The 57,671-nt window shown below is 43.6% G+C and carries 34 protein-coding genes (1 of these 34 cut by a window edge); 20 read left to right on the top strand and 14 right to left on the bottom strand.

Annotation, left to right across the window (positions count from 1 at the left end):
- Nucleotides 1-203: 203 nt before the first annotated feature.
- From DW036_RS21470 to DW036_RS21460, 3 genes are all read left to right on the top strand, one after another.
- A complete protein-coding gene (locus tag DW036_RS21470) occupies nt 204-2,723 on the top strand; it encodes an alpha-L-arabinofuranosidase C-terminal domain-containing protein (RefSeq protein ID WP_118466126.1) in 2,520 nt (839 codons plus the stop codon).
- A 22-nt stretch (nt 2,724-2,745) separates the two neighbouring features.
- Complete coding sequence (locus DW036_RS21465) at nt 2,746-3,834, top strand: acyltransferase (RefSeq protein WP_118466125.1); 1,089 nt, start codon at nt 2,746-2,748, stop codon at nt 3,832-3,834.
- 142 nt (nt 3,835-3,976) lie between these two features.
- The gene (locus DW036_RS21460; RefSeq protein WP_118466124.1) at nt 3,977-7,522 is read left to right on the top strand and encodes a family 78 glycoside hydrolase catalytic domain; all 3,546 of its coding nucleotides are present in this window, start codon (nt 3,977-3,979) and stop codon (nt 7,520-7,522) included.
- 475 nt (nt 7,523-7,997) lie between these two features.
- Here DW036_RS21460 and DW036_RS21455 read toward each other — a convergent pair whose 3' ends face one another.
- On the bottom strand, nt 7,998-9,314 hold the full coding sequence (locus DW036_RS21455) for an ATP-binding protein (protein ID WP_118466123.1): 1,317 nt from the start codon (nt 9,312-9,314) through the stop codon (nt 7,998-8,000).
- Between the two features lie 683 nt (nt 9,315-9,997).
- Here DW036_RS21455 and DW036_RS21450 point away from each other — a divergent pair.
- The 5 genes from DW036_RS21450 (at nt 9,998) to DW036_RS21430 (ending at nt 15,314) form a co-directional block, all read left to right on the top strand.
- A complete protein-coding gene (locus DW036_RS21450; protein ID WP_118466122.1) occupies nt 9,998-10,966 on the top strand; it encodes a DUF3575 domain-containing protein in 969 nt (322 codons plus the stop codon).
- Nucleotides 10,939-11,928 (top strand): DUF5119 domain-containing protein, encoded by a 990-nt coding sequence (locus tag DW036_RS21445; protein WP_118466121.1) that lies wholly within the window; start codon nt 10,939-10,941, stop codon nt 11,926-11,928. The genes DW036_RS21450 and DW036_RS21445 overlap by 28 nt, the downstream gene beginning before the upstream one ends.
- A gap of 41 nt (nt 11,929-11,969) precedes the next feature.
- Nucleotides 11,970-12,926 carry a fimbrillin family protein gene (locus DW036_RS21440; protein WP_118466120.1) on the top strand — a complete coding sequence of 319 codons (957 nt, stop codon included), beginning with the start codon at nt 11,970-11,972 and terminating at the stop codon, nt 12,924-12,926.
- A 280-nt stretch (nt 12,927-13,206) separates the two neighbouring features.
- Nucleotides 13,207-14,277, top strand: coding sequence for an endonuclease/exonuclease/phosphatase family protein (locus tag DW036_RS21435; RefSeq protein WP_118466119.1), 1,071 nt, complete (start codon nt 13,207-13,209; stop codon nt 14,275-14,277).
- Nucleotides 14,278-14,429: 152 nt separating this feature from the next.
- Nucleotides 14,430-15,314, top strand: coding sequence for an AraC family transcriptional regulator (locus tag DW036_RS21430; protein ID WP_118466118.1), 885 nt, complete (start codon nt 14,430-14,432; stop codon nt 15,312-15,314).
- On the opposite strand, the gene DW036_RS21425 is transcribed toward DW036_RS21430, so the two are convergent.
- Nucleotides 15,274-18,057, bottom strand: coding sequence for a TonB-dependent receptor (locus tag DW036_RS21425; protein ID WP_118466117.1), 2,784 nt, complete (start codon nt 18,055-18,057; stop codon nt 15,274-15,276). The genes DW036_RS21430 and DW036_RS21425 overlap by 41 nt on opposite strands.
- Before the next feature lie 183 nt (nt 18,058-18,240).
- On the opposite strand from DW036_RS21425, the gene DW036_RS21420 reads away from it, so the two are divergent.
- The 8 genes from DW036_RS21420 to bglX all read left to right on the top strand — a co-directional run bounded on the left by DW036_RS21420 (nt 18,241) and on the right by bglX (nt 38,154).
- Nucleotides 18,241-20,592: a HAMP domain-containing sensor histidine kinase gene (locus DW036_RS21420; protein WP_118466116.1), complete on the top strand. Its 2,352-nt coding sequence runs from the start codon at nt 18,241-18,243 to the stop codon at nt 20,590-20,592.
- 87 nt (nt 20,593-20,679) lie between these two features.
- Entirely contained in the window at nt 20,680-24,585 is a 3,906-nt protein-coding gene (locus DW036_RS21415; protein WP_118466115.1) for a hybrid sensor histidine kinase/response regulator transcription factor, read from the top strand.
- 236 nt (nt 24,586-24,821) lie between these two features.
- Complete coding sequence (locus DW036_RS21410; protein WP_233560504.1) at nt 24,822-27,107, top strand: glycoside hydrolase family 3 N-terminal domain-containing protein; 2,286 nt, start codon at nt 24,822-24,824, stop codon at nt 27,105-27,107.
- Nucleotides 27,108-27,196: 89 nt separating this feature from the next.
- Nucleotides 27,197-29,614: a glycoside hydrolase family 3 N-terminal domain-containing protein gene (locus tag DW036_RS21405; protein ID WP_187374655.1), complete on the top strand. Its 2,418-nt coding sequence runs from the start codon at nt 27,197-27,199 to the stop codon at nt 29,612-29,614.
- A 152-nt stretch (nt 29,615-29,766) separates the two neighbouring features.
- Nucleotides 29,767-32,787, top strand: coding sequence for a TonB-dependent receptor (locus DW036_RS21400; protein WP_118466112.1), 3,021 nt, complete (start codon nt 29,767-29,769; stop codon nt 32,785-32,787).
- A 58-nt stretch (nt 32,788-32,845) separates the two neighbouring features.
- Nucleotides 32,846-34,393, top strand: a complete 1,548-nt coding sequence (locus DW036_RS21395; protein ID WP_118466111.1) for a RagB/SusD family nutrient uptake outer membrane protein — start codon at nt 32,846-32,848, stop codon at nt 34,391-34,393.
- 6 nt (nt 34,394-34,399) lie between these two features.
- The gene (locus DW036_RS21390; RefSeq protein WP_187374654.1) at nt 34,400-35,809 is read left to right on the top strand and encodes a hypothetical protein; all 1,410 of its coding nucleotides are present in this window, start codon (nt 34,400-34,402) and stop codon (nt 35,807-35,809) included.
- A gap of 158 nt (nt 35,810-35,967) precedes the next feature.
- Nucleotides 35,968-38,154, top strand: a complete 2,187-nt coding sequence (bglX, locus tag DW036_RS21385; RefSeq protein WP_118466148.1) for a beta-glucosidase BglX — start codon at nt 35,968-35,970, stop codon at nt 38,152-38,154.
- A 164-nt stretch (nt 38,155-38,318) separates the two neighbouring features.
- Here the strand turns inward: bglX and DW036_RS21380 are convergent, their stop codons facing one another.
- The 4 genes from DW036_RS21380 to DW036_RS21365 all read right to left on the bottom strand — a co-directional run bounded on the left by DW036_RS21380 (nt 38,319) and on the right by DW036_RS21365 (nt 42,927).
- Nucleotides 38,319-39,074 carry a succinate dehydrogenase/fumarate reductase iron-sulfur subunit gene (locus DW036_RS21380; protein ID WP_118466109.1) on the bottom strand — a complete coding sequence of 252 codons (756 nt, stop codon included), beginning with the start codon at nt 39,072-39,074 and terminating at the stop codon, nt 38,319-38,321.
- A 33-nt stretch (nt 39,075-39,107) separates the two neighbouring features.
- Nucleotides 39,108-41,087 (bottom strand): fumarate reductase/succinate dehydrogenase flavoprotein subunit, encoded by a 1,980-nt coding sequence (locus DW036_RS21375; RefSeq protein WP_118466108.1) that lies wholly within the window; start codon nt 41,085-41,087, stop codon nt 39,108-39,110.
- A 36-nt stretch (nt 41,088-41,123) separates the two neighbouring features.
- On the bottom strand, nt 41,124-41,825 hold the full coding sequence (locus DW036_RS21370) for a succinate dehydrogenase/fumarate reductase cytochrome b subunit (protein WP_007660895.1): 702 nt from the start codon (nt 41,823-41,825) through the stop codon (nt 41,124-41,126).
- 184 nt (nt 41,826-42,009) lie between these two features.
- Nucleotides 42,010-42,927, bottom strand: a complete 918-nt coding sequence (locus DW036_RS21365; protein ID WP_118466107.1) for an AraC family transcriptional regulator — start codon at nt 42,925-42,927, stop codon at nt 42,010-42,012.
- Between the two features lie 105 nt (nt 42,928-43,032).
- Between DW036_RS21365 and DW036_RS21360 the strand changes: the two genes are divergently transcribed.
- The gene (locus tag DW036_RS21360) at nt 43,033-43,635 is read left to right on the top strand and encodes a phosphatase PAP2 family protein (RefSeq protein ID WP_118216316.1); all 603 of its coding nucleotides are present in this window, start codon (nt 43,033-43,035) and stop codon (nt 43,633-43,635) included.
- Here the strand turns inward: DW036_RS21360 and DW036_RS21355 are convergent.
- From DW036_RS21355 to DW036_RS21335, 5 genes are all read right to left on the bottom strand, one after another.
- Nucleotides 43,632-45,260, bottom strand: coding sequence for a S41 family peptidase (locus DW036_RS21355; RefSeq protein ID WP_118466106.1), 1,629 nt, complete (start codon nt 45,258-45,260; stop codon nt 43,632-43,634). The genes DW036_RS21360 and DW036_RS21355 overlap by 4 nt on opposite strands.
- A gap of 41 nt (nt 45,261-45,301) precedes the next feature.
- Nucleotides 45,302-45,754, bottom strand: a complete 453-nt coding sequence (gene coaD / locus DW036_RS21350; RefSeq protein WP_118466105.1) for a pantetheine-phosphate adenylyltransferase — start codon at nt 45,752-45,754, stop codon at nt 45,302-45,304.
- Entirely contained in the window at nt 45,751-47,622 is a 1,872-nt protein-coding gene (locus DW036_RS21345) for a DNA topoisomerase IV subunit B (protein ID WP_118466104.1), read from the bottom strand. Before DW036_RS21345 ends, coaD begins: the two co-directional genes overlap by 4 nt.
- Before the next feature lie 91 nt (nt 47,623-47,713).
- Nucleotides 47,714-48,856 (bottom strand): N-acetyltransferase, encoded by a 1,143-nt coding sequence (locus DW036_RS21340; protein ID WP_118466103.1) that lies wholly within the window; start codon nt 48,854-48,856, stop codon nt 47,714-47,716.
- A gap of 54 nt (nt 48,857-48,910) precedes the next feature.
- A complete protein-coding gene (locus tag DW036_RS21335; protein WP_118466102.1) occupies nt 48,911-49,873 on the bottom strand; it encodes a calcium/sodium antiporter in 963 nt (320 codons plus the stop codon).
- 120 nt (nt 49,874-49,993) lie between these two features.
- Between DW036_RS21335 and DW036_RS21330 the strand changes: the two genes are divergently transcribed.
- Nucleotides 49,994-51,799, top strand: coding sequence for a mechanosensitive ion channel family protein (locus tag DW036_RS21330; protein ID WP_118466101.1), 1,806 nt, complete (start codon nt 49,994-49,996; stop codon nt 51,797-51,799).
- Nucleotides 51,800-51,917: 118 nt separating this feature from the next.
- Nucleotides 51,918-52,136 (top strand): hypothetical protein, encoded by a 219-nt coding sequence (locus DW036_RS25810; protein ID WP_187374653.1) that lies wholly within the window; start codon nt 51,918-51,920, stop codon nt 52,134-52,136.
- 680 nt (nt 52,137-52,816) lie between these two features.
- Here DW036_RS25810 and DW036_RS21325 read toward each other — a convergent pair.
- On the bottom strand, nt 52,817-54,106 hold the full coding sequence (locus tag DW036_RS21325) for a WD40-like domain containing protein (RefSeq protein ID WP_118466100.1): 1,290 nt from the start codon (nt 54,104-54,106) through the stop codon (nt 52,817-52,819).
- Nucleotides 54,107-54,368: 262 nt separating this feature from the next.
- Between DW036_RS21325 and DW036_RS21320 the strand changes: the two genes are divergently transcribed.
- Nucleotides 54,369-56,390, top strand: a complete 2,022-nt coding sequence (locus DW036_RS21320) for an LruC domain-containing protein (protein ID WP_118466099.1) — start codon at nt 54,369-54,371, stop codon at nt 56,388-56,390.
- A gap of 103 nt (nt 56,391-56,493) precedes the next feature.
- On the opposite strand, the gene DW036_RS21315 is transcribed toward DW036_RS21320, so the two are convergent.
- Both DW036_RS21315 and DW036_RS21310 read right to left on the bottom strand, forming a co-directional pair.
- Nucleotides 56,494-57,426, bottom strand: coding sequence for a metallophosphoesterase (locus DW036_RS21315; RefSeq protein ID WP_118466098.1), 933 nt, complete (start codon nt 57,424-57,426; stop codon nt 56,494-56,496).
- Between the two features lie 81 nt (nt 57,427-57,507).
- Nucleotides 57,508-57,671, bottom strand: partial view of a TonB-dependent receptor gene (locus tag DW036_RS21310; protein WP_118466097.1) — the final stretch only. 2,653 nt of this gene lie beyond the right edge of the window; 164 of the gene's 2,817 nt are visible here — the last part of the coding sequence; its start codon lies beyond the right edge, outside the window; its stop codon occupies nt 57,508-57,510.

Below are 57,671 nucleotides of genomic sequence, written 5' to 3'. Positions count from 1 at the left end.
TTGGCTTTTAGATAATGAAAGTCAACCCAATTTATAAATAGCCATGAAAAGAGTGTGATTTTTACCTCTAAATCAGGAATGTTTCTCCGTTTTGGCCTAAAAATTGCTTTTTTTGGCAAGATTGTGACTATTCTGATAGAAAGACATGGCTTATCTTTGTGAACAAACATTATATATCTAATACCGATTAATAAAACAGGCGTATGAAAAAGTTTTTTTTATGCTCTGCCGCGGCTGCTTTACTATTGAGCGCCTGCAATAGCATTGCACCGAAAGAAGAACTTGTAATCAATCTACAAGAGAAAGGAGCCGAAGTAGCTCCATCCATGTACGGAATCTTTTTCGAAGAAATTAATCATGCAGGAGATGGTGGCTTATATGCCGAGCTGGTAAAGAACCGTAGCTTCGAAGAACTGGAAATGCCCGAAGGCTATTATGCTGAAGGAGATGTACTGCATCCGAAGAAAGTCTGCAACCACATGTCAGGTGAAGTGCGGGAAGGAAGTTTCCGCTGGACTACCGAGCCTGTGCCGGGGTGGAACCTGAATACTCAGGAAACTGCTCATGCAGAGATGAAACTGACGAAAGAAAATCCCAAATATCCGACAGCACCCAATAATCTGAAAGTAACCATCAAAGATGCCTCGACTCCTGTCCGCCTGATTAATGGAGGATACTGGGGCATGAATCTGGTAAAGGAAGATTCTTATCTGCTGCGTACTATTCTTCGCACTTCTGCCGACTATAAAGGAAAAATAACTGCCCTGCTGTTGTCCGAAAAGGATGAAGTACTGGCTTCTGCCCCTATTGAGATAAGCGGAAGCGGTACGTGGAACGATGTTCACCAGATGATGAGACCCGCGGCTACCGATGCGAAAGGAAAACTGGCTCTGGAATTTGACGGACCGGGTACGGTTTACGTGGACTATGTATCCCTCTTCCCGGAGAAGACTTTCCGTAATCGTCCGAATGGCTTGCGGAATGATGTAGCAGAAATGCTGGCAGGTCTGCAACCGGCATTTGTACGCTGGCCCGGTGGTTGTGTAGTGGAGGGCATCTCATTGGAGAACCGCTTTGAATGGAAGAAAACCTTGGGTGATCCTGCTGCACGGTCGGGAGAATACAGCACATGGGGATATCGTTGCTCATACGGTTTCGGATACTATGAAATGTTGCAGTTCTGTGAGGATATAGGTGCAAAGGCGATGTTTGTCTGCAATGTCGGGCTGGGTTGCCAGTACCGCATGGGAGATGCTTCGCCTGAGAATAAGATTGCTTACTATCTGGACGACTGTATGGATGCTATAGAATATGCCATCGGCGACGTCACCACCGAGTGGGGTGCTAAGCGTGCCGAGCAGGGACATCCCGCCCCCTTCCCATTGCAGTATGTTGAGATTGGCAATGAAAACTGGGGCGATGAGTACGACAAGCGCTTCGATATCTTCTATACCGCTATCAAAGAGAAATATCCCGAACTGACCTTGATTTCCAATCATGGCTTGGGCGGAACAGGTAAGATTGCCAAGACAGATATGATTGATCCGCACTGGTACGTCAATCCCGAATTCTTCTTCCAGAATACAAAGATTTTTGATAACCATCCGCGTGGAAAATACGATGTGTATGTAGGCGAATATGCTTGCAATGCCAATGTGGGTGGAGGTAACCTGCGTGCAGCCCTTTCGGAAGCAGCTTTCATCTCCGGCATGGAGCGTAATGGTGATCTGGTGAAAATGACTTCCTATGCTCCGTTATTGGAAAACCGGAATGACCGTTCATGGGCTGTCAACCTCATCTGGCTGGATACGGATCAGGTGTTAGGGCGCAGTTCTTACTATGTGCAGAAGATGGCTGCTGAGAATCGTCCGACCTATAATGTAAAGAGCAATCTGACTATGAGCGCTCCTCAGCAGATGGAATATAGTGCAGGACGCTTCGGCTTTGGTTCATGGAATACTCAGGTAGAGTTTAGTGACGTAAAAGTGACTCGTGCAGACGGAACAGCCGTTCCTCTGGATCTTGCTAAACCTGCTGAGCAGAAGGGTACATGGAATTTGAAAGACGGTTTGTTAAGCCAGACTTCTCTGGAAACACCCACGAAGTATATCGTAGATGGTTTCAGCGGCAATGAGTTTACGCTTGAGTGCAGAGTCCGCAAGACGGGTGGTCACGAAGGTTTCTTTATCTATTTCGGCTTGTCGGAAGATAATAAGAAGGGGTTTGTGTACAATGTTGCCGGATGGAACAACCAGACTACAGCTATCGAAGGAGTTGCAGAAGGTCGCACGACCGGTGTGGTTAGCGACAGGGTGGCGCAATCTCTTGAAAACGACCAGTGGTATGATGTAAAGATGGTGGTTACTCCGCTGAAGAGTGAACTCTATATGGATGGTAAGCTGATCGTATCTTATTCACCGGAAACAACGCCGCTTCAGTTCTTCTCTTCGGGCTATGATGAAGCAACCGGTGAGTTGATTGTGAAAGTAGTGAATGCTGAGGCTGAAGCTTATCCGTTAAGAATAAAACTGGAAGGAGTGAGCAAGGTAGAGAAAACTGGTAAAGTGATTTCTTTGTCAGCAGCCAACGATATGGAGGAGAATTCCTTTGAAGAACCCATGAAGATTTCTCCGCAGGAGAGTGAGTACAATGGTTTCGGAGAAAGTTTTGACTATAGTTTTCCACCGTTTTCATATACCATATTGCGTCTGAAAGCAAACTAATTAAATATTTAAATAAAAAAAGATGAAGCGTATTGTTTTTTTAGATTATGTGCGTGTATTTGCGTGCTTTCTTGTCATGGTTGTCCATGCTAGTGAAAACTTTTATGGTGCTGCCGGAGCTACGGATATGGTGGGGCCGCAGTCCTACCTGGGTAGTGAGGCAGACCGGCTATGGGTAGCTGTGTACGACGGTTTCTCACGCATGGCGGTGCCACTGTTTATGATTGTCTCTGCATTTCTTCTTGCACCGATGAAGAAAGAACAGACCATGTGGCAATTCTACCGTCAACGTGCCCTTCGCATCTTGCCGCCATTCTTCATATTCATGATACTGTACAGTACGCTTCCGATGTTGTGGGGACAGATAAACGGAGAAACATCATTTAATGATATGTCGCGGATACTCCTGAACTTTCCGTCATTGGCCGGACACTTGTGGTTCATGTATCCTTTGATCAGCCTTTATCTGTTCATCCCCATCATATCGCCGTGGCTGAGTAAAGCTACGGCTAAAGAAGAACGTTTCTTCATTGGTCTGTTCCTGCTCTCGACCTGTATGCCTTATCTCAACCGCTGGTTTGGTGAAGTGTGGGGACAATGTTTCTGGAACGAATACCATATGTTGTGGTACTTCTCCGGTTACTTGGGATACCTTGTCATGGCGCATTATATACGTGTGCATCTTACGTGGAACCGTTCCAAGCGCCTCACTATAGGAACTATTTTAATGGTGGTCGGTGCTGTATGGACGATTTACTCATTCTATATCCAGGCCATTCCCGGAGAAATTCTTGTTACCCCGGAAATAGAGATCGGATGGGCTTTCTGCACCATCAACTGTGTGCTTCTTACGGCAGGTACATTCCTTCTTTTCACATGCATAAACCGTCAGAATCCGCCACAGGTTATTACAGAAACATCAAAGCTCAGCTATGGTATGTACCTTATGCACATATTCTGGCTTGGGTTATGGGTAACCGTGTTCAAGCATAATCTGGAACTGCCCACTGTTGCTGCTATACCCTGTATTGCAGTAAGTACATTCATTAGCTGTTTCATCGCTACGAAGATTATCTCGTTCATACCGGGCAGTAAGTGGATCATAGGATAAAGACTTATATACAGATTATTGAATTAGATTCTATGTTTACTGATATGGCAATTTTCTAATGAATTATATCAAATTACTCATTCAATATTTATTAGATAAACACTATATTTGTACACTGTAAATCTATGAATTACTGTATATTATGAAAAGCTATAAATCTCTTGTATTGTTGATTCTTTCTATCTGCCTGGCTTGCCCGGCTTTGTTATATGCTGTAGAAAATCCTGTTTCTATCAAAAAACTCAAGGTGGAATATGCCGAAATGCCATTAGGCATCGATGTAGAAAAGCCTCGTTTCAGTTGGCAGATGGTGGTGCCGGATACTGAAAGAGGTTATTCGCAGAAGGCCTATCAGATAATAGTGACTGATGAAATGGGTAGTTTGGTATGGGATAGCGGAAAAGTGTCGAGTGACCTGTCACTGAACATAGAATATGCCGGTACTCCTTTGCAACCTGCTACCTGCTATTTCTGGACGGTCAACGTTTGGAATCAAAGAGGCGAACAATCATCGGAAACGTCCTGGTTTGAGACAGGATTAATGAGTAAAACTTCTCCTTACGAGGGATGGAGTGGTGCCAAGTGGATAGGTGGCGGAGATAAAGACAGGATGCTCTATTCTCACTATCTCCCGGCATTCAGGCTGAATGTTTCACTTCAGCTGGATGAAAAGTCAAAAAGCACGCGTGCGGGCTTTGTCTACGGAGCGAATGATAAGCGTCTGATGGATAAGAATAAGAACCTGTATCACTTGCAGAATGGAAAAGATGAATCTTACATTAAAATAGAATTGAGCATTGATTCACTCGCTTCGGGTAAAAAGGCAATGCTGAATGTGTATCGTGTGGGATACCATCCGGACGATCAGGGAAGCGTTCCTTTCAAAAGTTTCCCTGTTCCGCTGACATGGATTCATGAAAACAACAAGTATGCACAGCATACCATAAGCCTTACTTCCGATTTAGGGTTTACAAGATTCTATGTGGATGGTGGTGAAGAGGTTGGTAGGGTAAATCTGAATCCGCTGGGACGAGGAGGTGATTTTATTGCTTTCCCGGTGGTAGGCGATGTCGGTTTTGATGTTCCCGCAGGCCAATCTGCTATTTTCCCGCAGATGGAGATTGCTAATTTCAGAAGTCCTTCGAATGTGATAACTACTTGTAAAGAAGGGAATAACTGGATAGATGGCGGTGTTTCCGGTGCTTTTCGTACTTTCACTCCCAAAGGTAATTCTGCCCCTATGCTTCGTACGGTTTTCTCTACTCCGGATACTGAAATAGCCAAAGCCCGCTTGTATGTTACTTCACGTGGTATTTATGAGGTTTATCTGAATGGCAAGCGTATAGGAGACGATTATTTTAATCCCGGAATTACCCAGTATAATAAAACCCACCTGTACCAAACGTTTGATGTAACGGAGTACGTTCATTCCGGTAGAAATGCCCTTGGCGCTTTGATGGCAGAAGGCTGGTGGAGTGGGGGTGCTACCTTTGCGGGAGACAATTGGAACTTCTTCGGTGACCGCCAATCTTTATTAGCAAAACTGGTTATCACGTATGCAGATGGCCGGACCGATGTGGTGGTAACCGATCCGTTATCCTGGCAGTATTTCAGTGAAGGTCCTATTACTTACGGTAGTTTCTTTCAGGGCGAAGTGTATGATGCTTTAAGGGAAACGGCAGTGGAAGGATGGAGTATGGCCTCTTATGATGCATCTGCCTGGAAACCGGCTCATGAAGTTGTCTTGGAAGGTAATATCAGTACGGCAGGTAATCCGAATATGCCGTGGGTGAACGATTATTCAGGCTTTGAACTTACCGGGCAGTTCGGTCAGACGGTGAAACAAATAAATGAGTTGACGGCTCTCTCGGTGGAAGAAGTCCGTCCCGGTGTGTTTGTGTATGATATGGGGCAGAATATGGTAGGAGTTCCCCGGATTAGTTTATCGGGCATGAAACCCGGAACGGAAATTACGCTGCGCTTTGCTGAGGTGAAATACCCCGATTTGCCGGAATACGAAGGGAATATCGGTATGATTATGTTGGAGAATATCCGTGCTGCTATGGCTCAGGATGTTTATATAGCCAAAGGCGGGCAGGAAACCATCTCTCCGCGCTTCACCTATCATGGCTACCGCTTTGTAGAGATCACAGGCATTGATAAACCGTTGTCTGTGGGAGCGGTGAAAGGGATAGTACTCAGCTCTATACACGAATTAGCCTCACGCTACGAGACTTCCAATACTCAGGTGAATCAGCTTTGGAAGAATATAACCTGGTCTTCTTATGGAAACTTCCTTTCCATTCCTACGGACTGCCCGCAACGCAATGAACGGCTGGGATGGGCAGGAGACATTTCTGTCTTCTCGCGCACGGCAACTTATCTGGCGGATGTCCCGCAATTCCTGAGACGCTATCTCCGTTCTATGCGCGATGTTCAGCGGACGGATGGGCGTTTTCCGGATATTGCTCCATTAGGTGGTGGCTTTGGCGGTCTGCTGTGGGGAAGTGCCGGAATCACAGTGCCTTGGGAGTGTTACCAGCAATATGGGGATACCATTTTGTTGAGCGAACACTATGACGCTATGAAGCGCTATATTCAATACATCATCGATAATACCATCGAAACAGAAACCAACCTGATTGTTCAAACCCGTTCGTGGGGTGATTTGTGTGACTGGCTGGGGCTGGAGGATGAGAAGAATGATAAATCTCTGGTATGGGAAGCCTACTTCATTTATGATCTGGAGTTGATGGCTAAGATGGCGACTGTCCTTGGTAAGGCTACCGATGCCGAGTGGTTTCGTGAACTGCATGCCGCCCGGAAGGATTTCTTCAATAAAACGTATATAGAGCCTGAGACCGGAAAGACCCGGTTTTCGGCTTTTGTCCCTGAGAAGAAAGGATCACATATAGATATACAGACTTCGTATGTGCTTCCGTTGGCTTTCAATATTATTGATGAAGAGAATCGTAATAAGGTGATTGCCAATCTTGCAGAGACTGTGAGAAGGGAGAATACCACAGACAGAGGTCAGCAATGCCCGCCTTACTCTCTGATGACAGGTTTCATCGGCACATCATGGATCAATAAGGCTTTGTCTGACTACGGGCATTCAGCCTTGGCTTACAGGCTACTTCAGCAGACCAGTTATCCTTCGTGGCTTTATTCCATTGAACAGGGAGCCACTACCATCTGGGAACGTCTGAACTCTTATACTCGCACAGATGGTTTTGGTGGAAACAATCGCATGAATTCTTTCAATCATTATTCTTTCGGTGCCGTGGGTGCCTGGATGTATAATTACTCTTTAGGAATACAGCGTGATGAAACTTCTCCCGGTTTCAAGCAGTTCGTTCTGAAGCCGATACCCGATCCAACAGGGAAGATGACGTATGCACGGGGATATTATGATTCTATGTATGGGCGCATTGAAAGTGGCTGGAAAGTGGAGAGCGGAGTGATTCGTTATACTTTCACTGTACCTGCCAATACTACAGCTACCTTACATCTGCCGGCTGCATCGTTGAGGGATGTTCGCGAGAAAACGAAGCCTGTCCGAAAGTGTAAAGGAATAGAATTTATCAGTGAAGGAAATGGAGAGGTGGTTCTGAAACTTCTTTCCGGCAGCTATTCGTTTGAGGTGAAGAAGGATTATCCGCTTGCGGAAAGGAAGAGGAAGAAATGAAATAAGTCATTCTGACACTTTGCATATTTAATAGCTTTAGAATCTGTTCTTTTGCCCTGTTCTACCGGATGGAAGAAAAGAAAGAATTGTATTTTTGTAGACTGCATATTGTCAGGTGTATAGCGAATAGTTTACAACTCTAAAAAGTCGATATATTGCTCGTTTCTAATGAAAGTAGTGTTTCTTTTTAATGAAACAAGTGTTCTTTCTGAATGAAGTTAACTTCTTGTTTGCAAAACACTAACTTCCTGTCGACAGGAAGTTAGTGTTTTGCAAACAAGGAACAGGCTTTTTACATTAAAAAATTGCATAAATGAAGTATATTATACGAGAATCCTGCATACACATGCCGCTGTATATGCAGGATTTTTCTATTTCCCCTTTTAGAGATAAAAGAGTATGTTGCTGAAATACTTGAAAGTCTGCCTTTATGGAGGTGGAATAAAGAAAATTCTTTCTTTATGTCTACGGAAGACTACATGTCTTCCATAGACAGTCCTAAATATTCTACTTGATAATCCTTTAGTCCGGTGCTTTCAATAAAAAATGCGCCTTTTATCCGTAGACGTTCCATGTCAATCTTCCGTTTCTGGCGTTTTATTTCAATGATCTGGGCAGATTTCTCCAATTCATTCAGTGTGATAAGGTCTATTTCATTTTCTCTTTTTCTATCCCAAAAGCCACCGATACGAGTGCTACATTGTTTTTCCATGAAGCGCGTGGCAAAATACCTCTCCAGTATTTGACCGCTGAATATCTCATAATCGCGTTCAATGATTTCACGCAACATCGTAAAGGAACCAATCTCCACCATATAATAATATTTGAAGATGAAACGGAACCAAAAAGATAGAAAGTTATCGCACAGGCAATAGCGTACATTCTTCGTTTCTACTTTTGCCAATAGTGGTATACGTTTTTCTATCAGATTGAAATCTTTTTCCAAGCGGGAGAGGTATCCGCCTAATTCTTTCTGCACAACCGCTTCTATTTTGGCGCGTGTATTTTCCCCTCTTGCTATGGCTGCAAGAATAGAAAAGTAGACTGCATAATCTTTTCCGAATTCTTCGACAAGCATATTTTTTCCTTCACTGATGAAGAGTGAATCTTCCTGTATCATATAATCCAGCATCTTCTTCTTGGTATATATACCATTATCCATAAAAAGTTGAACATACTTTGCCACACCACCGGTAAATGCATATAAAGCCAATAAATCCTCATCGGTATAGCGTGCATTATGATCAGAAAGTATCTGTTTCAGCACATCTGTACGAAATGGTTTTAGCCGGATGTATGCAGTGGCCCTGCCAAATAGCGGTTCTTTGCTATTTTGAAATATCTTTTGCATTAGCGAATAGACAGATCCGCTAAGTAAGAGGTTCATTCTGCTTTTGTCTTTGTTGATATCCCAATTGTGCTGCATTTCGCTGTAAATGGAGGGATTGATATTGAAGAACTCTTGAAATTCATCGATAATGAGATTGAACGGGTTCATGGCGGAATACTCCATGAGAAAGCGGAATAGTTCGGCAAAGGAAGTTACCTGTCCGAAGAAAGGAATCCCCAGATTGCGGGTTGCGATTGCCTGGAAGTCAACGACAAGATCGGCTTCTGCTTTGCGGGCTACGAAGAAATAGAGTGTAGGTTGACCTGCAGTGACATTTAGCAATAATTGAGTTTTGCCGATACGTCTTCGTCCGGTAATGATGGTCATTTGAGCTTGAAGAAGAGATTTCTGTTGTATCTCTTGCAGCTTGGCTGTTTCTTGTTCCCTATCGTAGAATTTCATAATCAAATGTTTACGTAGATATAATACAGTTCCGTAACCGTCAGTTCCGTAATGGCCATTACGGAACAAAAATACAGAGAATAACGAAACTACCCAAATAGAACTGCTTTTTTCTATAATAGTAGTTCTAACTTTTTGTTTTTTCTAACAGTCTGTTTTTTCTAACAGTCTGTTTTTCTGCTTTTTATTTTCTGAACATAGTCAAAGCCCTGTCTGCTCCGTATTAGCTCCATGTCTATACACTTGGACTTGGTACGGACTTGGTATGGACTTGACACGGAGTTGGTATGGTGAAAGAGTAGTATCGGAAAGTATGGGTATAAAAAAAGGAGTACCGCTGTACTCCAACCTTTGTTAACCTTAAATCTAATACTATGAAAAAAATCACATTGCAAATGTAAGAGCTCACCCCGTTTCTTCCAAATATTTGCTTCCGTTTGATATTCCTTTTATAATTCTTTCACGGATATTCACTGTTCTCGCACACGAACTGTCTTTTTGAGGCAATATAGTGGATGATAGTGGCTAAATGATTATCAAATAACATGAGACCTCTTTTATGTTGCAAAGTTGCAAATCTGTTTCATTCGTTTCACAGAAGCTTCCACCCCCTGAAAAGAGTTGTAATCTTCGTATTTCTTTCAATTTTTTAGATATACATTTGTCATATACAAAGCAAAGTTATGGAGGTTCGCGCAGGTTTATATATATTCTTAATACTCTCTTTTTTGATATTAGGAAAAGGAGATATGCGAGCTGAAAGATTAGCAGCGAAGAAGGATATTTGCAACCCGCCAGACCGAATGTTACAACCGGAAACCTGGAGCAAAATATACCAATGGGTAATGAATGATCCGCAGGTACCGGATAAAGAAGAAGTGCTGGCGTTAATCCGGCGACACTTCGGGAACTTTGAAAAACTGATAAAGCTGTTGCGCTATTTGGATGGTGGAAAACCTTACGCTTATTTGTCGGAACATCAATTCCGGAAGGTAGAACGGATAGGGGAGATGAAAGTCAGTTTGCCGATAGCTGCATTAGCATTGCCTGTAGATGCTTTACCGGAGGGAAAAATAGAAATAATGACTTTTTCTCCGTGTGTTGAGGCAGAAAGTAAGAGAGAATCCCGGCGTAGAACAGTGATTGCGTTGAAGAACAATATACTTTATGATTTAGCTTTGGCTCCGAATGTGGAGGTGGAATTGCCCGTAGGGCAGCGGTGGTCTTTGAATATGGAATATAAATGTCCCTGGTGGTCGAACAACAAGCGCGGCTTCTGTTACCAGTTTCTTTCGGGAGGTGCTGAGGTACGTTACTGGCTTGGAAATCGCAAGAATCGTGAACGGTTGACAGGACATTTTCTGGGAATATATGCTGAAGGGGGAGTGTACGACTTCCAGTTTGATAAGGATAAAGGATACCGGGGAAACTATTATGCAGCTTCTGGACTGACTTATGGTTACAGTCATCGACTGGCCCGGCACCTGGCTCTTGAATTCAGTTTGGGAATTGGCTATCTGGAGACGGAATACCGAAAATATACTACCTATGAAAGTGATTTGATATGGACAAGTAGCGGACGCTATCATTTTATAGGGCCTACGAAAGCCAAGGTTTCTTTGGTATGGCTCATTCAGGGAAGGAGGCGGTAGCTATGCGGCGTACAAAATGTATGTTTCTTTTGCTTCTATTGGGGCTATCGGTACTTTTAGCGGGATGTGAATTTAGAGATATACTGGACGATTATCCTGTCAGCGGAGTACAGATCAAGCTTAATTGGAAGGGGGTGACAGAGCAGTTGCCCGAAGGAATGAGGGTGATCTTCTACCCGAAAAGCGAAGAAGGAAGAAAGGTGGAGAGCTATCTCTCGGTTGAGGGGGGAGTGGTGAAAGTACTACCGGGATATTATGACATGGTGATTTACAATTATAATACGGAGAGTGTGTTGATTCGTGGTGATGGGGCGTTTGAGACGATTGAGGCTTACACCGGACCGTGTACAGGGCTTGGTACCAGTGAAGCGATGGTGTGGTCACCGGACCCTTTGTATGTAGTAAGTGTGAAAGATATGAGAATAGAAAAGAGTGAGAAGATGCTTTTGATGGAGTTTCAGCCGAAACAGGTAGTCAAGAACTATTCTTTTGAAATAAAGGTGAAAGGATTGAAGAATGTGGCAAGCATTATCTGTAATGTAGACGGGATGAATGGTTCTTATTACATCAGCAGTGGTTCATGTACAGCAAGTGTTGCCCCAATTTATGTAGAGGCCCGAAAAGGAGATGATGTGATACGTGGTAGCTTTTCTGCTTTTTTTACGTCGGAATCAACAGGCACACGTTCAGGCAGCGAGGTAACGATGAAATTACTACTTGTAAAAGTCGATAATACGGTTCAGGAAGTAGAGGTTGACATAACAGCTGCTGTAACTGCTCCATCTCCTCCGCCTACTCCTCCTGAAGAGGGGGGAGGAGATCCGGCAACGGATATTGAAATACCGATTGATGAAGAAATAGAAGTGGATGATGTGGAAGTTCCTCCCGGTGGAGGCGGAGGCATGGGTGGTGATGTAGGAGATTGGGATGATGAGACGGATGTGGAATTACCTGTAAATTGAAAGTAAATAAATTAAAATATTAACTTATAAAACAAACGATTATGAAGAAGATTTTATTAACAGCAGTTGCTGCGTTGGCAATCGTAGGTTGCTCACAGAATGAGGAGATTGAGAATGTTGGCCAAAAGGCAAAAATTGATGTTACTACGGCAGTAAAGGGGACAACGAGAGCGGCAGTGACTAATAATGATAATTTTACTGCTTTTACAGTAAATGGTTATACTGTTGAGGTTTCAGCTATTGCAGGTTCGGGAGTTGGCACTGCCTACATGAATAAAGACTACACAGGTGGACGAGGAAGTTGGAAAACAACAGGGGATGTTTATTGGCCTTTGGATGAAAATATGGAATTTTTTGCTTATCCTACAACTCTCAAGGATAAGTTTAGCACTCCTGAAGCTGGTTATCCAACCTTAAGTTATGCAATAGGGGCTGTAGGAGCACAAACGGACTTGGTAGTAGCTCATAAAAGTGTGGCATCTGTGCCTGCAGGTGGTAAATTGGAACTTACTTTTAAGCATATTCTTACACGTATCAACTTCTCTTATGAACCGGTAGATCCTGCATACACATATACTGTGAGTAATATTACAATCAATGGAGTTGAAGGAGGAACTGCTACATATACATTTGGTACTAATGAAGGAGGTTGGAGTGCTGGTTCTGAGGCAGCAGTTGATTATTCATATCCAATTAGTTTAACTCCTGTTAAAGGCAGCGACAACAACGTCTATGCTTTAGATACGTCAGATGGTTCTTTAATGTTGTTACCACAGTCTGTAGCATCAAAGACTATATCTGTGACATATAAGACAGAGAAAGATGGTCATATCTATTTTAATAATACCAAAACCGTTACTTTAGGTACATCAGCAAAATGGGAGATAGGAAAGAATATTCGCTATACATTAACATTACCTGTTGGAGCTGAAAAAGTAACTGTTGATACTAATGTTGAGGACATAAATGAGACTCCTGAATCTGGTTCTGCTGAATAAAGTAGAGAGGAACTCTTCAAAATATTGTATAAATAGAAAACTACGGGATATTTCTCGTAGTTTTTTATTTATATATTCTCTTTGAAACAGGGCAAGTATAAATAATCATCAGACTCCTCCCGTACTAAGAATTGTACCATCCATATTTCTAAATAAAGTGATAAAAGAATTAGCCGGCTAAGAAATCTCAAAAACTACATAAACAGCTTGGAATGCACAGAGAATGTACTACTTTTGTATAAACTTATAATTTATCAAAGTTATAGAATGCATTAACGAAATGAAAAAGAATCTACTATTATTATTACTATACCTGTTTTGTTCAGTTAATCTCTGCAATGCAAAAGCAAAAAGTACATTCACAGTTTTTCAATTAAACCTGTGGCATGGAGGTGCTAAAGTGCCTAATGGAGATCAAGGAATTATTGATGTATTGGATCAGATGGATGCAGATGTAGTTTTCCTATGTGAAGTCAGAGATGGAAAGCGGTTTATACCACACGTGATAGAGGAATTGAAGAAAAGGGGAAAGCATTATTATGGAGAGACTTTCGATCTGGCAATTGGTATTTTAAGTAAGTTCAAACCGGATAGCATGACTAAATGCTGCATTGTACCGGGTGATGAAAGTCGTGCTATGGTGAAAATGACAACCACAATCGAAGGGCAGCCGGTTTCTTTTTATTCCTGCCATTTAGATTATCGGAATTATGAATGTTATATGCCACGTGGATATAGTGGCACGAGCTGGAAAAAGATAGATAATCCTATAACAGATGAGTCCGAGGTCCTGAAAGCCAATCGTTTGTCATTCAGAGATGAGTCTATCCGTGCTTTCGTGGAAGAAGTGCAAACCGATATTAAACAAGGACGTCCGGTTATTATGGGAGGAGATTTCAACGAGCCTTCCCATTTGGACTGGCAGGCGGACACAAAAAATCTATGGGATCACAATGGGGCTGTCATTCATTGGGATTGTTCTATGATGCTTCATAAAGCTGGATTCAAGGATAGTTATCGTGAAAAATATCCTAATCCTGTTCGATATCCCGGCTTCACATTTCCTGCAGGAAATAAGCTTGCAGAAGAAGCTAAACTGGAAAAATTAGCTTGGGCACCCGAAGCCGATGAACGTGACCGGATTGATTTTATTTATTATTATCCGATGAACTCGATTCTTTCATTGAAAAATTGCATATTGGTAGGACCTTCCGAAACAGTTGTGAGAGGCATAATAACAGAAAATGATTCCAAAGATAAGTTCCTGACCCCCTCCTGTGTTTGGCCTACAGATCACAAAGGGAACCTTGCAACTTTCAAGATTCATAAGGCTTCTTCGAAATCGTTATAAAAGACTGCGCTTGCTGTAGCATTATTGAATAAATTGAAGAATTATCCCCAAAGACTTTACATTTTGTAAAGTCTTTGGGGACTTTTTTTGTTTCTTCCCATAATATTCTTATTTTTGCCGCACAATAACAAACAAAAAACATTCAATCTACAATGCAAACTTACTCTGCATGTGGTGCGGTCATATCGTGTCAGCAGTGCCCTAAGGCTGTGGCTAATGCTATCATTTATGCCTCTCATTCAAGAGGTTTCCACCTTCCTGCCCAAAAATGCGAAGAGAATATCATGATTTTTCTGTTAGAAGGAGAAGCTCTTGTCAACAGTCAGGAGTATGCAGGTACTGTGCTGCATGCCGGTGAGTTTATTCTTCAGGCTATCGGTTCAAAGTATGAGATTCTCGCTCTGACCGATGTGGAATGTGTTTGTTATCGCTTCAATCAGCCGGAATTGTTTTGCGAGGAACGCTATAAACATATAATGAATGATATAACTCCTCCTCTTATATTCACGCCTTTGAAAATTACTAATGAATTGAATTTCTTTTTGAGTGCTTCAAAAGCTTATTTGGTAGAAGAGAAGATTTGCCGGGAATTGCTTTCTCTTAAACGGAAAGAACTTGCTTTTATTCTGGGACAATATTATTCTGATTATGACCTTTCTATGCTGGTGCATTCACTTTCCAGATATACGTCCAGCTTTGAGTATTTTGTTTTACAGAATCATATGAAGGTGAAGACTGTGGAAGAATTAGCCCAATTAGGTGGCTACACCACTACCACCTTCCGGCGCATTTTCAACTCTGTATTCCATAAACCTGTTTATGAGTGGATGATGGAGAAACGTAAAGAGAGCATAGCTTATGAACTTCGGTATACGGACGCCACTATCTCCGAAATCTGTTATAAATATGGTTTCGAATCTTTGCCTCATTTTTCTAACTACTGTAAGAAATATTTCGGCTCTTCTCCCCGTGGGCTTCGTTCGGTGCAGTCTGCTTCTACTGAGGAGACACAGACTTTTTGCGGAGAGGCTGGTTAAAACGGTATTTCACAGAGACGATGAAATAACTGCCTATCTGTTGAGTATGGCTCTCGTAAAAGCCATCTGCCATAGTGCTGCGGTAATAACTCTTTTGTTGGCTGAGTATATCCACCCAGTTGGCTGATACCTCGGCTTGCTTCTTTTTCAGGAAACGCCATGTGATACTTGCATTCCATACAAATTGGTCATCTTCGCCCTTCTTTATGTTCGTACCGTTTCGGAAAGAATAATTCGCATCAGTTCTCAGCTGTATACTTTTCGGTAAATCGGCAAAGGCGTTTATTCCGAAAGCATAATTACGGGTGTAAGTATCTGTTTCGAGAAGCGAGTTGGCAGAATGTTGAAAATTCCATCTTCCGTTCAGGTCGAAGTTTCCCCATTTAGGCTGATAGGATAGGCGGAGGTCAGTGTTTATCCCGGTGTTGTGAGTGGTGCTACGCTCCGGTTGTTCGGTCTGGTTTTCGTTGATGAGGCTGACATCTTGCGCAAAAGAGCCTCCGGCATTGGCATTCAGGCTAAAGCTTTTGATGCGCTTCTGATATCGAAGTACACCGTTCATGTTCCAGTTGCCGTTGATATTGACCGGATAGGTTTCACGCCCGCCTGTCTGCTGGTTGTAGGTCACTGCACGGGTCTGGCTGTTGATTCTGTTGTTCCAGTTCAGTGTGGCAAAGATGCCTTGCTTTGTATTCTGTGCTTCCAGTCGGACGGATTGATTGTAAGTAGGTTTCAGATTGGGATTGCTTCGCGTGATGTTGAGCGGATCGCTGTTGTTGGTGGGGGAGATCAGATCGTATAATGACGGTTGTGAGGTATTTCCATAATAGTGCAGAATAATCCTGTTTTTCTTTTTCTGCCATGAGACAAACAACATGGGCTGGAAACCGACAGAGCGAAGGGTGGTATCAGCTTTATGCAAACCAGTTTTTTGGTTCAGGCTACGGCGTTCGGGTTTTACGGACATCCCGGCATTGACATTCCAGATGGTGTCGGAGTAGTTAAGAAACAGATTGATTCCGTGTTGCAGGGTACTGCTATGGCTTCGGTTACTCAGGCTGTCGATGTAACTCGTCTCATATCCCTCGGGCAGATAGCCGGGCTGCACTTCCGCTTCTTCCATAAAACCGGACAGGTCGTATGTATTGCGGTCATTTTTCTGCTTGCTGTAATTGAAATTATATGAGATTTGTGAGCGTAGTTTCTTGGTGAACGGATGGGTGAACATCACCCCGATGCCTTGTGAACGGTTGGGTGACAGGTTTGATGAGTACTGGTTACGGTAGAGTATAGAGTCGTTTCCGGCACTGTTTTTCAGTTGATAATAGGTTGTTGATGATACGGAGAAGTTGTTATTGTCATTTTTGCTATCATTGTATTGAGCTGTCAGCCCAACGGAAGTTCCTTTCTTATTGATCCGACGCATGATATTTGCGTGGAAGGAAGATCGGTGTTGGTTGCCTTTCATCAGCGACCCCATAGAAATATCATTGATTTTTTGATTATCGGGTACATCACTGATGGTACTGAAAGGGTCCAGGATATCCAGATGAGGGTTTTCATTGAATGTACCCTGGCGGTTATTATTGGCACTATTATTCCGGGTGAGATTGAAATTACCGTAAATATTAACAAAGGTCATGCTATCTACCTGCCAATTTAAGCCCAATGTCGCATTCATATTATGGCTGCCGTTCGTATTGTCACCGGCAGAGTATTGGTATTTGTTTCCGCTTGTCAGGTATTGTTCATTGTAAGATGTGGATACGTTGCCCTGGTTATTGTGGTGATAGGACATATTTCCGTTGAGAGTCAGCTTTTTATTGTACTTTTGGGTAAAGTTCAATGCAACGTTTTCCTGTATGTTGTCTTTATAGCTTGTTCTCATGTTGAGGTTACCGGAATTGGCAATGACGGAGAGATTGTTTCCGTTATTCTTGAAGTAGTTTCCTTGCAGGTTGAAGTCTTTTTTGTTGTTATTGCCATATCCGGCTTGTCCCGATAAAAGGAGGGTTCCGTTGAATTCCGCTTTGGTCTGCAAGTCGAGTACATAGTTCTCCTTTCCAGTACTGACGCCTGTCAGCTTTTCCAGTTTGCTCTTTTTATCGTATACTTTTATCTTGCTAATTAACTCTACAGGGAGGTTCTCCAGTGCCATCTTGTTGTCGCCCGCAAAGAAGGCTTCACCGTTTACATTGATTTCATTGATAGGCAGCCCATTATATTTCAGTGTCTTGGTTTCGCTGTCATATTCCATTCCGGGGATACGTTTTACCAAAGCCTCCAGATAGGAGCCTTCCGGTGTTTTATAAGCTGCTGCATTGATGATGGTGGTATCTCCCACCTGATCTATTTCGCGTATTGAAGCTTTCACTGTCACTTCTCCCAATTCGATGCCTTCCTCTAGCAGAATGCTGCCCAGATTAATGGTTGAAGCATTGCCATCCAGTTTCCGGAAAACAGATTGCATGCCCGTATAAGAAGCTTTGAGTAGATATTGCGTTCCTTTCTGAGGAGTAAACTGAAGGCTGAAGTGTCCGTCCGTGTCGCTTGCAGCTCCTTTTATGAAAGTGGAATCTTTTCCTCCCAAAATAACAATGCTTGCGTAAGGTAAGGGTTCTTCTCCTTTTTTTGTATCTGACGCCGTGCACACTTTTCCCTTGACTGTTCTTGTTTTTTGAGCGAATAGAATAGTCGGGGTTAGTAAGAATAGTAATAATATCCAGGTTTTGTGCACGTTCATCTTAAGTCTTTTATAGCAGTCACAAAATTAGGGAGTTTTCGTTTGTATACAATACTTTGATAAAGAAAATTTAAAATATCACTTTTATCTGTGGCAGAAATAAAAAAGACTGAATATTTTTTGAATAAAACCTTCTTTCTTTTATGGATATTATATTACTTTTGCTAGCATATTAGTCTTGCAATGAAAACCGACAAACTAAAATATGCTTTTGCCTTCATTCTCTTGCTATGTGCTTTTTTATGCGGGGTCAATTTTAAACGATGGCATACTGCCAACCATCGGATAGAAAGAATAATTTCTCTTATGTATTCTTCCTCTCCTTATTATGATTGCTATGGAAATTTTGAAGAACTTCTTAGGCAGGAGTTCAGAAAGCAGGGAATAGAGCCGGTATTTAATAAGTTTTATCTGGATTTCAATACTGTCGATCCGAAAGAGGGGATAAAAAACATGGAGGCGTATCTGGAGATTATTAAAGATAAGCCGGTGGCACTGATTCTTACTGTGGGCGACCAAGCTGCATCTGCCTTGTTTACCACCCGTCACCGTCTGCTTTCCTCTGTCCCTGTAGTAGCTTGCAATGTACATTTTCCGGATGAGAAGCTCATAAAGGAATATGAGCGCAGGAAAGTTTATGTGTTGCGTGATGCACCGGACTTTCAGTGTAATATCGATTTTATAAAATCTTTGCAGCCACAGACAGGGATAGATATCATTTATAATATTGACCTGACTCCTCTTGGATATAAATCGTTTGATTTGTTAACTCGGTTTGCCGATAGAAAGGAAATGCGGCTATTGGGTTGTGGGTCTGCTTTCTCTGCAGAACCGGAATACAAGGAATTACAGGAAATGGTCGAGCATTATAATTTGATGCCTGCAAGAGCGGGTAGTCATGTTGGTAAAGATGAGGTAACCATAAGCCTTTGTCCTTTCCGCTATACCAAGGGGACTTCTTTGCTTGTCGACATGGAGAAATCAAAAAGTGGACAGGAAAAAGAGGTTTTTCTGCTGGATAAGTTTGATCAGATGTCGCTTCCGATTACTAAAGCCCTAAATATTCCCTCTTTCAGCTGCATCCGCCAAGGATTTGGGGAGGATGCCAAGATTGTGGGCGGCTACATGACTACTGATGAGATTTCTGCGCATACTGCGGCCGATTTTGCTGTTCGCCTGATGAATAAAGAGAAAATCGGTATGCCGAAAATCAGGGATATGGAAAAGGAATATGTACTGGATTGGACTTACTTTTCAGCCTATGCGGACTTTGCTGTGGAAAATGTACCTGAAGATGTCCGTATTATCAATTACTCATTTTATGATCGGTATCGGAACGAGCTTTATTTTCTGACAGGACTGTTTATTTTTGCTTTTATTCTGGTACTGGTCAGTTGGTTGCGTATCCGTCGACGTTCGCGTGAAGAGAGAAAGAATCTGGAGATGCTTGAGGAAATTCATAAGCGGCTAAGGCTTTCTATGGATGGAGGGCGGGTTGCCCTTTGGGATATTCAGGGAGAGAATATTGAATTTGATGAGAATTATACACGTTTGGTGGGAATGGAACAGAGGACGTTTGTGCGAACCGATTTCTTGAAATATGCATATCCTGATGATGTCCCCCTGCTAAATTCATTATACGAAACATTGCATCAATCTACGGATATGCATGTTCGACGTGTACGCTTCTCTTTCAGTGAAGAGAATTATCGCTGGTATGAACTACGGTGTCGCAGCCTGAAAGATGCAAAAGGGAGGATAATGCTGGCAGGTATTATGCAGGATATTCAGTTGCAGGTGGAGCGCGAAGAGCAACTCATCCAGGCTAAGCAGATGGCCGAAAATGCTGAGCTGAAGCAATCTTTTCTGAACAATATGAGCCATGAAATCCGTACTCCGCTGAATGCTATCGTGGGATTCACTAATTTGTTGGTAGGCGAAGGGGGAGATGAGATTGAGCCGGAAGAGAAGAAAGCCATGCTTGAGATTATCAATCGTAATAATGAACTGCTTTTGAAACTTGTCAATGACGTAGTGGAAATATCGCGTCTGGATTCCGGTAATCTGGATCTCGAAATAAAAGAATGGAATATGACGACGGTTGTGAAAGAGATTTATATGGCTTATCAAGCACTGATCAAGCCTTCATTGCAGTTTCATCTTGTTCTGGATGAAAGTCTTTCCTTACCCGTCAGTATAGATCGTATGCGTTTTATTCAGGTTATTTCCAATTTCCTGAATAATGCGGATAAATTTACCCGGAGTGGTTCGGTGACGTTGGGATGTAGTGTGGATAAGGAACACCAGAAAGTCAGCGTCTATGTGCAGGATACGGGAAAAGGAATCGATGAGAAGGAACTCATGATGATCTTTGACCGCTTTTATAAAACTGATGAGTTTGAACAAGGAAGCGGGCTTGGGCTTTCTATCTGTAAAGTTATTATTGAGCGGTTGTGCGGGTGTATAGAGGTATGGTCTGAAGTAGGAAAGGGAAGCTGTTTTACGGTTATTCTATCTTTGGCGGATGAGGTATAAGACTTCCGACGGGTTCTTTAAAATAATGGTCGAAACATTTGATATCGCTCTCAGGGTATTGTATATTTGTGGCATTAATCTTTAAATATGAGAACATACAAGATCAGAACGCAACGATTCATTCTACTTATTATTCTACTTCTATTTTGCATTACTTCTGTTTCTTCTTCTGATTTTTTCCATCGGATAGCAGAAGATGACGGTTTGAGTAATAGAAGGTGTTTCTCTGTTCAACAAGATAAGCATGGTTTTATGTGGATTTCCACCAAACTGGGGGTAGACCGGTTTGATGGGAAAAACTTCAGGCATTATCCTTTGAATCTATTTCCCGACCAGGGGTATAATAGGATAGGGGTAAATTACCTGCGTTGTTCACCGGATAGTACCCTCTGGGTATTTAGCGAAGCGGGGCTTCTTTTTCAATATGATGAACGGAAGGATGAGTTTGAACTGATATATGCTGTACGTGACTTCTTCAATAATCATTCTATTATTCTGAATGATGTTATGTTCGATTCCCCTGAAACTATTTTACTGTCAACTTCTAAGGGAATTTTGAAGTTGAATTTACCGGACAGAATGGCTTCCCTGCTCTCCGGAACCGAAGAGTTATCTGTAAATCAGGTGAATAAGAATGATGACCGATATTATATTTCTACCCGTGACGGACTTTATATAAGCATTTTCCCCAAGATCGGCCCTATGGAAGTGTGTTTCCGTTGCCTGGAAGGGAAAAATGTATTGTCGACCTATGTGGATATGGAAAATCGCAGAATATTGATTGGTACGCTGGATGCCGGTCTGTATGGCCGTTCCATGGAAATGGAAGACTTACAGAAGTTACCCCTGCCGATTACGAAGCCCATACGTTCCATCATTTCCTATACACCGGATAAAATTGCCGTAGGAGTGGATTTGGAAGGTGTCTTTGTCATAGATAAGGCTAATCTGACAATAGATAAACAGTATGCTTACAATGAAACTTCTTCCACCTCCATTTTTACGAATAATGTGCGGGGACTTTTTGTCGACAATCAGTTCAATCTGTGGGTGGCTACTTATCATGGAGGAATCTCTTTTCAAGACTCTTATAAATTGAACTTTAGGTATTTCCAGCATCGGACGGGGGATTCGCAAAGCATTGGAAATGATGTGGTGAATGCAGTGCTGGAAGATTCTTCAGGCAACTTTTGGTTTGGAACTAATAGCGGTGTCAGCATGTTCTCAGTGCACACGCACACCTGGACGCATTACTTTAATAGGAATATTTACGGCGAAAAAGGAAATGCGATACTTACCATAGCCGAAGATTCGCAAGGACGTATATGGGCAGGAGGGTACTCTTTCGGTGTTGCCTGTATTGACTGGAAAAGGGGGGATGTGAAAAGATATCACGTCGAGGACCGGAATCCTATTATCTCCACCAATTATATTTACTCCATTTATCCGGATGGTGATCTGCTGTGGTTTGGAGGAATTATGGGAGATATCACTTCACTGAATATAAAGACCGGGCTGGTAAGTAAGTATAATATAAGTAAGGTGAATCAGTTTGAAAGACAGTCGGACCGGCTATTGGTGATGGGATTGTATAGCGGACTTTTTATTCTCAACAAAGAAACAAGTGAGATAAAATCAACGGCTATTACCAAGGAAGTAACTACTATCTATCGGATCAGGGATGGAGCCTACTGGGTGGGAACAAGAAACTATGGCCTGTATTATTATGATATGGAAAACGATTCCATACGCCATTATACAGTAGACGATCATCTTTCATCTAACTATATTTATGGGATAGCTTCCGATGCGGAAGGTCATCTGTGGATTGCTACGGAAAATGGTCTGAACAAACTGTCTCCTGCTTCAGGTATTATCGAAGTGTTCGACAAACAGGATGGTTTGCCATCCAATCAGTTCAATAAGTCGGCTTGCTGGGTTTGCCGTAACGGAGATATACTGTTGGGAAGTACCGATGGGGCTATTCTGTTTAAGCCGGATGAGATAAGAAAGACGAAGCTTCCTACAGATAATGAGACGATCGTTTATCAGTTTGATGTGTTCAACGAACCGGTATATTGTACGGATGCATCAAATTTGCTGTGTGAACCGATCTATAAGACAGACCGGATAGAATTGCCTTACAACAGGAATTTTTTCTCTTTTCATTTTGTTACGCCTAATTATCAGACACCGCAAAAGACACAGTATTCTTATTATCTGGAAGGACATGATATCTCGTGGTCGGTCCCGGCTTCGACCCATGTGGCTACGTATTCTAAGGTGGCGCCGGGCAGTTACGTCTTCCATGTGAAATCGGTGATAGACGGAGTGGATCAGAAGGAGCGGATAATTTATGTTATGGTGGCTGAACCGTGGTGGAATACGATTTGGGCGCGGCTGGTCTATCTGGCTTTGTTTTCCCTGCTTCTTTTCTATATTTACAGGATGATTAAACAGAAACAGGAGAAGAGGAATACAGAAGTTAAAATCGATTTCTTCGTCACCACAGCTCATGATCTGTTGACACCGCTCAACCTGATACAGGCTCCATTGAAGGACTTGGAGAATGAGATCCCGCCTTCGGGCCAAGGCTCTCAGCTGCTGCAAATGGCTCTGAATAATTCATCCAAGCTGGCGCATTATGTGGAGAAACTGCTGGACTTTCAGCGTGTATCACTGAATGCAAGCCGGTTGGTAGTTTCCAAACAAATGCTTGAGGCTTTTCTGCGTCACCGACTGGATTCCTTTAAATTAGTAGCTGGAAACAAATATATTCATATAGAAAACAAACTGGAAGACTCTACCCGGCAGGAAGTCTGGTTCGACAAGGAGAAGATAACGCGTATATTGGATAATCTTCTTTCCAATGCAATAAAATACACTCCTTATGGAGGAAAGATTAGTATTGAAGCGTCGGTAGATGAACATAAGTGGTATTTGCGCATCAAGGATACCGGTATCGGAATCTCTACCCGTGAACAGAGGCATATCTTCAAACATATCTTCAGAGCGGATAATGCAATAAATTCCGGTGAAATAGGCAGCGGTATCGGATTGAAGTTGGTAGGAGCACTTGTTAAACTGCATCAGGGTAAAATTTCCTTCCGAAGCAAAGTGGATGAAGGTACGGAATTCTTCTTGTCCTTTCCTTTGACATACGAGAATGCAGTGGATCATTCTGAAAATAGTGAGAATGTTCCACTCGGTCATGACGTCTCTGTTAGCGATCCTCACGTAAATCGCGTTATGGTGGTGGAAGACGATCCCGAAATGTCCCGTTACATTGAGATGTCGCTGAGTGATGTCTATCATGTAAAGACCTTCAATAATGCCGTTGAAGCTTTGGATGGCATAGATGCTTTCTCACCTCAACTTATTATTTCGGATGTGTTGATGCCGGGAATGACGGGGTTTGAGTTCTGCCAGAAGGTGAAAGGTAATATAAAGACTTCTCATATTCCATTCCTGCTGCTTACGGGAGTTACGGATAAGAAAAGCATATTGGAAGGTATGCGTCTGGGAGCTATCGACTATATTGCCAAGCCCTTCGACAAAGAAGTATTGCGAAGCAAAATAGCCAATATCTTTGAATTGCGGCAAGCCGCCCAAAGGCAATGTCTGGAAGAACTGAAAAACAACAATGCTGTGGAATTGTCGAACAAGGCGGACAATGAATTTATGGAAAAGCTTTTGAAGTTGATAGAGACTAATATAGATAATCCGGAATTAAATATTCAGATGATGTGCAGTGAACTCGCTATGAGCCGTACGTTGCTATATAATAAGATTACCCAACTGACCGGTAAATCTCCCACTGAATTTATCCGTATTTTCCGGCTCAAGCAGGCGGCTGCGCTTCTCCTTTCGGGAGAGTACTCGGTGACGGATGTTGCTTTTAAGGTGGGAATTGACAATCCGAAATACTTTAGTCGTATTTTCAAGGAATTTTATGGTGTATCTCCCAAAGAGTATCTGGCAAAAAGAGAATAAGTAACGCTACTGAATAAAAGAAATAAAAATGCGGTGTGATCTTAATCGTTACACCGCATTTTGTGTCATATAAGCCTTGTAGAAGGCAATATATGAACATCTGTGCACCTGGAATGACGTATAATGTACCTCTTTCTTTTCCCTTCCCGCTACATTTGCAACTGTAAATCGAATGGCTTATGTAAGGCTGGATAAATTTAATACCTTTATTATATATGAGAATTTATTTATTAGTTATGATGTTTCCGATTTTCTTTTCAGGGTGCTCTGATAAGAATAAAGATCCGCTTTATCTGGATGCTTCCCAACCTGTGGAGAAAAGGGTGAATGATTTGATGAATCGTATGACATTGCAGGAGAAAGTAGCACAGATGTCACAATACGTTGGTATAGAACACATGAAAGCTGCCGAAAAAGACATGACGGTGGAGGAAATGAAGAAAAGCCATGCCAAAGGATTTTATCCTGATCTGCATTCTACCGAACTGATTGAAATGACCAAACAAGGGCTTATCGGATCTTTTTTGCATGTAATTACCAGTGAAGAAGCCAATCGATTACAATCATATGCCATGCAATCGCGCCTTAAAATCCCTTTACTCATCGGCATTGATGCCATTCATGGTACCGGACTCTATAGAGGAGCTACCATTTATCCTACTCCGATCGGACAGGCTGCAACCTTCGAACCGGAACTGGCTGAAAAAGCTTCTCGCCAGACTGCTCTTGAAATGCGTGCCACCGGTACCCATTGGGCATTTACTCCCAATGTAGAAGTGGCTCGTGATGCCCGTTGGGGACGGGTGGGAGAGACCTTTGGCGAAGACCCTTTTCTTGTAGGACAGATGGGAGCAGCTACCGTCAGAGGACTTCAGACAAGTGACTTTACCGGACAGGATAAAGTATTGGCCTGTACCAAACATTTTATCGGTGGAAGCCAACCTGTCAATGGCATCAATGGTGCTCCTTGCGATATCTCCAACCGTACATTGCACGAGGTTTTCATGCCTCCTTTTAAAGATTGCCTGGATGCGGGCACATATACTTTCATGATGGCACATAATGAACTTAACGGAGTGCCCTGCCATACCAGTAAATACCTGATGAAGGATATCCTGAGAGATACTTGGAAATTTAATGGGTTCATAGTGAGCGACTGGATGGATATTGAGCAGGTGCACGAAAAGCATTGCACCGCCGCTACACTGAAAGACGCATATCTGCAAAGCGTAAAGAATGGAATGGATATGCACATGCATGGTCCCGAGTTTGCGGATGCCATTATAGAACTGGTTAATGAAAAGGAACTCCCCATGAGCCGCGTAGATGATGCCGTCAGCAAGATACTGACTGCCAAATTCAAACTGGGCTTGTTTGAGAATCCTTATATAGATGAAAAGAAAGTCTCCCAAGTTCTGTTCAGTGCCGAACATCGTGAAACAGCACTCGAAATGGCGAGAAAAAGTATTGTGCTTCTGAAGAATGATAATAATCTGCTTCCTTTGGATAGCGACCGTTATAAAAAGGTTTTTGTAACCGGCCCCAATGCTGACAACCAGACTGTTTTGGGTGACTGGGCTTTTGAACAGCCGGACTCCTGCGTGACTACAGTCATTGAGGGATTGCGTATGGTTTCTCCCCAGACTGACTTTGATTTCTTTCCTTTTGCCACCAATTTGCGCACTATGGAAATGTCTCGTGTGTTGCAAGCGAAAGACAAAGCCCGAAAAGCCGATCTGGCTATTGTAGTGGTGGGTGAGAACTCCATGCGCTATATGTGGAAAGATAAAACTTGCGGTGAGAATGTGGACCGTTATGAATTGTCATTGGTAGGTTTGCAACAACAGTTGGTAGAGGAGATTTATGCTACGGGAGTTCCCACTATTGTTGTATTGGTCAACGGTCGTCCGTTGAGCACTGAGTGGATTGCTGAAAATATTCCTGCATTGGTTGAGGCCTGGGAGCCCGGTTCATTTGGCGGACAGGCTGTTGCGGAAATTTTATACGGGAAAGTGAACCCTGAAGCAAAACTTCCCATCACTATTCCCCGTTCTGCCGGTCAGGTTCAGACTTATTATAACCACAAGCAAACGAGCAAATGGTTCCCGTACGGTACGGGAAAAAGTACTAATCTGTTTGAGTTTGGATATGGATTGAATTATGCTTCTTTTGAATTCAGCCTTGTGAAGTTATCTGCCAGGTCGATGAATGAACAGGATACCTTGCGTGCTTCTGTTGAAGTCCGGAATATAGGTGAAAGAGCCGGAACGGAAGTGGTACAGATGTATATACGCGATTGCTACAGTTCGGTAGTACGTCCATTGAAAGAGCTCAAAGGCTTTCATAAAATTACTTTGCAACCTGGAGAAAGCCAGACAGTCACTTTTAATATCACCGCCAAAGAACTTAGTTTTTATGATATCGATATGAACTATGGTGTGGAAAAAGGTGAGTTCGAGGTTATGATCGGGAATTCTTCCCGTGATATTGACCTGCAAAGGGAGTTGTTTACCATAAAATGATGAATAGTGTACCTTTTTAGATGAATTGGGGGAGTAGCAAGTCCCTCTCCCCCATATCTTTGCCGAAAATAAAAACAATAAATAAGTCTATGAGAACACCTACTGAAAAACTGATTATAATAAGTATCGCTTGTTTTCTAAGTGCCTTTGTATCTCAACCGGTACTGGCGCAAAAGTCTAAAACGATCTATCATAAAGACTGGATAGATCTGAATAAAAACGGGAAGAAAGACATCTACGAAACTCCGACGGCTCCTATCGAAGCTCGCATTGCCGATTTGCTTTCGCAGATGACCGTTGAGGAGAAAACCTGTCAATTAGCTACCTTATATGGATATAAGAGGGTCGCTAAAGACGAACTGCCTACCCCTGCTTGGAAACAGGAGTTATGGAAAGATGGCATTGCCAATATCGACGAACATCTCAATGGACTTGTAAAAACTCAATATTCCTACCCTTTCAGTAAGCATGCTGAAGCCATTAATACAGTGCAACGCTGGTTTATTGAAGAAACACGCCTTGGCATTCCTGTTGATTTCAGCAACGAGGGGATTCATGGACTCAATCACGACCGCGCGACTCCGCTTCCTGCTCCTATTGCCATCGGCTCCACCTGGAATGCTGCTCTTGTCAGACAGGCGGGAGAGATTGTAGGCCGTGAAGCTAAAGCTTTGGGTTACACTAATGTATATGCTCCTATTCTGGACTTGGCACGCGATCCGCGCTGGGGGCGCGTACTTGAATGTTACGGTGAAGAACCTTTTCATGTAGCCACATTGGGCAAGGAAATGGTGGCAGGTATCCAGTCGCAGGGAGTTGCTGCAACGTTGAAGCATTTTGCTGTGTACAGTGTCCCCAAAGGTGGACGTGATGGACATGCACGTACCGACCCGCATGTCGCTCCCCGCGAAATGCACCAGTTGCATCTTTATCCTTATAGGAAGATTATACGCGAGGTTCATCCGATGGGAGTGATGAGCAGTTATAACGATTGGGATGGTATTCCCGTATCCGGCAGTTATTATTTCCTGACTGAGTTGCTGAGAGAAAAATATGGTTTCGACGGTTATGTCGTTTCTGACAGTGAAGCGGTTGAGTTTGTCTATAGTAAGCACCGTGTGGCTCAGGACATGAAAGAAGCCGTGAAACAAGTGGTAGAAGCAGGACTCAATGTGAAAACGAACTTTACGCAACCTTCCGATTTTGTATTGCCCTTGCGTGAGCTGGTTGCAGAAGGAAGTGTGTCTATGCAGACACTGGATCGGAATGTAGCAGATGTACTGCGGGTTAAATTCCGTCTGGGGCTTTTTGACAGTCCGTATGTCACGGATACGAAAGCCGCCGACAAGATTGTAGCTTCGCCTGATACCAGAGAATTTGAGAAACAGATGGGAAGAGAATCACTGGTGTTATTGAAAAATGAAGCCAATCTCTTGCCTCTCCAATTGAGTAATCTCCGGAATATTTTGGTTACGGGGCCTTTAGCTACGGATACTACCGCTTATGTCAGCCGATATGGTCCGCAGAATTTGCAGGTAACTCACGTGTTGCAGGGTGTCAGAGATTACGTCGGACAGGCGGTAACCGTACATTATGCCAAAGGATGCGAAGTAGTAGATGCCACTTGGCCGGAAAGTGAAATCATTCCGACTCCTTTGACGGAGGAAGAACGGCAGGAAATTCAGGAAGCTGTGGAGAAGGCTCGTCGGAGTGATGTGGTAATTGCCGTATTGGGTGAGGACGAACACCGGGTAGGTGAAAGTAAATCGCGTACAGGATTGGGCTTACCGGGGCGTCAGCTACAACTCTTGCAGGCTTTGTACGAAACTGGGAAACCTATTGTTCTGGTGCTTATCAACGGACAGCCGCTTACCATTAATTGGGAGAACCGCTACATACCTGCTATTCTTGAAGCTTGGTTCCCAAATTCCACCGGCGGACAGACGATAGCTGAAACTCTTTTCGGAGAATATAATCCCGGAGGAAAGTTGCCGGTAACGTTTCCTAAGACTCTGGGACAGATTGAGCTGAACTTTCCCTTCAAGCCGGGTTCACATGCCGGACAACCGGGTGACGGCCCCAACGGCTATGGCAAAACAGCGGTAGTAGGTTCTCTTTATCCTTTCGGATATGGATTGAGTTATACCACTTTTGAATATGAAAATTTGCATATTACCCCTGACAGGCAGGGAGTGCAGGGGAAGATAGAAATATCTATGGATCTGACAAATACCGGACAGCGGGCGGGTGATGAAGTAGTGCAGCTGTATGTGCGTGATAAGTTAAGTTCCGTGATTACCTATGATTCTCAATTGAGAGGTTTCCAACGGGTTACCTTGCAACCGGGGGAAACCAAGCGTATTCATTTCACTCTTCTTCCCGAGGATCTGGAAATGCTTGACAAAGATATGCACTGGATCGTAGAACCCGGTGAGTTTGAGGTCCTTATTGGTAGCAGTTCCGAAGATATCCGACTGAAAGGAAAGTTTGAAATGATGCAACCCTGAAACTGTATAATGAACGTTCAATACTATAAATTAATCCCATTATTTATCTTAAATTTATAACCATGAGAAACAATGAAACTGATTAAAAAAGCTCGTTTGAGTTTATGAGTAGAGAAACTAATACTGAAAATTTGATTAATACACAATTAATTATGAATACACTTTTTACATTTGTGAAGAGAACTTATGTTTATCTTCTTATGTGTGCCGTGTTGGTCATCGTTGCGATGCCACTCTCTGCACAGAACATTTCATCCGGAACAGCCAACCAGCAGATCACCGGTCTGGTGACCGACGATAAAGGCGAACCACTGATTGGCGCGAATGTAGTACTGAAAGGATCCTCGGCTGTGGGTGTAATTACGGATCTTGACGGTAAATTCTCCCTGAATGCACCTTTGCAAGGAACTTTGCAGATCTCTTACATCGGTTATCATGCACAAGAGGTCTCAATAAATGGAAAGAATCATTTCACTGTACAATTGCAGGAAGATTCAAATACTCTTGATGATGTAATTGTTGTGGGATATGGAGTGATGAAGAAGAGTGATGTGATCAGTTCTGTAACCACGATTAAGACAGATAAAATGACGAAAGCCGCTACCCTGGATATTGGTGAAATGCTTCGCGGACGAGCTGCCGGCCTGAAAATTACAACTTCAGAAAATGCCGGTCCCGGTGGTAGTTCGAATATACAGATACGCGGTACAAACTCTATTTCGGGAGGTACTACTCCTATTGTAGTAGCTGACGGAGTGGTGATCGGTTCCATTAATGATGTGAATCCGAATGATATTGCATCTGTGGAAATTCTGAAGGATGCTGCCGCTCAGGCTATCTATGGTGCACGTGCAGCAAATGGTGTCATATTGCTTACCACCAAAAGAGGAGAAGCGGGAAAGGCGCGTGTAAGTTATCAGGGGTATTATGGTATCCAAAACGTCGACCGTAACTTTGATGTTTACACGCCTGAAGAATTTATACAGTATAAACGTGAGGCTTACCGCACCACCAATAATAACCAGTATGGTGCCGATTCTGATGTATTCAGCCAATTGGAACTCGAATCTATCCAGAATGGACAGTTCATTGACTGGCAGAAAGAGTTGATGCGTACCGGTACTATTCAGAATCATGATCTCACGGTGACCGGAGGTGGTGAGAAAACAAAGGTATTTGTGAGTGGTAACTTTATGAAGCAAACCGGTGTGGTACCTGCAACGGATTTTATAAAGGGGCAGCTTCGCTTTAACCTTGATCAGGAAATTACCCGTTGGCTTAAAGTCGGTTTAAATACCAGCCTGAGCATTTCGACTAAGAATGATCCGGGGGTAGCCGGCCTGTTGCGCGATGCTGTTACCTGTTCACCTTTAGGTTCGGTTTATGATGCTGAAGGTAACCTCAATATGCACCCCACCGGATTGCAGGAGAACTGGAATCCGCTGATTGACTTGCAGGAAAAGACATCGACCACCAAGAGCCGTAATGACCTGGTGAATCTTTTCTTCGACTTCAAGATTTTTAAGGGACTGACCTATCGACTGAATGTGAGCCGTCGTAGCTGGAATGCAAAGGTAGAAACCTATAGTACAGCCAATTCGAAGGCAGGAAGTTACACAGGTATGGGAAGTGGCACTATAAAAAATCAGGATGAGAACGAGTGGACGCTTGATAATATCCTTTCGTATGATAATCAATTTGGCAAACATCACGTATCCGGTACATTGATTCAGAGCTGGAATGAGCGTAACCAACATTCCAATCAGATGGCCGGATCGCTAATTCCGAATGACTTATTGGGTGTCTATGGCATTGAAGCAGCCGGGAAAGTAATACCTACTTTAAGTGCGTCGCAACGCCGTCTTGTTTCTACCGCTCTACGTATGCAGTATGATTTCGCTTCGAAATACTATGTAACCGTAAGTGGGCGTCGTGACGGCTCATCCGTATTCGGTGCTAAAAACAAATGGGCTGTTTTTCCTGCCATGGCATTGGGATGGAATGTGTATCAGGAAGAGTTTATGCAAAACTTTGAGCAACTTACGAACCTGAAATTACGTGGTAGCTATGGTAGCGTAGGAAATGAAGCGATACAGCCTTATGGTAGTATTGCATCTGCCGACCAGTGGGATTATTATACCACGAAGAAACTGACAGGATATACGCCGGGAGCTGTTCTCTCGAATCCTAAGCTGAAGTGGGAAACTTCTACGACTCTGAATCTGGCTGTGGATTTTGGATTTTTTAATAATCGTTTGTCCGGTACTGTGGAATGGTATAATACCCGTACGAAAGATTTGCTAATAGACCGGTCTATCAGTTCGGTTACCGGATATTCTACCATCAAGGACAATATCGGAGAGATTCAGAACAGAGGTCTTGAAATACAGTTAGAAGGTGTTGTGGTAAAGAGTCAGGATTGGGATGTACAATTGGGAATGACTTTTGCACGTAACCGCAATAAGATTATAAAGCTGTTCGGTGACCTGGATGGTGATGGCAAAGAAGATGATTATCCTATTAATAACTGGTATATCGGACAACCTATCAATGTATCCAAAATATACGAAGTAGCCGGTATCTGGCAGGAAGACGAGATTGATGAGATTCCTAAATCAGCACAACCCAATGCTCAACCCGGAGACATTAAAATTGTAGATCGCACGGGCGACGGTAAGTTGGACGACGATGACAAAATACTGGTTTCACAATTCCCTAAGTGGAATGGTTCTTTCAATGCATCGGTAAGATATAAGAATGTTGACTTTTCCATGGATATTTATACTGTACAGGGAATAACCAAATACAATCCGTTCCTGGCAGATTATAATTATGGTGGTAATATGCGTGCAGTGTTCAACGGTGTGAAGGTGAATTACTGGACACCGGAAAATCCTACCGGTAACTTCCCGCGGCCTACAACCAATGGAGCCCTCGAAATGGGAAGTATAGCTCGTCAGGATGCCTCTTATGTGCGTTTGCAGAATATAACGATAGGATATACCCTGCCGAAGACATGGCTTGCAAAAGTGCGCTTGAGCAATGTAAGGTTCTACTTTACCGGACAAAACCTGTTAACATTGACAGATTATGAGTCGTACAGTCCCGAACAGCCCGCTGACAAGTATCCCGAAGCCCGTACGTTGACTTTCGGTTTGCAGCTTGGTTTCTGATCGGAAGGCAGTCAGAGATATAATTTCATACATTCAACATTTTAATGATATAACTATAATGAAAAATTATATATTATTTCTTATCATCGGATTATTGGTAGTCAATACCTCTTGTGATTCCTGGCTGGAAGAAACACAGTTCGACAAGATTAATAGTTCAACGCTCTATGAGAGCGAAGAAGGACTGGAAATCGGTCTGAATGGACTATACGGCCTCTCTCGCCGCTTTTTCCGTTTCAATGATTCGGATGCACGCGGAGCTTACTGGTTTTATTGTGCCACAGACTTGGCTATGGTGCGTACATGGAATGAAGCGGAAATGTATCGTTCCAATATGCGTGCAAATGCCATGCCGGCCGAGATGTGGAACCGCCCCTATCAGATGATTGATCGTGCTTCCGCCATTATTGATGCCGCACCCGGTATTAGTATGCAAACTGAAACCCGTGAGCGAATCGTTTCGGAAGCCCGTGTGATTCGTGCTTGGGCATACCTCAGACTGATTTCTACTTACGACAATATCTTGTTGGATAGCATACCGACAACTCCGGACAATGCGTTTGACGAAGTAGAGTATAAACCGGCTAGCCAGAAGGATGTATATGCCTTTATTGACCGAGACCTCGATTATGCCATCAAGCACTTGCAATATAAAGTGGATCCAGGAATTATCGGATTGGGCCTAGCCCGTCAGTTGCGTGCTGAGTCGGCTATGTGGCAGGAAGATTACACTACGGCAGCAGCACAGGCTGATGCGATAATTACAGACGGACATCACAAACTGGTAGGTATCAGCGAAATATTCGGTAATAATGTAAACCATAGCGAGAGTCTGATGGCGTGGCAGTTCGATGAGTTATCCGGAGGCAGCCATACATTGGCAGGAGGTGATGGTCATGTGTTGGGAGCTTGTTTCCAAGCCCGTTTCTATGAGATCACCATTCCGGGAGATCCTGTAGCGCCTATCATTGAGGAAGCCAACTATGGAGGAAACGCTTACGGGTGGACGTATCCGAATGAGTATCTCCGTTCATTGTATGACAAGGATAAAGACAAGCGCTTACAGTTCTATTTCTATCCGGATACGCTGTACGGAAACAACCCCGCTTCAGTCTATTATGAAAAGAAATTACCGGGTGATCCCCCGTATTCTACTCAGCTGCGCCAGTACACTTGGAGCCTGATGAAATATCGGGACCTGAGCAAACCGGCTAAACGCGCCTTGTCCTACAAACCCTTCATTGCTTATCGTTTGGCGGATACTTATATTTTGGGTGCCGAAGCACATTGGCGGAAAGGAAATACGGAAAAGGCACTGGAATATCTCAATGCTATACGTCTGCGTGCCGGACTTGAAGAGGCTACTACCATTGATCTTCAGACCATCATGGATGAATATGCGCGTGAGTTGTGCTTTGAAGGCAAACGTTGGTTCTTCCTCAAACGTATCGGCAAGTTGGTGGAACAGGTGAATAAGTACCATCGTTTCGGCAGTACAACCAGTAGTATTCAGGGCACGACGATGAAAGATTATATGGTGCGCTGGCCGATCCCGCAGGCGCAAATAGATGCAATGGGAACTTTCCCGCAGAATCCGCAATATTAAATGAGTATGAAAATAGTAACCATACTTTTGTTATCTCTTTTTGCTTCTTCAGTGCTGTTTGCCCAGTCTGGTAAAACAGTCCAGGTACAGACACGTGCCAACAGCACTGTGGAGAACTGGACACCTTACGAGGCACATACTGTGGATAACCTGAAAGGATTCAAAAAGAAAAAGGAACCAGTCCTGTCTGTGTTCGGAGGATATAAGACGAACCGCCAGGAGGCAACCGGCTTTTTCCGTACAGAGAAGATCAATGGGCGATGGTGGATTATTGATCCCGAAGGGTATCCGTTCCATCACCGGGCAGTAGTAGCATTTGCGCCTGGAACCTCGGAGAAGCAACAGTCTGCATTTCAGGAAAAATTTGGTACGCGTGCCCAGTGGGTGAAGGCGGAGACAGAAATGTTACGTTCGTATGGATTTAATGGCGTCGGAGCCTGGTCGGCAGTGGAAGATATCCGTACCAGTCAAACGCCATTGGTCTATACACTGATTGTCAACCCTATGGGGAACTATAAGCATGAGCATGTGAAGAAGTATAGAGGTGCCTATAAGGTAGCCGGCTGGCAGGGGTATCGATTCAATCTGCCTATGGTATTCGATAATGAGTTTGACAAATATGTAGAGCAGGCTCTTGCTCCGTTGGCACGGTATAAAGACGATCCTTGCCTGTTGGGCTATTTTACAGACAATGAATTACCTTGGTATACTGATGCTTTGGACCGTCATCTTAACTTTCTGGCTAAAGATGAACAGGGATACCTGGCAGCACGGAAATGGTTGGATGAACGAAAAGGGAAGGAAGCAACTGTGGCGGATATTACCGAGGAAGACCGTCTTGCATTTTCCGCCTTCTTCTTCGAGACGTATATGCAGAAAGTGACTTCGGTGTTGCGTCGTATAGATCCTAATCACATGTATCTCGGTTGCCGGTTTAATCAGGATAAGAATCAGGAACTTACCAATCCGGCTATCTTTAAGGTAGCAGGTAAGTATATGGATATTATTTCTATAAATCATTACCGCCAGTGGCAGCCGGAACAGGAACGGATGAATAACTGGGGAGAATGGTCGGGTAAACCTTTTCTGATTACCGAATGGTATGTGAAAGGAGAAGATTCCGGTTTGCCCAATGCAACCGGTGCGGGATGGAATGTGCCGACTCAGGATGACCGGGGAATCTTTTACGAAAACTTCTGTTTACAGTTGCTCCGCAATCCATACTCGGTAGGGTGGCACTGGTTTAGGTATCAGGATAATGATCCGGAGGATTTGACAACAGACCCTTCCAACAGGGATTCCAACAAAGGAATTGTAGACAGCGAATATTCTCCTTGGTTACCTTTATTGCGGCGAATGGAGAAAGTAAACAAGCAGGCTTACACACTCACTCGTTACTTTGATTCGCAGAAGTAAATAGTTGGATTTTGATAGGTATTCATATAAGAACCGTTTCGGCTTTAGGACAAATTAAAGTTGAAACGGTTCTATTCAATAAATCATTTTTATCTATGGTGTTTATTACGAATAAAAGAGTTTGCGTATACAGAAATACAGGAGTATTCTTTGTATTAATGATGTGTTGGTTGGCATGTAGTGCCCAGTCGGGAAATAACTTTATGTACGACTATAGTTCGAAGGTCGATTCTGTACTCAGCCTGATGACACTGGATGAGAAAATCGGGCAGTTAAATCAATATACCGGCAACTGGCAGGCAACAGGACCGGTGGTGGAAGATGCTACTAAAATAGAGCAGATCAAGGCGGGTAGAGTCGGAGCCATGCTCAATATTAAGGGGGTAAAATATACGCGCGAGATGCAGAATTATGCCATGCAGTCCCGTCTCCGCATTCCATTACTGTTCGGGCAGGATGTTATTCATGGTCTGCGTACTATCTATCCCATTCCTTTAGGTGAAGCGGCAAGCTTTGATCTGGATTTGATGGAAAGAACAGCAGCCGGTGCTGCGGAGGAAGCTTCTGCACAAGGTATTCACTGGACTTTTGCTCCGATGGTAGATATAACCCGTGATGCACGATGGGGGCGTGTAATGGAAGGAGCGGGCGAAGATACCTGGTATGGTAGCAGAGTGGCCGAAGCGCGGGTAAGGGGCTTTCAGGGAAGTGATCTGGCGGATACTCATACGATAATGGCTTGTGCCAAGCATTTTGCAGCATATGGGGCAGCCATTGCAGGTAAGGACTATAATACGGTAGACATTTCTGACTTGACGCTGCACGATACTTATCTACCTCCTTTCAGAGCAGCTGCAAATGCCGGTGTGGCAACTTTTATGAATAGTTTTAATGACATAAACGGTATTCCGGCTACGGGAAATGCATATATACAACGCGATATCCTTAAAGAAGGATGGGCTTTCAGAGGTTTTATTGTTTCCGATTGGGGATCGGTCAAAGAGATGGTTGCCCATGGATATGCATCCGACTTGAAGACATCGGCGGAGATTGCTATTCATGCCGGATGTGATATGGACATGGAGTCGAGAGCTTATCATAAACATCTGAAAGAGTTGGTGGAAGAAGGTGTTGTGGACATTAAATATGTTGATGAAGCAGTAAAGCGTATTTTGCTGAAGAAGTTTCAACTCGGACTTTTTGATGATCCGTACCGCTATTGTGACGAAGAACGGGAAAAGAAAACCGTATTGAACACCCGCCTCAGGGATTTGTCACGGGAGTCCGGAAGAAAGTCCGTTGTCTTATTGAAGAATGAGAAACAAACTCTTCCTTTGTCTCCGTCTTGCAGAAGAATTGCATTGATAGGAGCTTTGGCTAATTCTCAAAAGGATATGATGGGCTTTTGGGCGAATGAAGGTGTAGAGAAAGAAGTTGTGACCGTGTATGAGGGCCTGAAAAAACGTTTTCCTAATGTAACGGTCGATTATGCCGATGGATATGATTTGGAAACAAATGATTTACGGCTTTCTGAGGCCCGGGCAATTGCCAATTGTGCTGATGTTATAGTAGTGGCCATAGGTGAAAGATTCAATCAGAGTGGAGAAGCAAAGTCGAGGGCTGACATTACCGTCAATGCCAATCAGCAATTGCTGGTGAAGGAGTTGAAGAAAACGGGTAAGACGGTTATTGTTTTACTGATGGGCGGTAGGCCAATGATTTTTAATGATATGGAGCCTCATGCCGATGCAATTCTTCTGACTTGGTGGCTGGGAACCGAAAGCGGGAATGCCATAGCTGATATCATCTCGGGTGATTATAATCCTTCCGGCAAACTGCCCATGACTTTTCCCGCACATGTGGGACAGATTCCGATCTATTATAATTATAAAAGTACCGGAAGGCCGGAAAGTAAAACGGTTGCTTATTCTTGTCGGTATCAGGATATCGATTTTGAACCTGCTTATCCGTTTGGCTACGGATTGAGTTACACTACATTTCAGTTGTCGGAGCCTAAGACTTCTGCCAATGTATATACAATGGAGGATACAATCCGGGTGTCTGCGAAGTTGAAAAACACCGGAGCATATAGAGGAAAGGAGACAGTACAACTTTATATCCGCGATCTGGTGGCCTCCGTAACACGCCCTGTTAAGGAGTTGAAGGGATTTCAGCAAATTGAATTAAATCCGGGTGAAGAAAAAGAGGTGACGTTTATTCTTTCATCGGCAGATCTTTGCTTCATGGACAGGAACTTGAAATATGTTATGGAGCCTGGTAAATTTGAGATAATGATAGGGACTAATTCGAAAGTAGTGAAGAAGACAATTATATCATTGAAATGAATCTGGAACTGATAGTACGATATCAGGAGATTTTCAGCAAGATGAAACCGGCTGAAAATAAGGAGAGGTGAAAGTTACTTCCCGGGCTTACATAAGAAGAACTCCTCTGTCGGTTTCCCGGCAGAGGAGTTCTGGTGATATTAATCAAATGTAGAAAGGGCTGATTAGTCTTTCAGTTTTGCGATGATAAAGTCGCGGTTCAAACGAGCGATGTTGCTGATAGAAATGTTCTTCGGACATTCAGCTTCGCAAGCGCGAGTGTTGGTACAGTTACCGAATCCGAGTTCGTCCATCTTGCTCAACATAGCTTTTGCACGGCGCAATGCTTCCGGTTTACCTTGCGGCAGCAAGTTCAACTGGCTAACTTTTGCGGAAACGAACAACATAGCAGAACCATTCTTACATGCAGCTACACAAGCACCGCAACCGATACAAGCTGCAGCATCCATAGCTTCGTCAGCGATCTGCTTTGGAATCAGGATAGCGTTGGCATCCTGAGGAGAGCCTGTACGCACACTTACATAACCACCTGCTTGCATGATCTTGTCATAAGCTGTGCGGTCTACCATCAAGTCCTTGATTACCGGGAAACCGGCAGAACGCCAAGGTTCAACAGTGATAGTGTCGCCATCGTTGAAACGACGCATATAAATTTGGCAGGTGGTAGCACCTGTTGCAGGACCGTGAGGATGTCCGTTGATGTAGAGCGAACACATACCGCAGATACCTTCGCGGCAGTCATGATCGAATACAACCGGTTCTTTACCTTCAGAAATCAGTTGTTCATTCAAGATATCCAGCATTTCGAGGAATGAAGTGTCACCGGGGATATCTTTCATTTGGTATGTTTCAAAAGAGCCTTTTGCCTTTGGGCCTTTCTGGCGCCATACTTTCAGTGTGAAACTTATATTTTTATCCATTTTCTTTAATTCTTTAAATGTTCAACTTCCCGATTAGCTCTTATAGTTACGAGTTTGTACCTTGATTGCTTCGTAAACCAGCGGTTCTTTCAGCAGTTCAGGAGCTTTTTCGTCGGAGCCTTGATATTCCCAGCAAGCAACGTAGAAGAAGTTCTCATCATCACGTTTTGCTTCGCCTTCCTCAGTCTGGTATTCTTCACGGAAGTGACCACCGCAGCTTTCGTTACGGTTCAGAGCATCGTATGCAACCAATTCACCCATGATAATGAAGTCGTACAAGCGGATAGCCTTATCCAACTCTACATTCATGCCTTCCTTATCTCCCGGGATGAACAGATCTTTTTCGAATTCCTTGCGTATTTCTTTCAGTTTGGCAATACCGGTCTTCAGACCTTCTGCTGTACGGCCCATACCTACATATTCCCACATTACGTGGCCCAGTTCCTTGTGGATAGAGTCTACAGACTTCTTACCCTTGATGTTCATCATCCAGTTGATCTTGTCCTGAATTGCTTTCTCTGCTGCTGCAAATTCAGGCAGGTCGGTAGAGAAGCGGGGAACTGTGATCTGGTCGGCCAGATAGTTCTGAATAGTGTAAGGTAATACGAAGTAACCGTCAGCCAGACCTTGCATCAATGCAGAAGCACCGAGGCGGTTTGCACCGTGGTCAGAGAAGTTACATTCACCGATAGCGAACAGACCTTTGATAGAAGTCATCAGTTCGTAGTCAACCCAGATACCACCCATTGTATAGTGGATAGCCGGATAGATCATCATCGGATTATAATATTTCACACCGGCAATTTCTTTTGCCAGTTCGCCCGGATTCACGTCAGTGATTTCCTCGTACATATCGAAGAGGTTACCATAACGTTGAAGAACGATATCGATACCTAAGCGGCTGATAGCCTCAGAGAAGTCGAGGAATACTGCCAGACCTGTATTATTCACACCGAAACCTGCATCGCAGCGTTCTTTAGCAGCACGGCTGGCAACGTCACGTGGAACCAAGTTTCCGAATGCCGGATAGCGGCGTTCCAAGTAATAGTCGCGGTCTTCTTCAGGAATATCGCTTCCCTTGATTTCACCCTTCTGAAGTCTTACGGCATCTTCTTTCTTCTTCGGAACCCAGATACGGCCGTCATTACGCAGAGACTCTGACATCAAAGTCAATTTAGACTGCTTGTCACCGTGAACAGGAATACAAGTGGGGTGAATCTGTACCATAGCCGGATTAGCCATCCAAGCACCCTTGCGGTAGCAAGAAACAGCAGCTGTACAGTTACAAGTCATTGCATTGGTAGACAGGAAATATGCGTTTCCGTAACCACCGGTAGCGATTACTACTGCGTGTGCAGCGAAACGTTCCAGTTTACCGGTAACGAGGTTCTTTGCAATGATACCGCGGGCACGTCCGTCGATAAGAACAACGTCCTGCATTTCATAGCGGGTATACAGTTTTACGGTACCTACGTTTACTTGGCGGCTCAATGCTGAATAAGCACCCAGCAACAACTGCTGTCCGGTTTGACCGCGGGCATAGAACGTACGTGATACCTGAGCACCACCGAAAGAACGGTTATCCAGCAGACCGCCGTATTCGCGGGCGAAAGGAACACCTTGTGCCACACACTGGTCGATGATGCTATTGGAAACCTCAGCCAAACGGTAAACGTTAGCTTCGCGGGCACGATAGTCACCACCCTTTACTGTATCGTAGAACAAACGGTAAACTGAGTCACCGTCGTTTTGGTAATTCTTTGCAGCGTTGATACCACCCTGTGCAGCGATGGAGTGTGCACGGCGGGGAGAGTCTTGAATACAGAAGTTGAATACTCTGAAACCCATTTCACCAAGTGAAGCGGCAGCAGAAGCACCTGCCAAACCTGTACCTACTACGATGATATCCAAGCGACGCTTGTTAGCCGGGTTCACTAATTTCTGGTGAGCTTTATAGTTGGTCCATTTCTCTGCTACTGGTCCTTCCGGAATTTTTGAATCTATCTTAGTCATAATGCTATTACATTTTAATCGTTTACAATTTACAAATTAGCAAGCACCGCCGCACAATGATTTTGCGAAGAATACGACAACTACCAAGGCGAAACATACAACGACGATAGTAGAGTAGATGTTGGAGATACATTTCCAACGGTTAATCCATACCTTGTTGTTCCAGCCCAGAGACTGCATAGAGCTCCAGAAACCGTGAGTCAGGTGGAACCACAGTGCGCCCAGCCAAATGAGGTAAAGCACTACGTATACCGGATTGCCAAATGTGTTTTCAATGTGATGAACACCATTGGCTGCATATGCCAGTGTGGCAGCATCGGTTTGCATACCCATGTTGTGCATCAACTCAGGAAGCTGCATTTTTGCCCAGAAGTTTACCAGGTGCAGACCCAGACCTACGATTACGATAAGACCCAGTACGAGCATGTTCTGAGAAGCCCATTCCACGGTTTTGGGTTTATCAACTACAGCATAACGTTCGGTACCGCGTGCTTTGCGGTTCTGCATTGTCAGCCAGAAAGCGTAGATGATGTGAATAATGAAAAGGGCAGCCAGACCTACCGTAGCCACCAAGGCATACCAGTTTGCTCCCAGGAACTCACAAACCATGTTGTATCCCTCTGCCGAGATTAATGCAACCAGGTTCATCGCCATGTGAAACGTCAGAAACAGGACAAGGGCGATACCGGTAACGCTCATCACCACTTTCCTTCCTACAGATGAATTACTTAACCACATAAATGATTGAATTTAAATTATTTAATAGTTAGAAAATTTACTTTTACTTAGGGTCTTACTTTAATTTCCCGCAAAAATAGAAGAAAAACATTGATTAAACAAGGAATTAAAGAAATAATTCCGTAATTAGGAGAATAGACAGAAGTTGACAAGTCAGTCAGGGAACAAGGTGACGAGAAAAGGGTTACCCTTCCTCGTCACCTTGTTCCCTTGCTGAGTCGTCACTTTTTTCTTTTATAATAGTGATTTTCTCTCCACTGGCAGCGCGTTTCCGTAGTGAACGGGGGGTATCCCCAAAGGAGTCCTTACAGAAATGAGCGAAGTGTGACAGGGAATCAAAACCATAGCGTGCGCTAATTACAGAGATACGTTGCTTGGTGAATTGCAGATCGTTCAGAATACCTTCACGCTTCTTGTCCAGTATCCATTCGTACACCGGAACATTATACATATTTTTAAACAAACGACGGAAAGTGGTGGTGGTATATCCTCCTAAATGGGCAAATTCTTCCACATTCTTCACTTTGTCGTAGTTTTGCATAATGAAATAATGGAAACTTTCCGTATAAGTACTGATAGGATAGAAAAAAGTACTTATCTGGCGTAGTGGATAATAACAGGTTAGAATGTAAACCAGTTCCTGGCGCTTGATATCGAGATATTTCCCGCAAGCGGAAGGTTGTTCTTTAAAATAGTCGGCGATATCATGTAGCAGTCGTTCCAGTTTTGCGTTAGCCAGCAACGGTGTGTAAATCAGTGGAGCTTCGGAACGTTCCAAGATCTCTTTATAGCGGTCTTCGCATAAAAGCGGAAGTTCCGTGAACCAATAGGCGATGTATTCCACTTCAGTCAGTGCCAATAACTCCATTTTTGAGCCGATGGCTTGTAATACACACTGTCTGCTTAGGAGCGTAGTGCCCGGATATTCGTTACTATTTATCAGCAACTCACCCTTTAACATAAAGATCATGCAGTTCTGGGTGCACTTCTCCGCTGAGAAATGCTGCCCCTGGGGATGTTGGCGAAGTACCAACGTCCCATCAGAAATTTTCGGGCATAGAGTACAATCTACTTGCCGTGCGCAAAGAGTGTCTTTTGTCATGAAATATAGGACGAATTACTAAAATTATGGCAACAAAGATAGAATTTTTTTGTGAATACTCTAACAAAATCACCTATCTTTGCTGCAAACTATAAGAAAGACTGCATGAAGAGAACTATTTTTTTTGTATTTTTTGCATCATTAGTTGTACTCAGTATTTCTGCACAAAATTGGGACATCAATACCTTGCATAAAATAAACAGTTGGGATGGTAAGTTTATTCGCAATTATAATAAAATAATTTCTCGTACTGAACCTTATATAGCCGTTGGAGTTCCTGTGGCGATGGCACTGGCTGCCTGGGTGAAAAAAGACCGTGAATTATTGAAGGATGCTGTGTATGTAGGTACCAGTGTTGCCGGTGCTTTTGTGGTGACTTACGGCTTGAAATATCTTATAGACCGTGAACGTCCGTTCGACCGTTATCCCGACCGGGTTCATGCTTATAGTCATGAGACCAGTCCTTCTTTCCCATCCGGACATACGGCAACAGCCTTTGCATTGGCAACTTCGCTTTGCGTGAAGTATCCGAAATGGTATGTGATAGGTCCTTCGGCTTTATGGGCTTGTTCTGTCGGGATGTCCCGTATGAATGAGGGTGTGCACTATCCGTCCGATGTACTGGCAGGTGCAGTCATCGGAGCGGGATGTGCGGTAGTAAATATCTATGTGAACCGCTGGTTGAATAAGTGGTTATTCGGTAATTAAAGCGGTAGTTTCTTCTCGTAAATCTTTTCGTTCAGTACTTTTAGTGCCTGTTGCACACTGTTGTTCGTGGTGTTTATCACCTGGAAGTATTCGTTCATATCCCACAGGTCACGGGCAATCAGGGCTTTCAACTGTGTTTTTATCAGCGGAAGCGATTTGTTGTATTGCTCTTCATTGAACTCGATCTTCTCTTTATCGGCGGCAGCGCGTATGTCTGCAAGCATCTGCTCGTCTATCTCAAACTTATTGTTGAAGGTATCGAACTTCTTGTACTGTTCCTGTAATTCTTTCCGGTGGCTTTCGATGTATTTCGTGGTTGCTTTGATAACAACACCTTTGGCAACCAGATTCCGGTGATAATCGGTGTATTGAGTGGTGTCAATGGGTACGAAATAGTCGGGCATGATACCACCGCCACCATAAACGGTACGTTTCAGTTTTTTTGTAGAATTCTTCAGTGAATCGGGGAAATGGATGCTGTCAGCATGCATCATCTCTCCACGGTTGAAGCGCTCTATCAGATCCATATTGTATTTCTCCTGGGTATCCTCGCCTTGAAGTCTGGGATTGTCCAGATTAGCTGTATGGTCATACGGTTTTTGAATGCAACGTCCGGAAGGGGTATAGTAACGGGCAATAGTCAGGCGTATCATGGAACCGTCGGGCAGGTCGATGGGGCGCTGTACCAAGCCTTTACCGAAAGTACGGCGGCCCACAACAACTCCTCTGTCCCAGTCCTGTATGGCACCGGTAACGATTTCACTGGCAGAAGCAGAGTATTCATCCACCAATACAACGAGGCGACCGTTTTTGAAGTTACCTGTACCTTTGGCGTAGAAGTTGCTGCGCTGGGCGGCTCTTCCTTCGGTATATACAATCAATTCTTTCTGTTGCAAGAACTCATTGGCAAGGTCGATGGCCGCGTTCAGGTATCCGCCTCCATTACCTTGCAGGTCGAGTATCAAGTCCTTCATTCCCTGTTTCTGTAATTCTTTAAGAGCTGTTGTAAACTCTTCGGCGGTAGTGGCGCCGAAGCGGTTGATGCGGATATAGCCTGTCTTGGGTTGTATCATATAAGATGCATCCAGGCTGAGAATAGGAATTTTATCCCGTTTTACGGTGAAATATAAAGGATCATCTACTCCGCGGCGGACGATGGTGAGTTTAACTTCCGAGTCTTTGGGACCGCGTAAGCGCGTCATGATATCTTCTGTGGACATCTTAACACCTGCAATGGCACTGTCGTTTACAGCTACAATACGGTCTCCTGCCAGTATGCCTACTTTTTCGGACGGTCCGTTGCTCACGGGCTGTATAATCAGTAAAGTATCTTCTATCATCTGAAACTGAACACCAATACCTTCGAAATTACCTTGCAGAGGCTCGTTCATTTTCTTCACTTCCTCGGCATTGTTGTATGTGGAGTGCGGGTCGAGCTGTGCCAACATACGGATAATGGCTTCTTCCACCAGTTTGTTTTCGTCTACCGAGTCTACATACAGGTTGGCTATAGCAAATTCTGCCATTTGTAACTTGCGGATTGCTGCCGCATTACCCGTATTTTGTGCCTGCATGGAAGCCATGCCACCACATATACATATTATAAAGATAAGGAGTTTCTTCATTATTCTTTTTACTAATCACTAATCATTAAATTCACTAATCACTAAATCTCCATTCCTTCGGGAATGAACTGGCTGATGTCCTTGCCGAATTGTAACAACTCACGGACGGTCGTCGAACTGATGCACGTCAGCTCGGGCTCGGTAAAGAGCAGGATCGTTTCAATACCTGCCAGTTTGCGGTTGATATCTGCAATGGTTTCTTCGTATTCAAAGTCTTTCACGGTGCGGATGCCGCGGATGATAAACTGTGCATCTACCTGTTGTGCAAAATCAATCGTCAGGCAATCATAAGAGTATACTTTGATGCGGGGTTCGTTCCGGTAGAAGTTCTGTATCATTGCCACGCGCTTCTCGATAGGGAAATAGGTATTCTTATTTTCATTAATTCCAATCCCAATGATGACTTCATCCATAAAAGTCAGCGCGCGGGTCACTACCGAGGAATGCCCGATGGTGAAGGGGTCGAATGTTCCCGGAAAGATTGCTCTTCTCATGATGCCAGATCTTCTTCTATAACCAGATTATTAATAATAAAGTTTTGTCGTTCCATGGTGTTTTTGCCCATATAGAACTCCAACAGTTCCTTTACCAAGTCCGTCTTGCGCAGGCTTACCTGCTCCAGACGCATATCTTTGCCAATGAAGTGCTGGAATTCATCGGGTGAGATTTCTCCTAAACCTTTAAATCGGGTGATTTCAGGATTCGGTCCCAGTTCTACAACTGCTTTCTGCCGTTCTTCTTCCGTATAGCAGTAAAGGGTTTTCTTCTTATTACGTACACGGAACAACGGAGTTTGCAGGATATATACATGCCCTTTCTTTATCAGATCAGGGAAGAATTGCAGGAAGAAGGTTATAAGTAGCAGGCGGATGTGCATGCCATCCACATCGGCATCGGTAGCAGCAATCACCTTGTTGTAGCGTAATCCCTCGATACCGTCTTCTATATTCAAGGCAGCCTGTAGCAGGTTGAACTCTTCGTTTTCATATACCACCTTTTTAGTCAGCCCGTAAGAGTTCAACGGCTTACCACGCAAGCTAAATACTGCTTGTGTGTTTACGTCACGGCTTTTCGTGATAGAACCACTTGCTGAGTCACCCTCGGTAATGAAAATGCAGGATTCGGTCTCCTGGTCTTTCCCCTTGCCGTCGTTGAGGTGATAGCGGCAGTCGCGCAACTTACGGTTGTGCAGGTTGGCCTTCTTGGCACGTTCGCGAGCCAGCTTGGTAACACCGGCAATTGCTTTGCGTTCCTTTTCAGAGTCCTGTATCTTTTGCAGCATGACTTCCGCAACCAATGGGTTTTTGTGGAGATAATTATCCACTTCCGTCTTGATGAAGTCTCCTACATATTTATTTACGCTCACACCACCCGGAGACATGGAAGGCGAACCGAGTTTGGTTTTTGTCTGTCCCTCGAATTGGGGTTCTTCCACGTTAATGGCAATGGCGGCAACGATACCGTTACGGATATCGGCGTACTCCTGGTTTTTGTTATAAAATTCCTTGATGGTGCGGGCAATATGTTCTTTGAGCGCACTTTGGTGTGTACCGCCTTGCGTAGTATGCTGTCCGTTGACGAAGGAGTAATATTCTTCGCCGTATTGGTTGGTATGTGTGAAGGCTATTTCAATATCTTCCCCTTTCAGGTGGATGATGTTGTATAACCCCTGTGCGGTCATGTTGTCGTTCAGCAAATCTTCCAGACCGTGGCGTGAAATGATGCGCTGACCATTGTAAATAATGGAAAGTCCCGTATTCAGATACGTATAATTACGCAATAGCATTTCCACAAAATTAGCCTGGAAGGAATAGTTCAGGAATAATGTACTATCCGGTTCGAAGAAGATATAAGTTCCGCTTTCTTCGTTGCAGGCTTCTGTGACATCGCTTTGCAGAATACCTTTTTCGAAAATGGCGATACGGACTTTGCCTTCACGATAACTGCGTACCTCAAAACGGTTGCTAAGCGCATTTACGGCCTTGATACCTACACCGTTCAGTCCGACGCTCTTTTTAAAAGCCTTGCTGTCGTACTTACCACCGGTATTGAGTTTGCTTACTGCCTCAATCAGCTTTCCTTGCGGAATACCTCGACCGTAGTCGCGTACGCTGACACGCAGATTCTCCTCAATGGTTATTTCGATCCTTTTACCCGCACCCATTTTGAATTCATCGATGCTGTTGTCCATTACCTCTTTTAGCAATACATAAATACCGTCGTCGTTTTGCGTACCGTCGCCCAAACGACCGATATACATACCCGAACGGACACGGATGTGCTCCATATCGTCAAGATGACGAATGTTGTCTTCCGTATATTCTACATTGCCTTCGGGCATCAGTCCGTTGATTTCTTCCATAAACTTAATATAGTGATTAGTGATCAGAGATTAGTGATTAGTGGTATGTGGCGTGAAAGTCAGCCGTTAATCACTAATCACTAACCGTTAATCACTGATGGTTAATTTCCTTAATAAACGCCCTGCGCCGTTTATGCTGCTCTGTTTTAAAGTACTCCCATTGGGCTTGTACCTTGCCGTTCATCTCCAGTTCAGGGTTACTCTCTGCAAATATAAAACCTAATTTTTGATAAACCGGAATTAAATCGGAAAATAACAATGCGTTAACACCCTTGTTCTGGTACTCCGGTTTCACTGCAACGAGTAATAAATCCAACATTTTGGCACGGCGTTTCATGAAGAGGGCCTTCAGCAGATAATACCATCCGAAGGGCAATAACCGTCCGTGTGCTTTTTGCAAAGCTTCGGACAAGGATGGCATGGAAATACCTACACAAATCAGTTGGTCGTCGGCATCCGTGATAAGTGTCACCATACGCAGGTCTACAATAGGAAGGTACATCTTCACGTATTGGTCGATCTGTCGTTGTGACAGGGCGGAATATCCGAACAGGGGTTTATAAGCTTCGTTCATCAGTTCAAAGATGGCCTGACCGTAATCTTGGGCAATCTTTTTCGCAGATGTATATTTTTTGATTTTGAGATTATACTTACGTTGAATGAGGTCGGAGATACGTTTGTGTTTGTCTGGTATGGCATCCGGAATATAAATTTTAAATTCTACCCAGTCGGCATCTTTTTCAAAGCCCATGCGCTCCATGTGTTGCGGGTAGTAAGGGTAGTTATAGATGGTGGCCATTGTGCTGAGTTGATCGAAACCTTCGACAAGCATGCCTTCTGCATCGAAGTCTGTGAAACCCAAGGGACCTTGTATATGAGTCATTCCTCGCTCTTTACCCCATTCTTCTACTGTGCGGATTAGTGCGTCGGAAACTTCGGGGTCATCGATGAAATCGATCCAACCGAAGCGGACATTCTTTTTATCCCAGGTCTGATTGGCTTTATGATTGATAATGGCAGCTACACGTCCTACTATCTGATTGTCTTTGTAAGCTAAAAAATACTCTGCTTCGCAGAATTCAAACGCTGCATTCTTCTTTTTGTTGAAGGTATTGAGCATGTCGTCGTAAAGATCGGGGACGGAGTAAGGATTGCCTTTGTATAGCCGGTAATTGAAGCGGATGAACCGTTTCAATTCTTTCATTGTAGAAGCTTTTTTGATTGTTATTGCCATAATTTTATGTCTAATGAGGGGGCAAAGATACATGATAATCTTTAAAATACCACTTTAAACATTATAAATAAGTACAACAGTATAAGCTATATAACAAAGTATCAATATGCTGCCCTCAATGCGGGTAATGGTTCGTTTGGCGAAGAAAAGTCCGAAAATCCAAAGCAGAATACTTGAACCTACCAGTACCAGGAGGTCCAGATTAGTGATGCCTGCCAGATGTAATGGTGTGATAGAAGCACTACATCCCAATACAAAGAAAATGTTGAAAAGATTGCTTCCGATTACATTACCGATAGCAATTTCAGGATTCTTTTTGAGAGCAGCTACGATAGAGGTAGCCAGTTCGGGTAGGGATGTTCCGCCTGCCACAAGCGTCAGCCCGATGACGGACTCGCTGACTCCCAGGCTGCGGGCAATACCTGTGGCACCGTCCACAAAAAAGTTACCGCCGATGATAAGCCCTGCCAGTCCACCTATTATATATAGGGCAGACCGCCACATGGGAAGTTGCTTGATTTCTTCTTCGGGTGCTTCTCCTTCTTTCTTTCCCTGAAAGGCGATTGCAAAGGTATATCCCAAAAAGATGATAAAGAAACAGAGCAATAGCAAACCATCCGTGGTGCTGAGAATGTTTTCTGCACTATGGTCCAGCAATACATCATTGGCACAAATCAGCAGTACGATGGAAGACAGGATGCAGAGAGGTATTTCTTTGCGTAATGTATTTTGAGAGATGACAATAGGGGCAAAAAGTGCTGTGCAACCCACGATCATCAAAGTATTAAAGATATTACTACCTACCACATTTCCGATGGCAATGTCTGCACTGCCTTTCAGAGCTGAAGATACGCTAACCGTCAGCTCCGGAGCGGATGTTCCGAAAGCCACAATGGTAAGTCCGATAACGATGGACGGTATATGGAAACGTTTGGCTATGGATGCAGCCCCGTCCGTCAGTCCATTAGCGCCTAAAAGGATGAGGAGAAGTCCCCCAATCAGAAAAAGAATATCCATAAGAATACTGATTTTTGTGCAAATATAATTAATTCCTTTTATGATAAGTGAAAAACATTCCGTATGTTTGGTGCGTTAAACAATTTATAATTTTAAGTAACCTGATTAAGGACTTTTAATATGAAGGGAATTCGTGCGTTGTGTCTTTGGCTGTTGTTGCTGCCTGTAGGTGGAACATCTGCCCAGTTGGTGGAAAAAGTTCGGGATATTCTGGGTGAAGATAGTTCAGCAGTAACTACTACCTCATTGAAGACGGATAGCGACTCGATATATCTGTTGAAGGCACGGCAGGACTTGGAAGTGGCAAGACTGAATGAAGCCAATCTCAGGATGGAGATAGAGCAGATGAAGCTGAAATATGATGCAGCAGACTCTTTGAAGCTGGCTAAACAGCGGTTACGTATTGATTCGCTCAGAAGAATGACTCCGGGTGTTCCTGTGGTTGTGGAAGGTGACACCTTATACTACCTGTTTGCCAAGCGCGGCGGTCACACTCCCCAACAGCGTGCCGAAATGAATGCGGCGGCAATTACGGAACTGGGCAAGCAATTCAATTTGCAGCCGGACTCGGTTTATACGGAAAGCAGTGATATTGTTACCGACCTGATGTACGGGAATAAAGTCCTTGCTTCATTTATTGATCAGGATGGTCTGTGGGAAGGCTGTTCACGAGACCAGTTGGCGGCTGCCAAGCGGAAAGTGATAGTGGACAAGCTGAAGGTCATGAAGGATGAGCATAGTCTTTGGCAGCTTGGTAAGCGTATTCTTTATTTTATTCTTGTAATTGTAGGTCAGTTCCTGTTGTTTAAGCTCACTATCTGGCTGTTCAATAAGCTGAAAGCCCGTATTCAACGTCTGAAAGATACTAAACTAAAACCTATTTCTATTCAGGATTATGAGTTGCTGGACACGCAGAAGCAGGTAAACCTGCTTGTCTTCCTGGCAAGTCTGCTGCGCTATGCCGTCATGCTGCTTCAGTTGATTCTGACGGTGCCATTGCTCTTTGCTATATTCCCTCAAACCAAAGATCTCGCTTATAAGTTGTTCTCGTATATCTGGGATCCGATAAAGAGTATCTTCCTGGGTATAGTGGAGTATATTCCCAACTTGTTTACCATCTTTGTGATATGGCTTGCCGTGAAGTATCTGGTGCGGTTGGTTCGTTATCTTGCCAGTGAAATACAGTCGGAACGGCTGAAGATAGGCGGTTTCTATGCCGACTGGGCTATGCCGACGTTCCACATAGTACGCTTTCTGCTTTATGCATTTATGATTGCCATGATCTATCCCTACCTGCCGGGCTCCAAATCGGGTGTCTTCCAGGGAATATCAGTCTTTGTCGGATTGATTGTTTCGCTGGGATCGAGTACAGTGATCGGGAATATCATTGCAGGACTGGTTATCACGTATATGCGTCCGTTTAAGTTGGGTGACCGTATTAAGCTGAATGATACAACGGGAAATGTGATTGAGAAAACACCGTTGGTAACGCGTATCCGTACGCCGAAGAATGAGGTGGTTACGATTCCGAATTCTTTTATCATGTCTTCGCATACGGTGAACTTCAGCCAGTCGGCACGTGATTACGGATTGATTATCCATTCGGAAGTGAGCATCGGTTATGATGTTCCCTGGCGGAAGACACATCAGCTTCTGATTGAAGCGGCGCTGAATACTCCCGGAGTAGTGGATGATCCGCGTCCGTTTGTGTTGGAAACATCACTTCAGGATTATTATCCGGTCTATCAGGTGAATGCATACATTAAAGATGCCAATCAGTTGGCACAGGTTTATTCTGATTTGCATCAGAATATTCAGGATCGGTTTAATGAAGAAGGTATAGAAATCATGTCGCCCCACTACATTGCTACGCGAGATGGTAGTGAGACGACGATACCTAAGGATGATCTTCGGGGGAAGAAATAACTTTCTCGGCACAAGGCAGTACTACTGTAAGCGGCTTCCGGTGTCTTCTACGTAGATGTGTGCCTCTTCGCTGCGAAATGCTCAAAAAGACATTATACAATAAAACACTTTTGCAAAGGTGAATATCTTAGAAGAATTCGCTTTTTCAAAAGTGTTTTGTTGTATTTGCAATCAAAACTTATTAATTGATTTCATTATGGATTATGTAGATATTCAGCCTTTGGTAAATTCCTATCATAAAAAACTTGCTGCAACCGACTTACACCACCGCGTAGAAGATCAAGAAACTCTTGATGGTTATTGCCGGGAATGTTCCCTTCAAACCGAACATCAATAAACTCTCTGCGCAGTTCGATCAGATAGCAGACCTACCGAATAGTTATCTTGCTATTGATGACATCGAGACTGGCAATGGCAACAGAATACCTCTTTGGATGTTCGGGTGCTTGTATTAGGTTAATCATTTCAGATCATAACGGAATAATAATGAGCTAAATGATAATTTATCGGGCTGAATTTTAAGCCTGAAAGGCTTGCATTATATAGCGTAGGGCATCGCCCTACGTAATATACATCCCCATTTTTGAGCCCTGAAAGGGCGAGATAAAGCGTGTATGCTTGATTGCGCCCTTTCAGGGCTTAAATAGAGATATACATAATCACGTAGGGCGTTGCCCTACGCTATGTAATCTCAGGCTTTCAGCCTTATAAAATCCGCGTTCGTCCGCCTTGTCCGCGTATCAATTTAGCTCATAACCCGACAGTAGATGAAGTAATTTATCATCTTTAATAGCTCTTTTGTCTTAATTTATTAAAGCTGAGAGTGCGTTCTGTAAACGGTTGATTATCAGATGAGTTGTAATGATGGTATCTCAGTCCTATACTTAGGCTATCTAAGTATGGAACTGAGGTACCCTAAGTATAGGACTGAGATACCCTAAATATACGACTGAACTCACAAACGTTTGTTTTTGTAAATATTTACCATCTGCATATAGGAGCATTTACTTTAGTTTTTTATCGTGCCATTACTATTTCCGAATAAGGATAGTTGTCAGGAACCCGTTGCCAATCCTTCTTTACTAAGTCGTAAGCGTAAATCAGTCTGCCGCTCCGGTTGGTGTCAAACAATACATAGATTTTCATCGTCTCTGTATCTTGGGCAAGCATGGTTACTGAACGTGCCGAATTGGGGAATGTGGCGAAAGGCTCTTCCAGCTTCATCTCCGTTGAATCCCAAATACGTAGTTCGGTCTGACCATTATCAGCTCGAACTACGGCGTATCCACCAGTACGTACATACTTGGTGGTTCCGGTATCTTTTCCGTGGATCACTGTCCAGAAAGGAATGAGTGCTGTAGCCTGTATCGATTCATCGGGATATACTTTCTCGCTACCTTGTCTTAAATCCAGTACGATGGGGGTAAAGCTGTTGTTTCCGTTATCGGCTGCGAGTAGCAATTGGCTGGTACTGCCCTGTACGCCGGGATAGCGTGTCAGGGATTCGGGATTTATATTTGCAGGCAGCTTGTATTTGCGGGTTGGAGCCAGATCTGTGTTGCGGGTATAGGGCCAGGATCCGATAGATGCCAACACTACTTCATTGGGGGATATTTGTCTTACGGCTATTATGGAGCTGTTGCCATTGCACAGGGTCAATATATTTTCGAGTCCCATATCTTGCCAGAAACGCATGGAGAGGTCGTAGCTGAATACGCGGCGCACTCCGTCTTTAGTCTGTATTCCGCAGAGGTTCTGACTCTCAGGAACATTTGCTACGCAGGAGAAATCTTTCTGGTCTTCTGTTAGATCCAAGATGCCCTTAGTGTTGCCATCCGTGAGGCTTATGTGTTCGATGCAATTATCATAACTCGTGCTGGAGTGGGAGTTGGCGATGCCATAGAGCTGGAACTCTTTGGGTGCTTCACCACTGGTGACAGCGATCTCACCAAGTGTCATGATGTCTCTGGAGCGGCGCAGACGTACCTTGGTGGTTGAAGCTGGATAGTGGCCGGGCGCCAGGAAGGTGATGCTTGTAGCGGTTTGCTCTATCATAACGGGTGATACTCCGAGGGCATATCCTTGATAGTTCAAGGCAGGTTCATCGGGGAGCGGCCAATAGATTTCGAACATAATGTCATCATCGGGTTGGAAACCTTGTGCTTTGATTGTGACCGGATCACCAGGCTTGAAGCTGGCTTGTGTGGGCATTACGATGTCGGTAACCAGAATCGGTTCTTTGTCTTCATCTTTGGCACATGCGACAAACAATAGGCAAAGTAGCAGAAAGAGAGATAAGTTCTTCATAGCGTTTGTATTTTTAATGCGACAAATGTAGTGCTTTCTACTGATATTCTTTCTTCTTTTGTCTGATATTATACTTTATCCGGCTTAAACTTACAGAAGGGAAATAGGTCCAAATAATGACTTTTTTATGCTACTTTTCCTAAAAATAAATATTATGAATAATAAATGCAACTTTGTCCTTGATTATTTGGATACATTTATTGTATTTTTTATCTTTGCAGGATAAACGAGAACCTACTATTTTTTTACAAACATAAACCAAATGATGAGAGTTAATCAATTACTTGGAATGGGTGCGTGTTTCGCTATGCTCGCACTGGCAGGATGCATGGATAAAGATGTTTATGATCCTGGTAAGGATCCGACCGTATTAAAGCCGGAAAGTGAATACTTCGATTTTACCACAACTACTAATGTGGCGTTCGAGGTCAACTATGGGGAGATTGGCAGTAATGCCTTAATAGAAATCTTTACAGAAGATCCAGTCTCTTATAATGAAACAGGCTCGTTCGTTATTCAGGGTGAACCAGTTTATAAAATATTTGCGGATGCAAAAGGACGTTTCGTTGGCGATGTGGAATTGCCTACGGCTGCTAAAGTTGTGTATGTTTTCTCGCCTACCTGGGGTGTTCCCATGTGTGTGGAAGCGGATGTGGAGAATGGAAAGGTGACGGTGAACGAGACGGACGCTGTTTCGCGGGCGGCAGCTGCTACACGGGCGAAGTCAAAACTGGAGTTAGTTACAGTCAATAATGCACAGAAAGTGTATTCCTTGGTGGAGATTGATGACAGGTATGGGAAAGCTAAGGATATTAATGGCCTGATTGAGAAAGGTAAACTTAGCAATAAGTTTATCAGTAACGTACAGAAGGCTTTGTGGAAAGGTAAAAGTACTAAGCCCGGTAATCTGGATAATAGAAATTATGTGAGAGATACTGAGCGTGTCAATACTACTATTGCAGAGACTTATCAGGATGAACACGGTCAAACCGTAACCGTGACAGATGCCGAACTGTTCTTCACTTTTTTAACTGAATCCGGCTGGAATCAGAACGTAGTGGGATACTATTATTATAAGACCAATGAATGTCCTGATACTCCCAGTGGAGTGACGAAAATCGTTATCTTCCCGAATGCTTCGATTACAGGTAATGTACCTTATTCAAAAAAATACGCAGGACAACAATCAGGTGGTTATTATGATTATGGTAAAAAGAATGCTCCTTTGGAAACGAACCAGAGGGTACAGCTTCTTTTCCAAGATAATGAAGGTCACCTTTCCACCAAGTTTCCTGCAGGGTATACCATCGGTTACTTTATTATTGCCGACGGCTTTAAATGTGGTGAAGATGATCTTGACGATGCCATAAATACAAAAAAGAGTTTTGTTTACTCCAATAAAGAATGGAATAAGAATTATGAAGGTCAGCAAGCCCGCTTTATCTCTCTTACAGCAGAGGGTGGTACTGTGGTTTATGGCGTAGAAGACGGTGGAGACACCAGCTATGAAGATGTCCTCTTCTGCATTGACGCTAATCCGAATGAAGCTATTTTTGATCCTGACCGTCCTGTCATAGATCCGGATGAACCGGAAGTCTCTGAAACCGAGAACACTTATTTGTCTTTTGCCTATGAGGATATCTGGCCTTCGGGAGGTGACTATGACCTGAATGATGTTATCATAGAATACCATCGTTCTATTACCTTCAATAAAGACAATTACGTGAGTGAGGTGAAAGAAACCTACGAACCGGTACAAAGGGATGATGCTGCTACCAACAGGAATGCGTTTGCCGTACAGTATGCTACAGATCAACGTGGCGAAATCGTTTTGCCGTCTGGTGCTGTGGATGAAACACAAACTAATTCTATTATTCTCTTTCCCAATGCTATGGATGTAAGAAATCAGAAGTTCGTGATTACCCGTACATTTGCTGCTGGTGTCATGAAGAAGGATGCCCTAAAAGTTGGAAACTCAGTATTGAATCCTTATATCATTGTGGACTATGAGGGATCTGGAAAAGACAATCGTACTGAAGTGCATTTGCCAAAGGCTAAAGCTACTAACTTGGCAAATTCTGATCAGATAGGTAAAGAGGCGGATGCTTACTATGTAAATAAGGATGGGAAACACCCGTTTGCCATTTCGATACCCGGTACTTTCACTCCTGTCACGGAGACAGTGATGATAGATAAAGAATATCCTGATTTCGAGAAATGGGTAGAATCGAGTGGCAAGGACTACACAGACTGGTATAAGAATTATCAGGAGTCTTCCAATTAATGCTTTTCTTTTAGAGAAGTAAAAAGAAAAGATGCAAGGGTGTCTACTCCCTGCCCATTAACTTTGCAGTTAGAGTAAACACCCTTGCATCTTTGTGAAAAGCTTACTGTGAGTTGCGTGTTACGGCATGCAGTATGTTTCCTTTTTTGTCGATCATTCGTAGCGTCAGCGTTTTCTTGTTCGCAGATATTACAGAGAAACCCGGTTCAGGACTGCAGAATATGGTTCCTTCTGTCGGTTTCACTTTACGGGCAAGGGAACCGGCTGAGTTGACAATGTAATCGATATTGCTTCCCGGTATGCGGATATGCTGAAAGTTATGAATGTGCCCGCAGATATACATATCTACTTTGTGCTTACGGAGTATCGGATCGAGTCGCTTCTGCATATCCAGGCGTTCGCTGTCGTCTTTTGAAGTCTCTGCATAGATGGGGTGGTGTCCGGCTACGATAATCCAGTCTTCTTTGGCATTGGTCAGCACCGAATCAATCCAGGAGAGTTGTTTTTGCAAGTCTTGTTTGCACGCGTCGGGATAAGTGGCGGAGTCATTGCGGTATTTGTCCATCATGGGGGCTGTGTCTATCCAGACGATGCGGATAGTGATTCCTTTGTCCTCAAATGCTTTTGTGTAGTAACGGGCGGGCATGGTCCAGCGGCGACTGATGTTGGTGTAATCTAATACTGCTTGTGTGTTACCACGATACTCGTGATTGCCAAGTACGGGAAACCAGTCAATCATCAGTTCCGGATGGGAGTAGATGAGCTCATAGTTTGTCATCCACAGCGGATCATTTACGCTGCGTACGCCCTCAAAATGATGTATATCTCCGGTGGCGATTACAAATTCGGGACCTATTTCTTCAGCCATAGTTCCCATCAACTCGGCTATGTTTTTTTGGTCGTAGTAGCCATTACGACCGAGGTCATTGGCTACATAGAAATTGAATTTCTTATCAAATATGGAATAATCCGCTATCTGTGCGGTTGCCCAATTGCTGAAAAGGATAACTAAAAGGAGAAATAATACTTTTTTCATTATGGTGTTTTTTTTGATTGTTACTTAAGTGGTTTACCGGTTTTCGTGCCGAAGGGAAACTTTGCTCCGGCGCTATGCCGGTTAGAAATTGATTTTCACGCCTGCATTTACCTTTATGCCGTAATGTTCGCTTTGCATCGTACGGTCTTTGGTGCCTTGGTAGTAACGTAAAGGTTGGTTCAGCAGGTTGTTTGCTTCGGCATAAAAGGTTGTTTTCAGTTTCTTGCCGAAAGTATAGCTGGCAT

It is taken from the genome of Bacteroides sp. AF39-11AC, assembly GCF_003474285.1.
Classification (GTDB): Bacteria; Bacteroidota; Bacteroidia; order Bacteroidales; family Bacteroidaceae; genus Bacteroides.
Note: the sequence above shows the minus strand (reverse complement) of the source record. Positions and strands in the feature narration are given on the sequence as shown.

Bases quoted from the DNA above. Each gene is read 5' to 3' on its own strand.
- DW036_RS21470 (WP_118466126.1), top strand. From the start codon at position 204: ATGAAAAAGTTTTTTTTATGCTCTGCCGCGGCTGCTTTACTATTGAGC.
- DW036_RS21465 (WP_118466125.1), top strand. From the start codon at position 2,746: ATGAAGCGTATTGTTTTTTTAGATTATGTGCGTGTATTTGCGTGCTTT.
- DW036_RS21460 (WP_118466124.1), top strand. From the start codon at position 3,977: ATGAAAAGCTATAAATCTCTTGTATTGTTGATTCTTTCTATCTGCCTG.
- DW036_RS21455 (WP_118466123.1), bottom strand. From the start codon at position 9,314: ATGAAATTCTACGATAGGGAACAAGAAACAGCCAAGCTGCAAGAGATA.
- DW036_RS21450 (WP_118466122.1), top strand. From the start codon at position 9,998: ATGGAGGTTCGCGCAGGTTTATATATATTCTTAATACTCTCTTTTTTG.
- DW036_RS21445 (WP_118466121.1), top strand. From the start codon at position 10,939: ATGGCTCATTCAGGGAAGGAGGCGGTAGCTATGCGGCGTACAAAATGT.
- DW036_RS21440 (WP_118466120.1), top strand. From the start codon at position 11,970: ATGAAGAAGATTTTATTAACAGCAGTTGCTGCGTTGGCAATCGTAGGT.
- DW036_RS21435 (WP_118466119.1), top strand. From the start codon at position 13,207: ATGAAAAAGAATCTACTATTATTATTACTATACCTGTTTTGTTCAGTT.
- DW036_RS21430 (WP_118466118.1), top strand. From the start codon at position 14,430: ATGCAAACTTACTCTGCATGTGGTGCGGTCATATCGTGTCAGCAGTGC.
- DW036_RS21425 (WP_118466117.1), bottom strand. From the start codon at position 18,057: ATGAACGTGCACAAAACCTGGATATTATTACTATTCTTACTAACCCCG.
- DW036_RS21420 (WP_118466116.1), top strand. From the start codon at position 18,241: ATGAAAACCGACAAACTAAAATATGCTTTTGCCTTCATTCTCTTGCTA.
- DW036_RS21415 (WP_118466115.1), top strand. From the start codon at position 20,680: ATGAGAACATACAAGATCAGAACGCAACGATTCATTCTACTTATTATT.
- DW036_RS21410 (WP_233560504.1), top strand. From the start codon at position 24,822: ATGATGTTTCCGATTTTCTTTTCAGGGTGCTCTGATAAGAATAAAGAT.
- DW036_RS21405 (WP_187374655.1), top strand. From the start codon at position 27,197: ATGAGAACACCTACTGAAAAACTGATTATAATAAGTATCGCTTGTTTT.
- DW036_RS21400 (WP_118466112.1), top strand. From the start codon at position 29,767: ATGAATACACTTTTTACATTTGTGAAGAGAACTTATGTTTATCTTCTT.
- DW036_RS21395 (WP_118466111.1), top strand. From the start codon at position 32,846: ATGAAAAATTATATATTATTTCTTATCATCGGATTATTGGTAGTCAAT.
- DW036_RS21390 (WP_187374654.1), top strand. From the start codon at position 34,400: ATGAAAATAGTAACCATACTTTTGTTATCTCTTTTTGCTTCTTCAGTG.
- bglX (WP_118466148.1), top strand. From the start codon at position 35,968: ATGATGTGTTGGTTGGCATGTAGTGCCCAGTCGGGAAATAACTTTATG.
- DW036_RS21380 (WP_118466109.1), bottom strand. From the start codon at position 39,074: ATGGATAAAAATATAAGTTTCACACTGAAAGTATGGCGCCAGAAAGGC.
- DW036_RS21375 (WP_118466108.1), bottom strand. From the start codon at position 41,087: ATGACTAAGATAGATTCAAAAATTCCGGAAGGACCAGTAGCAGAGAAA.
- DW036_RS21370 (WP_007660895.1), bottom strand. From the start codon at position 41,825: ATGTGGTTAAGTAATTCATCTGTAGGAAGGAAAGTGGTGATGAGCGTT.
- DW036_RS21365 (WP_118466107.1), bottom strand. From the start codon at position 42,927: ATGACAAAAGACACTCTTTGCGCACGGCAAGTAGATTGTACTCTATGC.
- DW036_RS21360 (WP_118216316.1), top strand. From the start codon at position 43,033: ATGAAGAGAACTATTTTTTTTGTATTTTTTGCATCATTAGTTGTACTC.
- DW036_RS21355 (WP_118466106.1), bottom strand. From the start codon at position 45,260: ATGAAGAAACTCCTTATCTTTATAATATGTATATGTGGTGGCATGGCT.
- coaD (WP_118466105.1), bottom strand. From the start codon at position 45,754: ATGAGAAGAGCAATCTTTCCGGGAACATTCGACCCCTTCACCATCGGG.
- DW036_RS21345 (WP_118466104.1), bottom strand. From the start codon at position 47,622: ATGGAAGAAATCAACGGACTGATGCCCGAAGGCAATGTAGAATATACG.
- DW036_RS21340 (WP_118466103.1), bottom strand. From the start codon at position 48,856: ATGGCAATAACAATCAAAAAAGCTTCTACAATGAAAGAATTGAAACGG.
- DW036_RS21335 (WP_118466102.1), bottom strand. From the start codon at position 49,873: ATGGATATTCTTTTTCTGATTGGGGGACTTCTCCTCATCCTTTTAGGC.
- DW036_RS21330 (WP_118466101.1), top strand. From the start codon at position 49,994: ATGAAGGGAATTCGTGCGTTGTGTCTTTGGCTGTTGTTGCTGCCTGTA.
- DW036_RS21325 (WP_118466100.1), bottom strand. From the start codon at position 54,106: ATGAAGAACTTATCTCTCTTTCTGCTACTTTGCCTATTGTTTGTCGCA.
- DW036_RS21320 (WP_118466099.1), top strand. From the start codon at position 54,369: ATGATGAGAGTTAATCAATTACTTGGAATGGGTGCGTGTTTCGCTATG.
- DW036_RS21315 (WP_118466098.1), bottom strand. From the start codon at position 57,426: ATGAAAAAAGTATTATTTCTCCTTTTAGTTATCCTTTTCAGCAATTGG.